The sequence below is a fragment of the Novipirellula herctigrandis genome (assembly GCA_007859835.1).
Classification (GTDB): domain Bacteria; phylum Planctomycetota; class Planctomycetia; order Pirellulales; family Pirellulaceae; genus Novipirellula_A; species Novipirellula_A herctigrandis.
In genome coordinates this window covers 7,860,993-7,918,663 of record SJPJ01000001.1, presented here as the reverse complement: position 1 = coordinate 7,918,663, position 57,671 = coordinate 7,860,993, and the positions used below count along the sequence as shown (strand labels likewise).

The 57,671-nt window shown below is 53.3% G+C and carries 43 protein-coding genes (1 of these 43 only partly in view); 22 read left to right on the top strand and 21 right to left on the bottom strand.

The features are described 5' to 3' along the window. Positions 1-167: 167 nt before the first annotated feature. The 6 genes from CA13_RS36200 to CA13_RS28815 all read left to right on the top strand — a co-directional run bounded on the left by CA13_RS36200 (position 168) and on the right by CA13_RS28815 (position 11,012). On the top strand, positions 168-1,064 hold the full coding sequence (locus CA13_RS36200; RefSeq protein WP_473087515.1) for a family 43 glycosylhydrolase: 897 nt from the start codon (positions 168-170) through the stop codon (positions 1,062-1,064). A gap of 46 nt (positions 1,065-1,110) precedes the next feature. Continuing rightward, the gene (locus tag CA13_RS28835; protein WP_419194963.1) at positions 1,111-2,970 is read left to right on the top strand and encodes a glycoside hydrolase family 97 protein; all 1,860 of its coding nucleotides are present in this window, start codon (positions 1,111-1,113) and stop codon (positions 2,968-2,970) included. An 87-nt stretch (positions 2,971-3,057) separates the two neighbouring features. After that, complete coding sequence (locus CA13_RS28830) at positions 3,058-4,503, top strand: sulfatase family protein (RefSeq protein ID WP_419194962.1); 1,446 nt, start codon at positions 3,058-3,060, stop codon at positions 4,501-4,503. Between the two features lie 215 nt (positions 4,504-4,718). Next, entirely contained in the window at positions 4,719-7,994 is a 3,276-nt protein-coding gene (locus tag CA13_RS28825) for a GH116 family glycosyl-hydrolase (protein ID WP_419194961.1), read from the top strand. Between the two features lie 41 nt (positions 7,995-8,035). After that, complete coding sequence (locus CA13_RS28820; protein ID WP_146402550.1) at positions 8,036-9,463, top strand: sulfatase family protein; 1,428 nt, start codon at positions 8,036-8,038, stop codon at positions 9,461-9,463. Positions 9,464-9,656: 193 nt separating this feature from the next. Then, positions 9,657-11,012 carry a sulfatase family protein gene (locus tag CA13_RS28815; protein WP_146402548.1) on the top strand — a complete coding sequence of 452 codons (1,356 nt, stop codon included), beginning with the start codon at positions 9,657-9,659 and terminating at the stop codon, positions 11,010-11,012. A 498-nt stretch (positions 11,013-11,510) separates the two neighbouring features. Here the strand turns inward: CA13_RS28815 and CA13_RS28810 are convergent, their stop codons facing one another. Next, a complete protein-coding gene (locus CA13_RS28810) occupies positions 11,511-12,896 on the bottom strand; it encodes an IS4 family transposase (protein ID WP_419194960.1) in 1,386 nt (461 codons plus the stop codon). Positions 12,897-13,076: 180 nt separating this feature from the next. On the opposite strand from CA13_RS28810, the gene CA13_RS28805 reads away from it, so the two are divergent. The 5 genes from CA13_RS28805 (at position 13,077) to CA13_RS28785 (ending at position 18,800) form a co-directional block, all read left to right on the top strand. After that, positions 13,077-13,913, top strand: a complete 837-nt coding sequence (locus tag CA13_RS28805; RefSeq protein ID WP_419194959.1) for a putative glycoside hydrolase — start codon at positions 13,077-13,079, stop codon at positions 13,911-13,913. A gap of 51 nt (positions 13,914-13,964) precedes the next feature. Next, entirely contained in the window at positions 13,965-14,270 is a 306-nt protein-coding gene (locus CA13_RS28800) for a hypothetical protein (RefSeq protein ID WP_146402544.1), read from the top strand. 84 nt (positions 14,271-14,354) lie between these two features. Continuing rightward, complete coding sequence (locus CA13_RS28795; RefSeq protein WP_146402542.1) at positions 14,355-16,178, top strand: arylsulfatase; 1,824 nt, start codon at positions 14,355-14,357, stop codon at positions 16,176-16,178. Between the two features lie 2 nt (positions 16,179-16,180). Next, positions 16,181-17,176 carry a nucleoside hydrolase gene (locus tag CA13_RS28790; protein ID WP_146402540.1) on the top strand — a complete coding sequence of 332 codons (996 nt, stop codon included), beginning with the start codon at positions 16,181-16,183 and terminating at the stop codon, positions 17,174-17,176. A 34-nt stretch (positions 17,177-17,210) separates the two neighbouring features. Continuing rightward, positions 17,211-18,800, top strand: a complete 1,590-nt coding sequence (locus CA13_RS28785; RefSeq protein ID WP_146402538.1) for a sulfatase family protein — start codon at positions 17,211-17,213, stop codon at positions 18,798-18,800. Between the two features lie 226 nt (positions 18,801-19,026). On the opposite strand, the gene CA13_RS28780 is transcribed toward CA13_RS28785, so the two are convergent. Next, entirely contained in the window at positions 19,027-21,408 is a 2,382-nt protein-coding gene (locus CA13_RS28780; RefSeq protein WP_419194958.1) for a serine/threonine-protein kinase, read from the bottom strand. Positions 21,409-21,667: 259 nt separating this feature from the next. Beyond that, positions 21,668-22,369: a hypothetical protein gene (locus CA13_RS28775; protein ID WP_146402534.1), complete on the bottom strand. Its 702-nt coding sequence runs from the start codon at positions 22,367-22,369 to the stop codon at positions 21,668-21,670. Between the two features lie 919 nt (positions 22,370-23,288). Between CA13_RS28775 and CA13_RS35810 the strand changes: the two genes are divergently transcribed. The 4 genes from CA13_RS35810 (at position 23,289) to CA13_RS28755 (ending at position 28,751) form a co-directional block, all read left to right on the top strand. Next, positions 23,289-23,789, top strand: coding sequence for a hypothetical protein (locus CA13_RS35810; protein ID WP_419194957.1), 501 nt, complete (start codon positions 23,289-23,291; stop codon positions 23,787-23,789). A 642-nt stretch (positions 23,790-24,431) separates the two neighbouring features. Then, on the top strand, positions 24,432-26,480 hold the full coding sequence (locus CA13_RS28765; protein WP_146402532.1) for a beta-L-arabinofuranosidase domain-containing protein: 2,049 nt from the start codon (positions 24,432-24,434) through the stop codon (positions 26,478-26,480). Positions 26,481-26,497: 17 nt separating this feature from the next. Continuing rightward, a complete protein-coding gene (locus CA13_RS28760) occupies positions 26,498-27,961 on the top strand; it encodes a sulfatase family protein (protein WP_419194956.1) in 1,464 nt (487 codons plus the stop codon). A gap of 523 nt (positions 27,962-28,484) precedes the next feature. Continuing rightward, on the top strand, positions 28,485-28,751 hold the full coding sequence (locus CA13_RS28755; protein WP_146402528.1) for a hypothetical protein: 267 nt from the start codon (positions 28,485-28,487) through the stop codon (positions 28,749-28,751). Here the strand turns inward: CA13_RS28755 and CA13_RS28750 are convergent. Then, the gene (locus CA13_RS28750) at positions 28,705-29,928 is read right to left on the bottom strand and encodes a hypothetical protein (protein ID WP_419194955.1); all 1,224 of its coding nucleotides are present in this window, start codon (positions 29,926-29,928) and stop codon (positions 28,705-28,707) included. The genes CA13_RS28755 and CA13_RS28750 overlap by 47 nt on opposite strands. A gap of 544 nt (positions 29,929-30,472) precedes the next feature. On the opposite strand from CA13_RS28750, the gene CA13_RS28745 reads away from it, so the two are divergent. Both CA13_RS28745 and CA13_RS28740 read left to right on the top strand, forming a co-directional pair. Then, complete coding sequence (locus tag CA13_RS28745) at positions 30,473-30,781, top strand: hypothetical protein (RefSeq protein WP_146402526.1); 309 nt, start codon at positions 30,473-30,475, stop codon at positions 30,779-30,781. Between the two features lie 446 nt (positions 30,782-31,227). Continuing rightward, positions 31,228-32,103: a hypothetical protein gene (locus tag CA13_RS28740; protein WP_146402524.1), complete on the top strand. Its 876-nt coding sequence runs from the start codon at positions 31,228-31,230 to the stop codon at positions 32,101-32,103. 189 nt (positions 32,104-32,292) lie between these two features. Here CA13_RS28740 and hflC read toward each other — a convergent pair whose 3' ends face one another. Further along, a complete protein-coding gene (gene hflC, locus CA13_RS28735; protein WP_473087503.1) occupies positions 32,293-33,441 on the bottom strand; it encodes a protease modulator HflC in 1,149 nt (382 codons plus the stop codon). Continuing rightward, positions 33,438-34,442 carry an FtsH protease activity modulator HflK gene (gene hflK, locus CA13_RS28730; RefSeq protein ID WP_146402522.1) on the bottom strand — a complete coding sequence of 335 codons (1,005 nt, stop codon included), beginning with the start codon at positions 34,440-34,442 and terminating at the stop codon, positions 33,438-33,440. The genes hflC and hflK overlap by 4 nt, the downstream gene beginning before the upstream one ends. 486 nt (positions 34,443-34,928) lie before the next feature. Between hflK and CA13_RS28725 the strand changes: the two genes are divergently transcribed. Then, positions 34,929-35,204, top strand: coding sequence for a hypothetical protein (locus CA13_RS28725; protein WP_146402520.1), 276 nt, complete (start codon positions 34,929-34,931; stop codon positions 35,202-35,204). 171 nt (positions 35,205-35,375) lie between these two features. Here the strand turns inward: CA13_RS28725 and CA13_RS28720 are convergent, their stop codons facing one another. The 3 genes from CA13_RS28720 to CA13_RS28710 form a co-directional block, all read right to left on the bottom strand. Continuing rightward, positions 35,376-35,720 (bottom strand): low molecular weight protein tyrosine phosphatase family protein, encoded by a 345-nt coding sequence (locus tag CA13_RS28720; protein ID WP_146402518.1) that lies wholly within the window; start codon positions 35,718-35,720, stop codon positions 35,376-35,378. Positions 35,721-35,890: 170 nt separating this feature from the next. After that, positions 35,891-36,271, bottom strand: coding sequence for a hypothetical protein (locus CA13_RS28715; protein ID WP_146402517.1), 381 nt, complete (start codon positions 36,269-36,271; stop codon positions 35,891-35,893). Between the two features lie 33 nt (positions 36,272-36,304). Then, the gene (locus tag CA13_RS28710) at positions 36,305-37,222 is read right to left on the bottom strand and encodes a hypothetical protein (protein ID WP_146402515.1); all 918 of its coding nucleotides are present in this window, start codon (positions 37,220-37,222) and stop codon (positions 36,305-36,307) included. A 1,374-nt stretch (positions 37,223-38,596) separates the two neighbouring features. Between CA13_RS28710 and CA13_RS28700 the strand changes: the two genes are divergently transcribed. Beyond that, positions 38,597-39,703, top strand: coding sequence for a tetratricopeptide repeat protein (locus CA13_RS28700; protein WP_146402513.1), 1,107 nt, complete (start codon positions 38,597-38,599; stop codon positions 39,701-39,703). 361 nt (positions 39,704-40,064) lie between these two features. Beyond that, complete coding sequence (locus CA13_RS28695) at positions 40,065-40,724, top strand: FKBP-type peptidyl-prolyl cis-trans isomerase (protein WP_473087502.1); 660 nt, start codon at positions 40,065-40,067, stop codon at positions 40,722-40,724. Positions 40,725-41,029: 305 nt separating this feature from the next. Here CA13_RS28695 and CA13_RS28690 read toward each other — a convergent pair whose 3' ends face one another. From CA13_RS28690 to CA13_RS28650, 10 genes are all read right to left on the bottom strand, one after another. Next, positions 41,030-42,877: an alpha-L-fucosidase gene (locus tag CA13_RS28690; protein ID WP_146402512.1), complete on the bottom strand. Its 1,848-nt coding sequence runs from the start codon at positions 42,875-42,877 to the stop codon at positions 41,030-41,032. A gap of 336 nt (positions 42,878-43,213) precedes the next feature. Then, a complete protein-coding gene (locus tag CA13_RS35805) occupies positions 43,214-43,363 on the bottom strand; it encodes a hypothetical protein (RefSeq protein ID WP_419194954.1) in 150 nt (49 codons plus the stop codon). Between the two features lie 72 nt (positions 43,364-43,435). Then, entirely contained in the window at positions 43,436-43,621 is a 186-nt protein-coding gene (locus tag CA13_RS28685) for a hypothetical protein (protein WP_146402510.1), read from the bottom strand. Between the two features lie 555 nt (positions 43,622-44,176). Further along, a complete protein-coding gene (locus CA13_RS28680) occupies positions 44,177-44,365 on the bottom strand; it encodes a hypothetical protein (RefSeq protein WP_146402508.1) in 189 nt (62 codons plus the stop codon). 130 nt (positions 44,366-44,495) lie between these two features. Continuing rightward, positions 44,496-45,710: a DUF1559 domain-containing protein gene (locus CA13_RS28675; protein WP_146402507.1), complete on the bottom strand. Its 1,215-nt coding sequence runs from the start codon at positions 45,708-45,710 to the stop codon at positions 44,496-44,498. 153 nt (positions 45,711-45,863) lie between these two features. Beyond that, complete coding sequence (locus CA13_RS28670) at positions 45,864-47,084, bottom strand: DUF1559 family PulG-like putative transporter (RefSeq protein WP_146402505.1); 1,221 nt, start codon at positions 47,082-47,084, stop codon at positions 45,864-45,866. A gap of 86 nt (positions 47,085-47,170) precedes the next feature. Next, a complete protein-coding gene (locus CA13_RS28665) occupies positions 47,171-47,365 on the bottom strand; it encodes a hypothetical protein (protein ID WP_146402503.1) in 195 nt (64 codons plus the stop codon). Positions 47,366-48,220: 855 nt separating this feature from the next. Further along, positions 48,221-49,426 (bottom strand): AraC family transcriptional regulator, encoded by a 1,206-nt coding sequence (locus CA13_RS28660; RefSeq protein ID WP_146402502.1) that lies wholly within the window; start codon positions 49,424-49,426, stop codon positions 48,221-48,223. A 162-nt stretch (positions 49,427-49,588) separates the two neighbouring features. Further along, complete coding sequence (locus tag CA13_RS28655; protein WP_146402500.1) at positions 49,589-49,801, bottom strand: hypothetical protein; 213 nt, start codon at positions 49,799-49,801, stop codon at positions 49,589-49,591. Positions 49,802-50,134: 333 nt separating this feature from the next. Further along, positions 50,135-51,592, bottom strand: coding sequence for a sulfatase family protein (locus CA13_RS28650; RefSeq protein ID WP_146402498.1), 1,458 nt, complete (start codon positions 51,590-51,592; stop codon positions 50,135-50,137). A 261-nt stretch (positions 51,593-51,853) separates the two neighbouring features. Here CA13_RS28650 and CA13_RS28645 point away from each other — a divergent pair, with 261 nt between their 5' ends. Further along, positions 51,854-53,017 carry an alginate lyase family protein gene (locus tag CA13_RS28645; protein ID WP_146402497.1) on the top strand — a complete coding sequence of 388 codons (1,164 nt, stop codon included), beginning with the start codon at positions 51,854-51,856 and terminating at the stop codon, positions 53,015-53,017. 703 nt (positions 53,018-53,720) lie between these two features. Here the strand turns inward: CA13_RS28645 and CA13_RS28640 are convergent. Beyond that, positions 53,721-55,259: a hypothetical protein gene (locus CA13_RS28640; protein ID WP_146402495.1), complete on the bottom strand. Its 1,539-nt coding sequence runs from the start codon at positions 55,257-55,259 to the stop codon at positions 53,721-53,723. Continuing rightward, entirely contained in the window at positions 55,252-56,340 is a 1,089-nt protein-coding gene (locus CA13_RS36195; protein ID WP_473087501.1) for a hypothetical protein, read from the bottom strand. The genes CA13_RS28640 and CA13_RS36195 overlap by 8 nt, the downstream gene beginning before the upstream one ends. Positions 56,341-56,875: 535 nt before the next feature. Between CA13_RS36195 and CA13_RS28630 the strand changes: the two genes are divergently transcribed. Then, positions 56,876-57,671, top strand: partial view of a rhamnogalacturonan acetylesterase gene (locus tag CA13_RS28630; protein WP_419194953.1) — the 5' end (the start) only. Its footprint extends 1,157 nt past the window's final position; 796 of the gene's 1,953 nt are visible here — the first part of the coding sequence; it begins with the start codon at positions 56,876-56,878; its stop codon lies off the right edge, out of view.

The following is a 57,671-nucleotide window of genomic DNA, read 5'->3' as shown; positions in this document are numbered from 1 at the left end:
ACCAATTGATGCAAAGGGCCGTCTGGAATCTCGCTCCCTATGTCGGCAAAAAGATGTTCATCAAGATCGTCGATGATTCGACAACGGGTTGGGGACATGTCACGGCCGACAACTTTCAGTTCGATGCAGAACTGCTGGTCCAGTATTCAGAAACGCAGGCCCCTGAACTGACGACATTGAAGGCGACCTATTCCGAAGCGCAAGGCATCGGAGTTGAAGAAGGTGTGATGCGCCGGGATCCGAGCGACATCATTAAAGTCGGCGATCTGTATTACCTATGGTATTCCAAGGGAACAATTTCTCCAGGATACGACGCAACCGTCTGGTACGCGACTTCGCTTGATGGCCACGCATGGACGGAAAAAGGAATGGCTCTTGCCAAGGGCGAACCTGGAAGCTGGGACGCGGCCAGCGTCTTCACTCCCAACATTCTAATTGCCGAGGGACGTTATTGGCTGTTCTACACAGGCACTTCCAGGCAGTTCGGTAAGGGATTCAATCCGGATTCAAAAATAGGCATCGCAGTATCCGATTCCCCCGATGGTCCCTGGGAGCGTCTCGACACCAACCCGGCGCTGAAAAACAGTGATAACCCAGAGGATTTCGACAGTCACTTGATTGATGATGCCTGCCTAGTCGTGCGAGAGGGAAAGTACTGGTTCTACTACAAGGGCCGGCAGTTGGGAAAAAGCCCAGCAGAAACGAAGCTTGGCTTGGCCATCGCGTCTCAACCGCAGGGTCCTTACAAAAGGGTTGAAGACAATCCTGTCATTCCGGGCAACCACGAAGTGCTAGTCTGGCCGCAGGGCAAGGGTGTTGCCGCCATGATCGGAACGACCGGCCCGAAAGAGATTACCCGTTCCATCATGGTTGCCGACGACGGGCTTCATTTCTCGAAGACGCACAACGTGATCGATGTCCCGACCGCAGCCGGCGCGTATCGTCCAGAAGCCTTTTCCGATAGCGGTGCCGGTAAACGGATTCAGTGGGGCGTACACATTGGCAAACAGAAAGGTTCGCTCCCTTTCATCGAACGTTTTGATCTAGTGCCTGCCTCGAATTGAATTCCACAACGATCTGTCGTGGAAATTAAATACAAAGAGGAAACTTATGAAGAAATACACGTGGCTTTTGATTGTAAGCATGTCGGCTGCGACGAATCTGTTTGCGGCCCCCACGATTGTTCGATCTCCGGACGAAAAAGTCGCGGCATCGTTTGAGGTGAAAGACGGAGCATTGTTCTATTCCGTTTCCAAGGGAGACAAGCGGTTGGTCGGCGCCTCCAAATTGGAGATCTTTGCCGGGGCGAAGATGACCATCGTTGATCAATCGGTTCGCGAGAGTGATACGAGTTGGAAACCGGTCTACGGCCAATTCAGTACGATCCGCGACCATCATCGTGAGCTAACTCTTTCGTTGACGGCAGACGGAACACCGGTGAAATTGCTTTGCCGCGCGTTCGACACGGGCATTGGATTCCGTTTTGTGTTATCCAAAAAGGCCGCGGGTCAATCCATGACTTATTCCAGCGAGTACAAGGTGCTCAACGGCGCGGCGCATTATGCTGGACAACGTGGCGTCCAGATCGGAAGCATGACGAAAGCAAAGAGTATTTCCGTGCCCTTGGTGACCGTGCGCAGGGACGGTTTGCACGTCGCCTTGCTCGGGTCGGATCTCTATTCGGCAGCCGATTTTGAGAGCATGCGAATTCGCTATTCCACGGCAGTCAAGGGGCTTGTAGCCACCAGTTCTGCGGTTGCGATGGGCGAAGGGCAGCTCACACCGTGGCGAGTGATTTTGATTGGCGAGTCGGCCGGGGATTTGACCGTCAACACCGTGGCGTTGAACCTGGCTGCACCCTGCAAGCTGGCGGATACTAGCTGGATCAAGCCTGGCAAAGGACTTTGGGACTGGCGGATTCACGGCTACAACAACGGTGAGTTTGCCTATGGCATTGATACTCGCAGCTATCTGCACCTGATCGATTTTTGCGCAGCGCAGGGGATCGAATACTTCACCATTGACGATCATTGGTACAAGAAAGCAGGGAATGGGAAGATGACCGTCGCTCCTGAAGTCAACATTGCCAAAGTGATGGCCTACGCCAAAGAGAAAGGCGTCAAGATCATGCTCTACTACGATCGCAAGAAGGGTAACTTTGGCGACGAAACGCTCTTCGAACATTATGCGTCTCTGGGCGCCGCAGGGATGAAGTATGGTTTTATGGGCAATAAAGCCGGCTTCACCCGAAACGCAATCAATGCCGCCGCGGCAAACAAACTGCTCATTAATTTTCATGACGGACCGGTGCCCATGACGGGGGTGGAACGGACGATGCCCAACTTGATCACCCGCGAATACTGCCATGCACAGCAAGACAGCCGCAGTGCTTTTACACCCAAAACCTTCCTGAAGATGGCAATGGTCAGTGCGCTCTGCGGCCCGCTGGATATGTCCAACGGGAATTTCGGAATCACCAGCATCAATGCTGGTGAACGCGAAAAGGGGCCTAGGAAGAAGAACAGTTATGTCTCGACGGTGGTTAGCGAAGTGGCCCGCAATTTGGTGATCTACACAGGGCTTGTGACACTACCTGATGCACCAGAGGAATATCAGAAGAAGGCTGAACTGTTTGAGTTTCTCAAAATCATGCCTGCGACTTGGGACGACACTCGAGTCGTGAATTCCAAGATCGGAAACTATATCACGGTCGCCCGCCGCAGCGGTGATGCCTGGTTTGTCGGGTCGGTCAGCGATCAGACCAAGCGAACGTTGGAAGTTCCGCTTGACTTCCTCGAGGCCGGAAAGACCTACGAGGCCACTGTCTATCAGGATACGTCTGATGCGCACGGCGTGAACAACGCGGAAGCCTTCGAAATTATTACTTCGACCGTGCAACGCGGCGAGGCAATAACGGCCAAGATGGCCGTCGGTGGTGGGCATGCAATGATCCTGCGGCCGAGCCAATAGGGATTCGTGAATCGAGGGCAATGAAGAGGCAAGCCGCATGGGGATTCGCCAAAATTCCCAGCCGGTGAAACAACGAGAGTGAATCCCATGATGGAAACAGGCATCAACATGACCTACACGACGAGTGAACTGCGTTTAAGTGCCTGCCTGTTGATCGCGATGGCAGTGATGAACATGGCTTATGCGGAGACGCCGGCTCAAGCACCAAACATCATTCTGATTTTTGTGGATGATGTCGGCTACGGCGATTTGGGCTGCTATGGCGCGAAACGAAGTACGCCGGAGATCGATCGGTTGGCGAGCGAGGGATTTCGTTCAACCGATTGTTTGGTGGCGGCCAACGTGTGCGGGCCTTCCCGGGCAGCTCTAATGACGGGGCGTTATCCCATGCGTTGTGGGCATCCGATCTCAAGACATGATACGCCAAAGTATGCGAAATACGGGATTGCTCCCGATGAGCTGACCATTGCCGAACTGCTGAAGACAGCGGGATATCACAATAAGATGGTCGGCAAATGGCACCTTGGATTTCACGTCGACGGTTCTCATCCGCTCGATGCCGGGTTTGATGAATACCTGGGGCTTCATGCGAATTATTCCTCAAAACCAGAGCATCGGGATGCGGATACTCTTTACCGGAATCGCAAGGTCCAGGAAACGGATATTGAATTTGAAAAGGTGACGAAACTCTACACCGATGAGGTCGTTGCCTTTATTGGGGAGAAGAGAGAGGAGCCGTTCTTTATCTACTTCTCTCATCACATCGCACACAGTCCTATTCTGCCCAGCGATGCCTTCAATGGCACCTCCGGTATCAAAGGCCGGGCAGGTGCGTACGCCGATTTTCTTCTGGAACTCGATCATAGTGTTGGACGGGTGCGTGCGGCGGTGGAAGAGGCTGGTATCGGTGACCACACGTTGATTGTTTTTTTGTCGGATAACGGACCAGCCGTAAATGGATCCGCCAAGCCGCTAAGCGGAGGAAAGTATGTCACGATGGAAGGTGGCCACCGCGTGCCGGGAATTTTTCACTGGGCAGGTCGGATTCCCGCGGGGCTGGTTTCCGATGCCATGATCACCAGCATGGATTTGCTGCCGCTGTTCTGTCATGTAGCTGGCGTTCAACTGCCGCGTGATCGCAAAATCGATGGAAAAAACATCTTTCATCTGCTGACCGGCGAAACCAGCCCAAGTCCTCACCAAACGTTCCACTACTACAACGGTTTGAATCTGCAGGCCGTGCGCAAGGGAAAGTGGAAACTGCATCTGCCACGCACGATTGCGGATCAGCCTTATTGGGCCAAAAGAGCCGGAGGGAATCGTATGAAGATTCATCTCTCGTTGAAACAACCGATGTTGTTCAATTTGGATACCGACGTTGGCGAAAAAACGAATGTCTACTCACAGCATCCGGAACTGGTTGCTGAGTTGATGAAGGAGGCCAAACGTATCCGCGCAGAGGTCGGCGATGTTGAAGTCATGGGTTCGGATCAGCGCCCCCATGGCTTGCTAAATCCAAGTGAAAAGGAGTAGGTCAAAGCTCAATTTTAAACAAGAACCCTCGCTTGTTTTCCTCGAAAGCAGAAGCCAGGCGGGGACGCTAAACCTACAAGCAATAAAGGTGTCCAATGAACGATACAAAGCATAGTGGAAACGGGGACTCGTGCTCATCTTCATCCTGTGGGTGTGGATCAACCATCAAACGTAGGAATTTTCTTACCAAATTAGGCGCGGGTGCCGGCGCGGCCATGTTACCGATCGGGGCTCAGGCAATGGCGGGCCCGTTTACCAAGGCTGATGTTTCCAACCACCTAATCCCTGCCGATAAGAAACTGGCGACTCAGTGGATCGCTTCGCTGACGGAGCGTGGCAAGGCCGAGATATTCTCGAGTGAACAGCTCAAATACATCGGCATGCCGGTTGGCGGAATCGGCTGCGGGCAGCTTTACCTGTCTGGTGATGGCCGACTTTGGTTGTGGGATATCTTCAAGTGCAACTACACCCGCGAACGCGATCATGGCAATCGCATTGCTGCATTTACGTTTGGTGGACACTACGCAAATCCGATCGCGGCGGGTGAAAAGTACACCAATCGAAACGGCGCTGACGTGGCGCAGGGATTCCTGGTCCGCGTCAAGACATCCGACAAAACAACGACCAAGACGCTCGATCGCCAGGGATTCCCCGCGGTAACCTTTCGGGGGGAATACCCGATTGGCAAAGTCGCTTATGCCGAAAAGGGATTCCCCGTTGAGATCAAGCTCGAGGCGTTCACTCCGTTTATTCCACTCAATGCAAAAGACTCCGCTCTGCCTGCGACGGTGATGAGCTACACCGTAACGAATACGTCTGACGCTGCAGTGGATGTCGATCTCGGCAGTTGGATGCAGAATGCGACCTGTCCCTATACGACCGATCCAGCCCTCGGCCAACGCAGGAACCGGTTGGTTCAAGCCGTCGGCCGGGTCAGTATGCTTAGCACGGTAGAGCCACGTGCGACTGCAACCTCCCTCCGAGGTGACAGGGAAGACAAGAAAGACAGGGAGGACATTGTCTTCGCCGATTTCGAAGGCGAAGAGTGGGGCGATTGGTCCGCCGAGGGCACCGCATTTCAGGGCGGACCATTCCCGGTCCAGTCGCGGTCGGTCGAACAAAAGATCACCGGCCACACGGGCCATCGCATCGCGAATTCGTACAACACACGTCTTGGTGGCGATCACATCGCGGCGGACACACGCACAGGCACCTTGGTCAGCCCGGAGTTTACCGTCGAGCGAAACACCATCCTCATGACGGTAGGTGGAGGCAATCGAAAGGGCGTACACGTGGCGGTGATGGTTGACGGCAAAGAGGTCGCCCGGGTCGCCGGCAAGAACAGCAGTACGCTGCATCCGGTCTCAATCGACATGACGGCTTACCAAGGCAAGAAGGCGCGCATTCGTATTGTCGATGAGATCAAAGGTGGTTGGGCCCACATTACGGTGGACCAGATTGTCTTTTCCGATGGAAAAAGTGTCGCTGGCGGAGTCGAAGACAAACACGGGTACGGATCGACCACGCTGACGCTGCTGCATGACGTCGCGGAAGAGGGGCTGACGGTTTCCGCCACATCGTCGCTTTCTGATCCGGACAACCCGGCCGGATTATTTGAGCAGAGCAAACCGTTCTCGCAGAAAAAAGAAAAAGAAGAAGCGGTCAAACCGCTCGACGAATTGCTCGTCGGCGGATTATTTGCCGCATTTCAGTTGGCCCCCGGGGAATCGAGGACGCTGGACTTTGCCATCACCTGGTACTTCCCGGACTACAAAGAGAAGGGCGATGGTCGCAGCCAACTGCTTGGGGTACGGGATTTCGCCAAACTGCACCGACACTATGCGCCGTGGTTTGGCTCGGCTGGCGAGGTCGCGGGTTACCTCTGCAAGAACAAACAGCGTCTGCTCGGCGGCACACGTGACTGGAACAAAACCTGGTACGACAGCACGCTGCCGTATTGGTTACTCGACCGCAGCTTCATTCCAATCGCCTGCGTCGCGAGCCAGACGTTCCATTGGTTCGACAATGGCCGGCCTTACGCTTGGGAGGGCGTGGACTGTTGCCCTGGCACTTGCACGCACGTTTGGCATTATGCCCAAGCCTTGGGAAGAGTGTTCCCCGAGCTTGAGCGTGCTTTTCGTGAGATGGTGGATTTTAAAACTGGCGTCGGCTTTCATCCCGATTCGGGCATCATTGGCCATCGTGGCGAAGTCCATTCCACCCCTGCGATCGACGGTCAGGCCGGCTCGATTCTGCGCGCCTATCGGGAACATCAGATGTCGGCGAACAGCGACTTCCTGAAACGGATCTGGCCGAATGTGAAAAAAGCGGTCCAGTTCTTGATCCGCGAAGACCACCACGGCAACGGGATGCTTGAAGGCAGACAGCAGCACACGCTCGATGCTTCCTGGTATGGACCGATGGGCTGGTTGAGTGGAATGTACCTGGCGGCTCTTGCGGCCGGTGAAGCGATGGCGGTCGAGATGGGCGACACCAATTTCGCCACGCGATGTCGCACGTTCATCGACCAGGGTTTTGAGAATATGGTCACGCAAGTGTTTGATGGGGAGTACTTCATTCACAAACCGGACCCAATTAAAAGTGCGCTCAATTCGAACAAGGGTTGTCACATTGACCAAGTGCTTGGCCAGGCTTGGATAAAGCAAGTGGGCCTGGGCCGTGTGATTCCAGAGAAAGAAACGGTTTCAGCGCTCAACAGTCTGTGGAAGTACAACTTCGCTCCCGACGCAGGCCAATATTCGCTGGATCACATCCAGATCGAAAAGGCGTTTCGTTGGTATGCGATGCCCGGCGAAGCTGGATTGCTAATGTGTACTTGGCCCAAGGGTGGTGCGACCGCGGCCGTTCCAGGAGGTGAGCTGCGCACCAAGGAGAACCCACCGGTGTATACCGGCCCGGGCGGATATTTCAACGAATGCATGAACGGCTTTGAGTACCAAGTGGCCGCCCACATGGTCTATGAAGGAAAAGCGGGAGACTCGCTGGTGGAAAAGGGTTTGGCCATCACCAAGGCCGTTCATGAACGCTATGCAGCAGAGAAACGCAATCCGTATAACGATATCGAATGCGGTGATCACTATGCTCGTTCGATGGCTAGCTATGGTGTGTTCCTCGCCGCCTGCGGTTTTGAATACCACGGCCCCAAGGGACGCATTGGATTTGCACCGCGCGTGTCACCGGACAACTTCAAGGCCCCGTTCACTGCGGCGGAGGGCTGGGGCAGTTTTACCCAGCAAGCGGTCGATGGCAAGCAATCCGCGTCGATTGAAATTCGCTACGGCAAGCTTGTGCTTAGAGAATTCTCACTTGCCAAAGTGAAAGGCTCTGCCGCGAAGCAAGCCAGGGTGGACGTGGATGGAAGAATCGTCGAAGCCTCCTTCAATGAAGAAGCGGATCGCTACATCCTGCACTTTGCAGAAGCGGTCACACTGAGTGCCAGCCAGACTCTGAACATCCAATTTACTCTCTGAAATCAACGGATATCGAAGCACATATAAGAAGGCAGGACATCATGCTAAATAATACCAATCTCATTTTATACCTTGTTGTTGCAGGCTTGAGCGGAATGTTCGTTCCACTGCTCAGCGCTGAAAATAACAAACCCAACTTCATCGTCATCTTCACCGACGACCAGGGCTACGGTGATCTCAGTTGCTTTGGCGGTAAACACGTTACTACGCCTCGCATCGACCAGATGGCCGCGGAGGGTTCTCGGCTAACCAGTTTCTACGTGGCGGCTCCAGTGTGCACTCCCTCTCGTGCCGGCCTGATGACCGGGTGCTACCCGAAACGCATCGACATGGCGATGGGCTCAAACTTCGGAGTGCTGCTCGCCGGAGACCGAAAGGGATTGAATCCCGGTGAAATCACCATCGCCGAAGTTCTGAAAACGGTCGGCTACAGGACTGGGATCTTCGGCAAATGGCACCTCGGGGATCAGCCAGAGTTTCTACCAACCAAGCAAGGCTTCGATGAGTATTTCGGAATCCCCTACAGCCACGATATCCATCCGTTTCATCCGAGACAGAATCACTACCACTTTCCTCCGCTGCCTTTGCTGCAAGATGAAACGGTGATCGAGATGGATCCCGATGCCGACTTCCTGACGAAGCGAGTTACCGAACACGCGGTGTCATTTATCGAGAGGAACAAGGACGAGCCGTTCTTTCTCTACATTCCGCATCCCATCCCCCACGCGCCGTTGCACGTTTCGCCTCCATTCATGGAAACCGTCTCCGATGAAGTCGTGGCGACGTTGAAGACGGAAAACGCGAATATCGATTACCGAACGCGGGACAAACTCTTCCATCAGGCGATCGCCGAAATCGACTGGTCCGTCGGCAGAATCCTAGACACGCTTAAGGCAAACGGACTTGACGAAAACACCTTCGTCCTTTTCACGTCTGACAACGGGCCACCGAAAAACACCATCTTCGCGAGTCCCGGTCCCTTGCGTGGAAACAAAGGCACCACTTTCGAAGGCGGCATGCGTGAGCCGACCGTCGCCCGTTGGCCGGGAAAGATCCCTGCAGGCAAAGACAATAGCGAACTCATGACAACCATGGACCTGTTGCCGACGTTTGCGAAGCTAGCTGGCGCGAAGATTCCAACCGATCGAGTCATCGATGGCAAAGACATCTGGCCAACGCTCGTCGGCAAGGCGAAAACACCGCACGAGACATTCTTTTATCACCGCGGAAACACACTCAGCGCGGTGAGGTCGGGAAGCTGGAAACTCCATACGAACAATGGAAAACCCACGCAGCTTTATGATTTGGAGAGCGATATCGGTGAGAACAAAAACGTCATAACGTCGCATCCGGAAGTCGTGCGAAGACTACAGCAACATCTGAAGGCGTTCGCAAAAGACATTGCCGACAACAGCAGACCCGCCGCGTTCGTCGAGAATCCAAAACCACTTGCGAAGTCCGTCGAATGACGTCTGATCCGAAACCAGTAGTGGAGTTCGCCAGAACTTCCTTTTCCCCTCGCTCTAGACAGCGATCCTTGTGAATTGCGATACGGCTCCCCCCGACAAAAAACTCAACGAGGTGATTTCTCAAAAGAATGGTCAATTGAATGTTTGGCAGGCGGAAAAATCAAATCAACATAGGATAAACAGGAAACTAAAGATGATACGTATTGCTTTGTTTGTATTGTGTTTGTTCGGAACTGCGGCTGCGAATGCAGAAGCAGTCAAACCGAATATTGTGGTTGTGGTCGCCGACGACATGGGTTGGGGAGACTCTGCAACCTACGGACATGAGCTGATACAGACGCCGAATATGGACCGGCTAGCAGCGCAGGGTGTTAAATTCACTCAGTGTTATTCGGCCTGCGGTGTTTGCTCGCCTTCACGGTCGGCGATTTTGACAGGGCGCACACCCTACCGCAATGGTGTCTACCGCCATCTGTCTGGGAATCACGAGGCTCATCTGCGGGCCAGTGAAATCACTTATCCGACGTTGCTCAAAGAGGTCGGTTACGAAACCTGTCATGTTGGAAAGTGGCACTTGCTCTCGAAGCAACAATTCAATGAGCCTGATTATCCTCAACCGGGCGATCACGGTTACGACTACTGGATGGCAACGCACAATAACGCCGAGCCCAGTCACAAGAATCCAGGGAACTTTGTCCGCAACGGCAATCCCGTGGGAGAAATGGAGGGCTATTCGGCTCCGTTGGTAGCTGCGGAAGCACGGCATTGGTTGAAAGACCTGCGCGACCCTGCTAAGCCTTTCGCCATGTCGGTGTGGTTTCATGAGCCGCATTCCCCGATTGCCACCGATACACGTTTTCAATCTCTCTACCAAGGGCATGAGAACCGCAAATACATGGGCAACATTACTCAACTCGACCACGCGTTGGGCATGCTGTTGGACGCCTTGGATGAGCAGGGCGTGAGTGAGAATACGTGGTTGTATTTCACCTCCGACAATGGTCCGGTTCCAGCGTATGGTGGAACAAGCGGCGGCTTGCGCGGCAACAAACGCAGTGAGTACGAGGGCGGCATTCGTGTGCCGGGCTTGGTGCGATGGCCCGGGCATGTTGAGCCGGGCAGCACCAGTGATGTGCCTGTCATCGGCACGGACGTGTTCGCGACGGTGCTGGACATCGTGGGGATTCCATTGCCTACAGATCGCACCATCGACGGGACAAGCATGCTGCCCGCCTTTGAAGGTAAGTTGGTCAAACGCAAGACTCCGCTTTTCTGGCGCACACACGTTTCCGCGCCAAGTGAGCGGGTCGCTATGCGTATCGGTGATTGGAAGATTATCGGCGATGAGACGCTGACAAAGTTCCAGCTCTACAACGTTCAAAAGGATTGGAAAGAAGAACACGATATGGCCGCCAAGATGCCGGAAAAGATCGACGAAATGAAAAGCATTCTCTTGAAGCTGTGGGCGGACATCGAAGCCGAAGGCCCAAGCGAGTGGTGGAAGAACGAACGCCAGAAACCGGCGAGAGGCGGAACGGTGAGTTACTAGAGTGTCTGTTGAAATCGCAATTTGGAAAGGACGTCCACGATGAAAAAATTCGAAGACTAACCCAGTAATATCAATCCCATTCCATAGAGAATTAGAATGAATCCGATTTTCACAATGACCCTACTCGCCGCGTTGCTTTGCTCAGCGAATGTACTTCAGGCGGATGAACCGTCCGATCCCATGGCGAATCCAGAGCGGATGCCGGCCTTCTCGTGGGACCGCGTGCCGCTGTATGTGCATATCCGAAAAGACACCGCGTTCACCGATGAAGAGATTCGATACCTTGCAACCTTTCCGCTAATTACCTTTGAGAAAGCAACAGGGCACAGGGATTCCGGATCGGTTGAAGCGGGAACGCTGAAGGCGGCTCGGGCCGTCAAAGCGGTCAATCCGGACGCGAAGATACTGTATTACCGCAACGTGATCGTGCACTACGGTGGCTACGCCGCCGATACGTCACTAAAGAGCATCCCCGGGGCGAATGGCACGGGCGTAAGCTTAAGCTGCGGTGGCGTAACGATTTCGGTTCGGATTGCGTGGGCATTGCATCAACTTGTAGTTCTTCGCTCGACGCTTCAATTCTCTTTTTTCTTGGCGGCCAGGACGGTTGCCGACGGTCAACTCGGAAATGACTTCAAGCAGGTTGTCCCACTGCTGATTCCTTCGTGACGCCCCCAGCCTCAGCGATGCGGCGTACTCCTCCAATGCCTGCATCGCGCCGGTAAAACTCAGGCGTGTTGGGCACACATTGAACCTCAACGCTGACGCCAGCATCGCACTACGAACAAGGTTGTAGCCGATCATGTGGCAATGAATTTCCTTGCGAACCATTTGCGGGCTCTTGCACCGCAAGTGATCCATCTGCATCTGGGTCTTGAGGCTGCGGATATGCAACTCAACGGTCCACCTCCGGTAGTACAGGTGCGCCAGTTCTTCGGCTTGATAAGTCTCCGCGTCAATCAACGTGGTCGCCAGTATGATCTCACGCGTTCGGAAACCTTTCTGTTCGACTCGATACTTGATGTGACGAACGAAGATTGAGTTTGGATACGCTTCATATTCTTCTTGGCTCATCCAAGTCGGACGCTGAGGCCTTTGATAAAGAACGAGCTGGTCGAGGTAACCCTGTTTCAGTCCGCGTCGGAAGTCGATCTTGCGAAGGTGGTGAGCCCTGGCGACTAAATCGACACCACGCATTTCGCTGGCGGCAAGCAACCAGAAACTTGCGTAGTAGCGATCAGCAAGCAAGATGCGGCCCGGCGAAATACGGTCCAAAATGGACCGCAGCAGTGATGTCTCTCCCGTCTGCTTGCCTTTGTAAGGGCCAACCACAGTATGGTTGATGGCACCAGTCGCCAACGAAAATACTCCAATCATCCGCGCGATCGGAAAGCCGCACCCGCGCCGCTGAGAAGTCATCTGTGGGTATTCTTCCTGGTTCTCGTCGGTGTCGGCCATCGTTAGCGTCCAGCCATCGACCATCTCGACGATTCGCCCATGAAACAACCATGCTTCGCTGGCGGCTTGCTCGCACCGCTTGGATGTCGAGAGGAGTAGCCGTTCAAAGAGTTGCTCAGGCAAGCGACACCGTGCTTTGCAATAGGCAGTTGTTTCACTGCTCACTTTCAAAAGTCCGCGAGCAACACGCCAAGCATTCAGCCGAGTGACCGCTTGTTGGCAACTGTGATCGGCAGAGAGAACTTGAGTGATGAACATCCAAACAACGATCATTGGGTTGTACGTTCGGTCGCGATATTTGTGTCCGATCTCATCGCAAATTTTCAGCACTTCCGGCTTGGGCAGGAGAAAGTCCAAGCACAGAGAGGAAGCTGATTTCAATTTACTTTGAACATCGGCCGGGGATTCGATAGACTGCTGATTCACGGCGAAGCCTCCTGGGATTATTGATGTGAACAATCACCATTTCAGCGTGGTTTCGCCGTGATTTCAAACCGCCCATGGCACTCAAGATGCTGGCCGAAGCCCACTCGCATTTGCTAGCACTACGGGTTGTGCAGGTTCAGGTCTCGATCCACTACATCTTGTTCGAAGCGGCTTACGCCCGTGCCATTCATCCCCGGGGCCTTTCTGGTTGGGCGCGATGGCAACGACAAACTCATCCGCAACCGGATCCAAGCCTACGATCTCACGAACAAGATGCTACGTGATTGGTGGATCAACGCTGCAAAAGAGGTTTGTTCCGATCCATCCATTGACGGAATTTTTCTGGACGGTGTGGTCAAGATTCTCGAGCCAGCCTTCCTGAAAGGTGTTATTGGAGAAGAAAAGAAAGCCGCTGAGTTAGCCGGATATGTGACCATGATGAAGGATACGCGGAACATGCTAGGGCCACAGAAGCTGATGCTGGCGAACATATTGAGAGCACGTTTCCCGGATTCGGGTCTCCGTTATATCAAGACGTTGGATGGATCTTATATCGAGGGATTTGAGGGCGCCGTGGGGATGTCCAAGAAAGACTATGTTGCCCAGGGAATCAAGGATTTTCAGAAAGCCGCGCGGCAGGGATCCATCATTGCTTACACATGTGGGTTGGGTGGAAACCAGCAAGACGCGGATGAAACCCCGAGATCAGCGACAAGGGTCAACACCCCCATCAGGCGAGGCAAGGACGTTAAGAATCGTTTCAACTATCAGTTGGCAATCTTTCTTATCTGCGCCGAGAAGTACAGCTATTTTGACTTGAAAGACAGCTATGACGCCAAGAAAAGCAAAACATGGCTGACACATCCGGCTGACTATGACCGCCCGTTGGGCCCGCCCAAGGGGCCGGCCTTTCGTGACGGCTACACGTACTCCCGGGTATTCGCCCACGCGTCAGTTCAACTCGATATCGAAAACGAAACGGCGAACATTGTTTGGAAACAGCAGGAACCGAAATGAACGGGATATCGATTTGAGTCTGTAGACCCTAAAAAACCAGCGGTAAATCACATGAGGAAGTCAACCATTTGGAGTGTTGTCGTCCTGATGTTGGGAATCGGGTTGGAACGGCTCTGTGAAGCACGGATTGAACCGACCACAAACAGTATTTCGCTTCCCAAATTCAGTGCGCAGTTCCCGCGAAGAACTCCCTGTCTACCGAATCCAATTGATGCCATTCATTACTGCTCGGTGATTCGACATTACGAAACAGTAGCCGGACGATGGCGACCAGGAACACCCGGCGTACAACGGTTACATCGACTATACTTGCGACCGTTCCTTATTCCGTCGAGTGACGTTCCATCGATGGAATGAAGATAGCTCGGACAACGCCACGTTCATCACACAGCCTCGTTCTGCAACATCACGAGAAATTACCTTAGCGCGTGACAGCGAATTATGCTCAAAATCTGTATTGCAACTTTGTTGGCTCTCATTTCAACCGGCGCGTTGACTGCCGAGGGGGCCCGACCGAACGTCGTCGTTGTGATGACCGACGATCAGGGGTACGGCGAACTCTCATGCCACGGTAACCCCGTGCTGCAAACTCCGCACTTGGACCGGCTCTATAAACAGAGCCTGCGTTTCACGGACTATCACGCTGCCCCAATGTGCACGCCGACGCGTGGCCAGTTTCTGACCGGGCGCGACGCCGCTCGGAACGCAGCGATCAACGTCAGCAGCGGGCGCACGCTGCTGCGTCCCGAATTGCCAACCATCGCGGACCTGTTTGCCAAAGGTGGCTACCGCACAGGGCTATTCGGAAAATGGCACGTGGGCGACAACTATCCCTTCCGTCCCGGCGACCGAGGATTCCATGACTCGCTCTGGTTCCCCTCTTCGCACATCAACTCCGTGCCTGACCAGTGGAACAACGACTACTTCGACGATATCTACACCTTCAACGGTGAAAAGAAACGGTTCAACGGTTATTGCACCGACGTTTTTTTTGAAGAGGCGATCAAGTGGATGAACGCTACGGCCGAGTCTGAGAAGCCCTTCATGCTCTTCTTGCCAACCAATGCGCCCCACCAACCCCATTGGGTTCCGGCCAAATACCGCGAGGAAATGGAACGGCGCTTTACCGCTGAAAAATATCCCGATCTCGATCCAGAACTGCGCAAAAAAATCGTTCGGTATCTCGGCATGATCCGCAATGTCGACGACAACATCGGCCGCCTAGAAGCTTTCCTTCAAGAGAGCGGTTTAGCAAAAAACACCATCTTGGTTTTCACCACCGACAACGGCAGCACGTTTGGCAAGTTCTACTATCCGTGCGGCATGCGCGGTCGCAAGACAGACCTTTGGGAAGGCGGACATCGCGTGCCGCTATTCGTGCGTTGGCCCGATGGGAACCTGGGCCAGCCACGGGATTTGGCCGGACTGGCGCAGTCCCAGGATCTTCTGCCCACGCTGCTCGATCTCTGTGGTATCGCTAAGGACACCGAGTTCGATGGTATTAGCTTGGCGCCCGCCATGCGTGGTGGAAGCTCGATTCCCGAGAATCGCATGCTGGTCATCAACTACAGCCGGATGCCGTTTGAGTTCGACTATCCCTCTCCGGACAGCCAGTCACGTATGCGGCGTGAAGGCGCCGGAGTGCTTTGGAAACGCTGGCGATTGCTGCGCGACCGAGAGCTCTATCACCTTGATGAAGACCCAATGCAAACAAAGAATGTGATCGGCCAACACCCTGAAATCGCTGCGAAAATGAGAGCCAAGCTAGATGCGTGGTGGGATTCGGTGAAAGAGGTGGCCAACGAGCCACAACGCGTGATTATTGGAAGCGACCGAGAAAACCCTTCTTTGTTAACGGCATGCGAATGGTTGGATGTGTTTGTCGATCAACAAATCCAAGTGCGCCAGGCCGACCGCAAAAACGGCTGGTGGGAACTCGAAGTTGCGCAGGACGGCGAATACGAATTCGAGCTACGGCGTTGGCCGCGTGAGAGTGGGCTAGCGCTCAATGCGCCTGCTCCGGCCGACGTGGTCGCAGATGGTGTACTGGAACCCGGTTTGGCTCTGCCGATTCGCTCCGCCCGGATGACGATCGATGGTAAACGCGGCAAGCGAGAACTGAAAAGCGGGGATCAAGCGGCCCGCTTCACGATGCGTTTGAGCAAGGGGCCGACTCGCTTGTACACATGGTTCTACGACGAGCGAGGCGAACCGATCTGCGGAGCCTACTATGTCTATGTCAAACGCAAACCGAAAGAAAGCTAGAAATGAAACGACTCACCAATGGCATTTTGATCGCACTGTTTTGGGCAGCAATGGTGGCCTGCGCCAATGCGGAAGACAGCCACAAGATCCGGCTGCTGATCGACTCGGACGCCAACAATGAAACGGATGACCAACACGCCATCGCCTACGCGTTGTTAAGCAAAGACACGTTCGAAGTTGAGGGCATTACGGTCAACAAAACGCAGAATGGCGGCGATGTGGACGAGCAAATGGCCGAAGCCGTGCGAGTCGTCAAACTCTGCGGCTTCTATCCAAAGTTGCCCATGTTCAAAGGGGCCAACGGTAGTTTTGCCGAAATCCTGCCGCACATTCATGATCAGTCGTACGACGGCAAAGAAGCAGTCGATTTCATTGTCGCCCAAGCAAAGAAGCAGTCCGACCGCAAACTGGTGCTGTTGCCGATTGGGAAGCTGACCAACATTGCATTGGCGCTTGCGAAAGACCCTTCGATCATCCCCAACGTCAAGATCGTTTGGCTCGGGTCCAACTATCCCCGCGCGGGTGAGTACAACATGACTTCGGATTTGACCTGTATCGACTATGTCCTGTCACTTCCGGTCGATTTCGAGATGGTCACGGTGCGCTACGGCGATCCTTCTGGAAGCTGGGGTGTGAAGGCGTACCAGCAGGACATCTTCGACAAGATGCCCGAAAAGGGCCCCAAGGTCGATCTCAGTATCGAAGGACGTCATGGCGGTACCTTTACAACCTTTGGCGACTATTCGGTCAACCTCTACAAGCATGCGTCCCAACATGGCGATCCGCCGTTCCGCTCCTTCTTTGACGCCACGGCGGTTGCTGTACTCAAAGACCCCGGATTCGGCAAAGCTGTCGAAGTACCTCGCCCCGCGCTGAACGGTCAAGCCTGGGTGGATCGTCCCAAAAATCCGGTCAAGATGGTGCTGTGGGAGGGCTTTGACTCAGCTGCCATTATGAAAGACTTTTACGATGTGATCGACGCCGCCACGCCGAATTGATTGCCACCTTTCGGTTCACCAGATCGATGTAGTCATGCTTTCGTTCCCAGGCAAACAGAACCAGGAGATTCCAAAAGTGATTTTACGATTCGCGATCATCGCAACGGCAGCAACCGGGTTGCTGCTACTGCAAAATCCAGCAGCGGCGGACCGCCCTAATGTCGTGCTGATTCTCGCGGACGATCTTGGATACGGCGATTTGAGCTGTTACGGCGCGACGAAAGTCAAAACGCCGAACATCGATCGCCTCGCTCACGAAGGACGCCGGTTTACCGATGCCCATTCTCCTTCGTCGGTTTGTACGCCGACGCGCTACAACCTGCTCACGGGACGGTATGCCTGGCGAACCTGGGCTCAGTCTTCTTGCGTGTGGGCCAATGATCCGCTGCTGATCAACGAAGACCGCCTGACTTTGGGTGATCTCTTTCGAGACCAGGGATATCGCACTGCCTGCATCGGTAAGTGGCATCTCGGGTTCGGCAGTCCAGAGGCGCCTGGATGGGATGATGAATTCGGCCCGGACTACAATCGGGCGTTGCGTCCCGGACCACGGCAGTGCGGCTTCGACTACTTCTGGGGTTTTCCTCACGTGGGTCAGCACCCCCATATCATCATCGAGAATGATCGCGTCGTAGGACTGGATCCGAATGATCCCATGCGCATAACGCCCGACAAACGCCCCGGCTACGAGAAGGACTACTTGCATCGACCTCGCAACGGCTGGACTGCTCGGCTGGGCGTCCAGGGCGGCAAAGCGGCTCGATACGAACACAAAGACCTAGCTCAGATGCTCACCGAGCGAGCCGTGAGTTGGGTGAAGGAACAAAGCAATCAACAACCGTTCTTCCTCTACCTCGCTCACCGCAACATCCACAGCCCTCTTGCGCCGAACCCAAAATTTCGCGGCGAAAGCGAGATCGGCGTCTACGGCGACTTTCTTGCCGAGCTTGATTGGAGTGTGGGGGAAGTGCTCGATGCTTTGGACGAGGCGAAGCTTGCCAACGATACGATCGTCCTCTTCACCAGCGACAACGGAGCGGTCGTCAAGTACGAGCCGATGGATCACGCCACGATCAACGGCCACGCTGTGAACGGGTCCTTGCGGGGACAGAAGACGGACGTCTACGAAGGCGGCGTTCGTGTCCCACTTATCGCGCGGTGGCCGAAGCACGTGTCGGCCGGCTCGGATGACGACTCGTTGATCGCCTTGACCGACATGTTGGCAACCTTTGCGGACTTCTTTGGCGTCGATCTTCCTGAAGACGCTGGGGAAGACAGTTTCAGCTTCCTGGGCGCTCTACGGGATCAGCCTGCGCGACAGCCAACGCGCGACGCGATGGTCAACGATAGCTTCGGAGGCACGCTGGCAATCCGGCATGGCGATTGGAAGTTGATACTTGGCCAGCATGGCGGCGGTGTATCGAAGGAACCGATCCCTTACGACGCATCCCAACCGCCCGGTCAACTATTCCACCTTGGCCGCGATATCCGCGAGGCCTCGAATGTGTACGAGCAATATCCGGCCGATGTGCAGAAGCTAACCGCCTTGCTGGATAGATGCCGCGAAGAGGGCCGAAGCGCGCCCGCGGATCGCACAGCCACTCAGAAGACTACGAACCCATAGCCTCACCAGACATTGCCACCAGGAGCGGGCGGCAAGACTGTGACAAGGAAAAGGGGCACAAGGAAAAGGGGGGGCAGGTACCAATAGTGCGAAGCACCCTTCGGGCCTTCTCTACCAATGGAAGAACGGAGTTTTTCCGTCAAGATGGTCGTTTGAGTTTGTTGACCCCACGGGCTTCCGGCAATTCCTTCACGACACGCGGGAGCGCGTCGCAACCTGCCCGCGATTATTCGTTAGCCGGAAGTCGGGCGAAGATCATCACGCCTCGACCGGCTGGATCTACATAGAACCGTTTACAGAGATATTCATTGTCTTTCTTGGTTTCGAACAATTTTCCTTGCTCACTCATCTGTTCGACGATTTCCGAAGGCAGGCCACTAATGACCTGGCCTGAAGTCGCTAGTTGCACGCCGGCTGTTGGACTTGCCGAGGCCCAAAGTCGCCCGCCTTCGCCATCCGCTACATAAACCTCGCATTCAACGCCGCCGAGCCCCAGGAGTATCTCTTCGATTTGGCGAGCAATATCAGACTCAATCAATGACATGCCGAAACAATCGCCCGCGACGTCGCTGTAGACAGGAGTCGCGACGACGAGCCGTTCCACGAGATCGGTTGAGTTGGCAAACCGAGGGCGCGGATCGAGCGTCATTTTGACGTCACCCGGTTCGCGCAGCGCGACCTCGTCCATCAACGGATCAGTTTCCGAAGTGTGCAGGCGACCGGTAGGTAAGGTTGTCACGAATGACGGGTCAGCCGGATTGCGTTCCACTCGAACAATTTCTTCGGTCCCGTCTTGATTCTTTGCAATATAGGACAAGGCAAGGTACTCGGGGTTGGATCGCAGCAGACTTGTGTAGATCGATTCGAGCCGCGCTCTCCAAACCTCTTCGTCATCACCCTCTACACCGCCGCGGGCGCCGATGACACCTTGGACCGGTGGCAGTGCCGAAATGAAGCGTGCATCTTTGGCCAACTCGCCCGCCAAACCACGCAATTGAATCTCGATTTCCCTGACGTCGCCTTCCATCTGAGTAAACTGAGACTCCTGAACGTCGAGGTAATTTTGACGAGCGGACATGCCGAGCAATGTCAGTACAACCAAGACGATCATGATCATTGCCACCAAGGCTTGGGTTAGCCCTTGATGCCGCGAGATCCAACGCCGCCCCCGTTGAAAGGCCGTTTCTTGATAAGCGGTAACCGATTCGCCGGCCATCCAGCGTTGTACTTCCTCCGCCAGTTCGGGTGCTTGCTGGTAGCGGGCATATCGTCGGCGGGCCATGGCTTTGGCACAAATTGCCTCCAGAATAGGATCGGCCGCGGGGTGGATATCCCGCGCGCTGGGCGTGTTGCCGCCGGCGATGACCGAAATCATTCCGCGGGCACCCACGCCCGAATCGACCGCCGACTTCTGAGTCTGCTCGTGCGGTGCGTATCCGGTAATGATCGCGAACAGAATGGAGCCCAGGCCGTAGATGTCGGTTCGACTGTCGACCTCGTCCAGGCGTCCGGCCGCTTGTTCTGGCGACATGTAGAGCGGAGTTCCGAGAACCTGACCTTCGCCGGTGCGATTCCCGTCACCACTTGCCATCGCATCGCCAAGACTTTCGACCGCAGTGTCATCAAGCACTTTGGCCAGCCCCCAATCGATCACGATCACCTGACCAAAGTTGTCAATCACAATGTTCTCTGGCTTCAGGTCACGATGGATGACCTTGCGAGAGTGGGCGTGCCCCATCGCGTGACAGATGTTAACGAACGCGTTGAGCAGATGCCGCAAGAGCATGGGGTCATGATCCCCTTCATCCCATCGCTCATGATACTCGGCAATCGAGTCCTGAAGCGTTTTTTTTCCGAGGAACCGCATTGTGTAAAAATCCCGACCACTTTCGTCTTTTCCTAAGTGGTAAACGGGAACGATTCCGGGATGTTCAAGTCGACCGGTGATTTCGGCCTCGTACTTGAACCGGTCAACAATCGCGTCGGTCGCCTTCGACGGATGGCTAATCTCCTTGAGTGCGACATATCTGTTTAAGCTCAGGTCACGTGCGAGCCAGACGCGTCCAAGACCTCCCTGTCCCAGCTTGCGCACAATCTGGTAACGCACATCGGAGTCACGACTGTCTTCGGCGTTAACGCTTGCGGCCACAGTGATGCCGAGTAGTTTTGAGACGCGGCCAGTGCGGTCGAGTCGTTCGATGGTCGCCAAGAACAGACTCTCGTTAGCAGCCGGCGCTAACGAATCGTTGGCCGCACTTTTACGGGCTCGCTCAATGCGACCTTCAACGCGTTGTGTTAGGTTCGCGATCTGCTCAGGCGGCAAGAGGCCTTGGCTCTCGATGTGTTTGGCCAAAGAGATGCTGCCGTGAATCGACCAGTCACTCATGGCGTTCGCCATCTGGCGTTCACTCACACTGCCGAACTCAAGTATCTCGGCAATCAACGCGATGTCATACTCTTGTTGGGAAAACGCATCACCGGAATCATGCAATCGGGTCTCGGCAAAACCGGTGTCCTTATTGTCGGGCGACTGGTTGGCAACATCATTCATGGCAAGATCGTAAGAGCAGGAATTGCGAGCAGTCGCCCCTTCATTGAGGTGAAGCACTGACACATATCCTAGTCGCGACATTCACTTCGAGCCACACCTTTTCCCGCGACGTGCTCAATCAAACATTGGTTCAGCGTTCATTGCCTTCGAGTGTTTTTATCACTCGTCTCTCCCGGGAGGACTCGAATGAAACGCAAAACACGGCGTTTTCGAATTGGATCGGACAGTTGCCAAGAACCTCGCTGCACTGTGCCACCACGGCTTCAGTGAATCGCAGCTGCAAGAGTTGATCGCTGCACTGCAACCGTGCCATGAATCATGGGATGAGCGTTGCGAGCACCCGCAGAATAAGGTTGCTACATGATGCTAGATGGGTCGTGACTCCGGTCCAATGCAGCCAGTCGTGTCGAGGTCCATTCTTCAACTCAACAATCGATACAACCACCATCGCAGAAGCGAGCACGAGTTTGGGCCACGCGTGGAAATAGCTGCTGGGCAGGTCAATTCCAAGCAAGGAGAGAAACCATGGGACACCCGGCAAGACCATGGCAATGAAAAGTACCTTCCAGATGCGGTCGCGGATGCGAGCGGCGGCAAAAGCAAACGCGATCGGCGGAAACAGATAGAGGATGCGTATGACCACGAACTCCCAGCGGTCTGGGTCAAAGGGGTTCATCAGCGCCAACGATCCAGTTAACGCGTGAAGGACGGGTGCCGCGATCAGCGTGAAGATCGCGCTAATCAAGAGCAACCAATGTCCCGGATGCTTCAGCAGTGGTGGACTGCTGCGAACTCGCATCGATATTAGCGTGATCACACCGGCGAACACGGCTCCCGTCACGATGCTGCTGAACAGTCCCACCTGCATCTGGCTCGAGGACCTCGCATTAACCTCGCGAATCAGCGCCCAATAAACGGCGCAACACAAGGTCCACAACATCAAGTGCCGAATGCTCAGTCGCGGCGCAGGCTCCGCGGCAAGAGATAATTCAGCATTCGATTCCGAAATCGCTGCCATTGGAGCATCCGATCTTCTATGGTTTACGACGCCTGACACCGAACAGTGATCCCAGCCAGTCACTCGATTCCGCCGATTGTGTCGCACATGTCATCCGGCAAGGCCAACGAAGACCGAGAATCCTATTCGATTGTCAACTATAAATGAAGTGGATCCCCAAATTCGGACCACGAGCGCGCTCGGAATACATATGATGATTGCTGCGTTTTTACCGGCCACTGCGGTACACTTCCGCAAGCGTTTGGCGATTGAGCGGACTGTGCTTTCGCTCGTGGGTCTAAAAGTCAAAGTAACTTCTTGGCCCTTTGTAGAAACCGGTTCCTGTCACGTATTTCTTGAGGTAGACCCCCTCGTCTGTCACGGTTCTTCAAAGACCTCTCTGTACACAACTCAATTACCTGCTGAAAGAAACGGGCGACTTGGTACAACACCGAACGTGGACACAGTGCGCGAGATCACTCGCCTCCGGTGCGTGACGGTGACCCGGTGGCGATTTTGAAGTACGCGAAGGAACATGTGGTTTGTAAGGAGCGACTGAGTGGGCATCTGAAGCAATATTGTCGGCGAGCTGCTTGAGTCGACGTGTCGATTCAATCGTCCTTGTGGAGTTTTCGGCAAGCCGGCTACATGGCGGAACGCCTTCGGTCCAACTCCTGCTAAGTCACTCGCAAATGAAGTGGTAAATCTCAATCGTGACAAGATGCGTTTCATCGCGAAAATGTCCGGCTATATGAGTCTTTTTTTTGCACCTCGCGCGCAGGACCTTCGGCACCCACACCGGAGCCATCGCGCCACAAGTCATACCAGAACTAGCCAACCAAACATCGAGAACCGAAGAATGTCTTTCATCCAGTCAGTAGGGTTAGAACTCATCAAGGCCGTTTGGGCCGGTTCCGTCTCCGTTTCCGGTCAGATCGTTATGCGAATGCCCCTCCTATCCATTGCGCTGCTTACCTCTACCGTCACCGGCTCTGGGGCGGACAATCCTGTCAATTCACCCGGCGAAAAGAACCAGGCGTTTGTCGAGGATGGTGCGAGAGAGATTGAAAAGCGAGTAGCTGGCAGGTGGGCGGAGTCCCCGATCTACTTGAGCGCAAACAACATGTCGAACGCGACGGGGCAACCTTCGCTAGTGCTCATGTCGAGTGGCTCCACGCACATCCCGGTATGGTCATTATCGGGTTCCACTGTGGGGCAGTCTGTCGCCGGACTCGTGTCGGGCTTACCGAGCGGGTGCGCCGCGGTGAAGGTTGAGATCGTCGTGACCACGACGGATGAGGGGACGAGCCCGATTCATGAGGATGTCTATCGATGCCACCTTTCGCAGATGGTGGAGGGTGCCGCCTTCACGTCCCGGTATGTTCTAGGTACCCCCGTGCGGACAGCACTTCCCGCGATTTCAATCTGGGGACAGCCTTGAAAGATCCTCAAATTGATGCGGTGTTTGTGGTAAGACTCTTGTCCTTCGTAGTTGATCTTCGTCAAAGATGGCGGCGTCTTGCCCGTGATTCCGTAGGGAAACGTTTGCGAAACGTCTTCGGGGGACGGGATTGTCGTGTCGCCTAATACTGATTTTGGGTCCACCGTTTGGGCGTAGAGTGCCCCAGCGAAACAAGTCATCAGGCTGGCGATGAGGCCGCAAGCGATCAAGAATGCGGCCGCCTGGCGAACAAACCGAAATTGGTTGGGCATGGTAGTTCTTTTCCCTTTTCTTTGATTCCGGACTGTCAGCCGGAGTGAAGCCAGCAGAATGCTGGTCAAGTCACGGTGCGAGGGGGTTCTCATTTTGACACGTCTCCATTGGGCCGAAATAATCAGCCGTGCTGTCTGTCAGGACATTCTGACACAATTTGTCTGAGTTCTCGACACAGTTACTGTTTTCTTCTGCTTACACTCATTCTTCTGCGTACACCCAGTGGAGATCAAATATAGACCGAATGCTGACACGTCCCCAGCCACTCGCACCCAACATCCCTACAACCACCGACTCATGGAACTCATACGCTCCACGATCGCTACAATGGTGTGGACACCTTTGAAGCTCAATAGAAAGTCAACTTGAATGATGCTGCAATTATCGATATCGGTAGGGCTATTTGTACTAGTGTCGGCGCCAGTACTCGCTGAAACAAATGCAGTCGTCCGATTCAATCGACCACCGTTGATCGAAAAGGCTTACGCTGAATTGCCATTAGGGACGGTTAAGCCCAATGGTTGGCTGAAGCAACAACTTCAAACGATGGCTGATGGACTGACCGGCAACCTAGATGAGGTGTACGAACCCGTATGTGGGGACCGCAATGCCTGGTTGGGTGGGGATGGCGACACGTGGGAACGCGGGCCTTATTGGATCGACGGGCTCTATCCGCTGGCCAAGTTGCTTGACGATAAAGACCTTGAAGCCAAGGCGATGCGTTGGATCGAGTGGACACTTTCGAACCAGCGACCGGGCGGACAGATCGGCCCGTATGAACTAAAGGACAAAGATCGAACCACTGTACCGCCAACCGGTGCACAAATCGCGGATCCCGACGACTGGTGGCCGCGGATGGTGATGCTGAAAATTCTGCAGCAGCACTACATGGCGACAGGCGACCATCGAGCACTCGATTGCATGTTGCGTTACGCGCGTTTTCAACATGCCGAACTGAAATCACGACCGTTGTACGACCCTAATAATTCGGACAGTGGTTCTTGGTGGGCAGGACGACGCGGTGGCGACAACGTGATGAGCGTCTATTGGCTCTACAACGTAACGGGGGAAGAGTTCTTACTGGAGTTGGCAGACCTGCTCATACAGCAAACGTATCCGTGGGTTGATGACTTCCAAACGGGGGCAAAACTGAGACTGTTTCGATACGGCGCGCACCATGGCGCCGGTGATGCTTACCACTGCGTCAATCTGGGGCATGCATTGAAGTACCCTTTAGTTTTCGGCCAGCGCGATGGCATTGAACAGTCGCTCGCGGTCACGATGAAGGCCCTTGACGACATTCGCACCCATCATGGTCAGCCACATGGTTTGTGGGGCGGCGATGAAGGGATGCACGGCACGGATCCGACTCGCGGTAGTGAATTTTGCACGATTTCCGAAACATTGTTTTCGCTGGAGAAGAATTTCGAGATCTCGGGCGACGTGCGTTTTGCTGACATGCTTGAGCGAGTTGCCTTCAACGCACTGCCAACACAAGCCACCGATGACTTCACGGCGCGACAATACTTTCAGCAGGCCAATCAAATTTCCTGCACTTACAGTCCTCACAAATTCACCAACCACGCCTATGACTCGAACCTTTTCGGTTTGACGAACGGTTATCCTTGTTGCACCTGCAACATGCATCAGGCATGGCCCAAGTTTGCCGCTCACTTGTGGATGGCCTCGCGCGACGGTGGACTCGCAACGATGGCTTACGCGCCGTGCCGCGTCACGACGACGGTGAACGACGCAGCCAAGGTGACGATCGTCGAAGAAACGGACTACCCCTTCCGCGATACCGTTCGCTTTACGGTCAGTACCATCAAGCCGACTCGCTTTCCGCTGCATCTGCGCATCCCGGCTTGGTGTGAAAACGCGTCCATTGAGATCAACGGCCAGAAAACGTTATCGCCCAAGGCTAGCACCATGGCGGTGCTCGACCGTGTTTGGAAAGCGGACGATACCGTGACGTTGCGGTTGCCAATGCAGGTCCGGTTCGAGCGTGGTCATGAAAACTGCGCCAGTGTTTTGCTTGGCCCCTTGGTCTTCGCATTGAAAATGGACGAGCAATGGACACAGCGCAAAGGCGGCGATGAGGTTCGTACCGAAACGCTATGGAACTTGTCGCTGTTTGAAAAAGACATCGTCTCCGGAATGGAGGTAGCAACTCGAAAGTTCGTTGTCGTCGATAGTGATAAACCGTTAGCCAGCAACCCGTGGAACCTGAAAAACGCACCGCTCATGATCAAGGCTTACGGTGTTCCAAATCCGCTATGGGCTCGCTATCACGACGAAGCTGGTCCATTGCCGTGGAGCCCTGCGTCGTTTCCGAAAGGCGAAAAGCCGCAACCCATCACGTTGGTTCCCTATGGATGCACCACGCTGCGCATCAGTGCGTTTCCAACGGTCCTTTGAATACATCAACCCCAATCATGGATACGATGCAACAAAAGTTTGTCCTTTCCCTTTTCTTCTCACTCACTTGTCTAGCGACGGCGGTTGCGGAAGAAAAGCCACGCCCCAATTTCATCTTCTTCATTACCGATGATATCTCCTCGGAAGATGTGGGAACCTATGGAGGTCCTGTACCTACGCCCAATCTCGACCAGCTAGCCGCTACGGGAATGACATTTGAGAACGCCTATGTAACGGCCAGCAGTTGCAGCCCAAGCCGATGCAGCATCCTCACGAGTCGCTATCCGCATAACACGGGAGCACCCGAATTGCACACGCCACTTCCTCGCGATCAGTGGAAATTTCCGGGGCGACTGCGGCGTGAAGGATACTACACGGTACTGAGCGGCAAGAATCACATGACCTACGACGGAAAGTCGGACGACGAGTCTCGACTCGTCGATGCCTTCGATCAAATCTATCCCGGCGGCAAACCCAGTGGTTCGAAAGATTGGATCGACATATTGAACAACCGGCCGAACGACCAACCGTTCTTCTGCCTGTTTGCCTCCCATGACGCGCACCGCGACTGGCAGTTCACAGAGAACGCCCCGCCGTTCCTACTCAAAGATGTTGTGGTGCCGCCTTACCTTTGCGATGGCCCCATGACTCGCCGCGATTTTCTAGGGTACTATCACGAAGTAGCACGAACCGACTTTTATCTCGGCCTGTTGCTGGAGGAACTCAAAAAGCAAGGCATCGACCAGCACACTTATGTGATCTTCACCAGCGATAACGGGAAACCATTTCCTCGAGCCAAGACGCGGCTTTACGATTCCGGTGCAAAAGTGCCACTCGTCATTTCCGGACCGGGCATTGCCGCGGGCAAACGCTCAAAGTCGCTGGTAAGTCTGATTGATATTGGCCCGACAGTGCTGGAATTGGCGAACGTATCCATTCCAAAACAGTTTCAAGGCGTCAGTCTGGTTCCGACCCTGAGTGATCCGGAACTCACCGTCCGTGATTATGTTTTTGCAGAACACAATTGGCACACGTACCCTGCCAACGAACGAATGGTGCGATTTGCCGACTGGGTGTATATCCGCAACCACAATCACCAAGATCAGAATCTTTGCGCCGAGTCGGCAGACAAGTTTCCTGCTGGCAAAGAGTTATGGGATGCGGAAGCCAACGGATTGCTAGAACCGCAACAGCGTGACATCTTCCTTCAACCTCGCCCCTTTGAAGAATTTTATAACGTTCAATCAGACCCGAATCAGTTCAACAATCTCGTCGACTCGCCAGAATGTGCCGCGATCCTTGAAGAACTTCGCGATGTGATGGACGCGTGGTGCGAGCAAACAGGCGACACGATTCCAAGTCGACCAACCACGGCCATCGGGCATATCACTCCGGAAAAACGGGGCGAGCTTCCGGGCGTTTCGGCCGATGCGTCGCACCTTCTGAACGCGGGTCCCATACGGCGAACGGTGAAGCGATGAACTTGTACCGAACACCGTTGAATGTTTCTCCTGGCGATGCTTCACCAAGTGTGTTGCCGCGTTGGCGACGCAATTCTTCGCCGACAGATCCCATGCCGCCGATCGTCCATCGAACACCATCGTGGTGTTTATCGACGATCTCGGCTGGTCGGACCTAGGCTATTTCGGCATTGATCGTGTTTTGCTCTGACAATGGTCCCGAGCCAAAGACGTGCGATCCAGCGACAAAACCGTTGCGGGTCTGCAAAGCGACACTCTATAAAAATGGCATTCGTTCTCCTCCAATTGTTTGACGCCCGTGCATTTTGCAAGAAAAATCGGGCACGCGAGACACGTAGACCGTACTTGCCGCCTTCGACTTGGCTCCGTCGCTTTCAAGGCCAGCCGGATCTAGCCCATCGGCAAAGCATTCATTCGACGGCAAAGACATGCTGGATGCGATTCTGGGTAACGCTTCGCTCGTGCAAAGCCACTCTACTTCTCTCGAACGCCGCATATCAAAGACTTCGGCAACGAAAATGGTTTGCACGACCTAGCAACTCAGAAAGACGACTGGAAGTTATTGCCCGACTACGACGGTGGACGCCCCCAACAAAATAACTTCACCAAGGCCCCCCGCGAGTCACGAAGCGATGTCGACCTTGAACCCGAGCTGACCAAAGAGTTTGAAGAACAATTGATTCGCTGGTACGAAGAGATCCTGCCATCAAACGTCACGTCAACATATAATTTCCAGAAGGGTTTCAGTTGCCTTTTCGCTGCTCAGGTGCAATGGCCTGGTTTCCACTAAGCCACTGCTCGATCGCCACAAGTGCTGGCTTCGGAATTCGGTTGGCAGCAAGAGGAAAACCGCCGTAGAAGGCTTGCACGCGAGCACCAGCGGCGAACATCGCTTTGATCTCGCTTAGGCATTCAGCGGTGTCATTGAAGTAGACACGGCCGCCAAGATTAAAATAGGACTCGACAACACCGAAGTGGACGTCGTGATTGCCGTTGGCAGCACGGACTTGGCGTACAGTTTCAGCCAGATCGAACTTAGCGCCACCACGATTGTCCATCGTAAAACCAGGCGTCGAGTACGGGTTAACCGCTGTCCAAATCGGTGGACGAATCGTGGTTGCGTTCTGGACGGATGCAAGTGCCACGATATGGGTAAAGACTCGATCGGCTGTGATGCCTTGATCGCAACATGCCTTTGCCATCGTCTCCATGAAATCGTGCAGAGATTCGTAGCAGAGCTGTTGAAATTTCACGTCACGTGTGATTCCCTCCTGCTTAGCAGCCAATCTCAATCGCTCCTCGTTCCACCCGCGCCAATGCAGTGAGGCGTAACCAAGCTGTTTGCCGACAAAATCCCGGTCCATCTCGACGCCACGCGCCGAACGTGGGTACTCAGCACGCACGACACCGCCAGCGAGTTCGATTGAGCGGAGCATTGCGGGATCGCCAAAATTTGGGAAGTGAGCCTCCCAGCCAATGTTGATGCCCGCAAACAGGTACTCACGACCATCACGCTGCCATTTCCGTAAACGGCTGGCCACAGGTAATAACACTCCTTCGTCGAGCTGCGATGTCGCAAAGGTGACAAACGTTGGGGATCCGAAAGCCGCTACGGCCGGTGCCGGTGAACACCAAGGGCCCCAGTGCAACCATGGACGAGGCACCCGTTCTTGAAGCTGATCGCCATTGGGGAATCGATCCCACTCACGCATCTCCGGATGCTGCCAGAATTTCGCCGACGGTGCATCTTCTTGCTTTTTCTCACTGTCCGCGCCCCACCCGTAGCAAGAATCAACGTGCAAAAACACCGGAATGCCAGTGCGTTCCGCTAGATCCAATGCCTGATTCACATCTCGCCGCACAACATCTGTCGAACGCGATAGGATGCGAAGTTGCTGAACGCCATAGGCAATCATGCGATCGGAGGACGCAGATACGGGACCGAACCGTTCGGATAAAGCGCTCATATTCTTGCAAACATCAGGACCGGGTCCTTGGTCAGGTCCGCCACCCTCAAGTACGACGTATTGAATTGGATTTGGTTCACCCGGCGGCTTTGAATAAACAGCAGATGGCACCCATAATCCAAAAATCAACAAGCCGAAAAAAGCAGCATTCAGAAAACGTGGACAATGGTTATGCATTTCATCGACTTGATTATGCGTTTCCGTTTGGTGCGGGCTAGTGCGATCATTATCACTGTCGCCGAGCAGTATCTCAAGCTGTCCAAAAACAAAGCGTTCGGACGGGTTTCCCCTTGTTCACTGTTCGTAGCAGTGCATTCCTATTTGTCCTCGCGATTACATCGCGGTTAGCAACATCGGATAGAACGAAAGAGTCGTGAAAACCCGTGGGGAAACAAAAGTCAGGTGAGCATTTAACACTTCCGAAAGTCGACTTTGAAACCTTTTCGAACCTCACATCGCAGCCGAACCGATGTGCTAATTACGTCGGCAATGTTTCCCCCGTGGTTCTCCCCAGACCGGCGAAAAGGCTGTTTCGCTCACATGATTGGCCACGCAGCTTTACTTCTCGCTTCACACCAATGATCGTCTCGGCTTTTCCGAGACGCCGACGAAATTCGTTCTGCAACCGTGGCAGTTGATGCTGATCATTCTTGCCATTTGGATCAATCAACCACAAAAGGTCATTGAGTACCTTCGCACCGAAAATGCCATTCTCAAAGAGCAGCTCGGCAAGAAGCGGATCTTGCTTTCCGATGACCAGCGACGTCGTTTGGCAGTCAAAGGAAAACTCATTGGCCGCAAACAGCTCGAGCAGGCTGGGACGCTGTTCACACCGGACACAATCCTGCGCTGACACCATCAGTTGGTGACCAATAAGTGGGACTACTCCGATCGAAAAAAGAAGAGACCGGGTCGGCCAATGATCCGCCGAGTGATCGTTGATTTAACAGTGACGAATCGGTTGGTAAACGATTGCAGAGCGAGTTCGGTTTGGCACGCTTTCTTGCGACCACCGTCCAAGCTAGGCTCGATCTCGACCCAAAACCTGACCTGACCTGACCTGATCTGATCTGATCTAATCTGATCTGATCTGATCTGATCTGATCTGATCTGATCTGATCTGATCTGATCTGAGGACGTAAACTCCGAATTCATCCGCCAAAAATGTTCGGTTCCATTTTTCATCCCACGGCACTGACGGGAACGCTTAAAGTATAACGAAACGAAATCGACCCTGCGTTATCGATTGAAGCCCATCCGATTCATTCATCCTTCTTCGCCCTCACTTTTGATCACAAAATGGCTATTTGTTTGCTCCAAAAACTACTTGGTAAACGATCATCGCGGACGTGGCTCTCGATCCTTTTCATAGCGACGCTGCCGATTAGTTCAGTGAGGGCAGAGCCTAACGAAATCGAAGCGGAAAGCTGGCGAAGCGAGCAATTGGCCATCGTTGCCAAAAAGATTCAAGATGCCGATTCAGATGACGAGCGTCTGGAGTTCGTTGCAAGACAAGCTTGGCTTCGTCGATGGAAACCCGGGCAAATGGCTCCAGCGTTAACACGTTCAAAGCTCAAACCGGGGCTGGTCGAGGAGCCGTTGCTTGAAAAGTTAAAACGGCCAACAGACGTCGCCCCGAATGCTTGGCAACAAATGACATCCTCTCAGACTGAATTGATTGCGATTGATACCGACGAGGATCGCAAGGAAAACTTACGCACTATCATCGGATCGGCGAGGCAGCTTGAAAACGTGCTGTCCGAGCAGCTTCCGTCTGAGTCGCAGCAGCTACCCGCATCAACAGCTTGGGTCCTCGCCTACACTCGCTACCGGCTTGGACGAGCGTTGGCGTATCGCGAATTACCGAGCGTGCAAGAGCGATGGCCGATCTCAAATCCAGTTCACTATCAGGAACAACTTTTCGCTGTCTATCAACGACTGATCGACCAAACGAATCGAGTTCGTCCCGAGTTCATTTTGCTCGAGGATCGGATATTGCGGCGATCCGGCAAAAAAGGGCGAGCATTGGAATTACTTGAGGCACATCGGGAATCGATTGAACCGAAATGGTACCTCAAGAAACGGCGCGATTTGCTACAAGAACTTGGATGGGAACCACCTTACAAAGAAGCGGCCCGACTCTACGTGGAGGCAGGCTACGGTAACGAATTGTGACCAATTACGGTTCAGGCGAACTCGCCGAACCAACCCGTGGCCCCCGAGAGTAAAATCGAATTTGTCGTTTCAAACAAACTCAGTCGAAACGGGTATTGTGACATTCTATCGACGCCATAATCGCAATTAACCGAACGAGCCCAGCGCGTCGTCTAGGTGCTTGACTCGTTGCCAGCTTCATCCTTTCTTCTAACCACCCGTTTCGGTTTCAACTTTTTCATTGGCAGCCGCGTCGTCAACAGCCTGATTGGCGTCAGCAGCGTTTTCGACTTCAGCGTTCTCGGCTTCAGCGTTCTCCTTCGCCGCAGCAGCGGCGTCGTCAGCAGCTTTCTTGGCGTTAGCGTCGTGCTCCGCTTTTTTCATAGCAGCAGCGTCGTCGTTGGGCTGTTCGACATTCTTGAGGAATTTAAAGATATCGCTTCCAGTGGTGAGTATCAGTGTGCTCTCTTGATCGAGCATATCTTGGTACGACTCCATCGTCATAATAAATTCATAGAAGGCGACCGATTCGTGGCTTTGGTTGTAAGCTTTGGCGTAGATTTCTGTCGCCTTTGCGTCCGCAACCCCGTGAATTTCCTGGACCTTTTTGTAGGCTTCGGACTCAATGCTCAGTAAGTCACGTTCGCTCTTGCCCATGATCTTTGCCGCTTCACCGGCGCCCTCACTGCGAAAGCGTTCCGCGATCTGCTGTCGTTCACTGATCATGCGTTCGAAAATACGTTTACGAACACTCTCGTTGTAATTGATTCGCTTGAAGCGGACGTCAAGCAATTCGATCCCGAAATCGGTGAGCTTGGCGGCGGCCTTTCCGAAAATCTCAGCTTCGATTTTTGCTCGGCCCATCGCGATGGGATAAAGCATGCCGATGTTGCCTGGCGCGTCGACCAAAGTCGCGTCGCGATCGGGCTGGCGATCCTTCGTGGTCCGAATGACTTCGATGAGTTCGTGTTTGGCGATGGCATTGCGGGTTTCACTGCCGAGAATATCATCCAAGCGAGATTGGGCACTACGCTCGTCTCGTAATCGCAAAAAGAATTGTTTAGCGTCCTTGATTCGCCATCGCCCGAATGTATCGACCACGATGTAGGTCTTGTCCTTGGTCGGCATCTCGTTGGGGCGACCGTCCCACTCCATAATTCGCTTCTCGATACGAGTCACTTCTTGGATGAAGGGGATCTTGAAATGTAGCCCTGCATCGCTGATCGGTTCACCAACGGGTTTGCCGAACTGTGTGATGATGATCTGTTCGGTTTCGGACACGGTGTACGCGCCGCTTAATCCGAAGATGGCCACCAATGCCAGGACAATGATCACAATTGGGATAGAAGCACGTTTCATCGTTGGCCCCCTTGGGTTTCCGTTGACAGTTGCAGCAGTGGCAAGATTTGACTGGCCTCTTCGTCGATGATGATCTTCTTACCTAAGTTGGGAACAACCTCTTGCATCGTTTCGATGTAGATGCGTCGTTTGGTCACCTCTGGGGCTTTCAGGAACTCGGTTAACACAGCATTGAAGCGAGACACATCACCAGCGGCTTCGTTGACGCGTTTGAGTGCGTACCCCTCGGCAGCTTGAATCTTCTGTTCGGCTTCACCACTGGCGCGAGGTACAACTTTGTTGTATTCGCCGTTGGCGACGTTGATCATTTTTTCCCGTTCCTGCTGGGCTTGGTTGACTTCGTTGAACGATGGTTGAACCGGCAAAGGCGGATTGACATTCTTTAGTTGGACCTGATCGATGCTCAAACCAAGCCTGTACTTGTTCACCACTTCTTGCAGCTGGGTCAGAGCGTCCGCTTCGATCTCTTGCCGTCCCACAGTGATGACTTCGTCTACGGTGCGATCCCCGACCACGGTACGCATCACCGATTCCGAAATGTCGCGTAGCGTATCGCCAGGGTTGTGCACCTCGAATAGAAATAATTGCGGTTCCCGAATTCGATACTGGATGATCCATTCCACCGTCGCAGCATTGAGATCCCCCGTGACCATGCTACGCTCTTCTTCCTGCTCGGACGAAAACTGCGTCGCGTCCAGGGCGCCCTCGGTGCCAAAACCGAATTCCTGTTTCAGCTGACGCTTTACGGGAACGACGGAAACCCGATCAATGCCGAAAGGAATCTTGAATCGCAAACCTGGGTCCACCGTTTTGACATACTTACCAAACCGGAGAACGACTCCCTGCGATTCTGCTTGGACCGTGTAGATAGACGTGTAGGCGAAAATGACCAGCAGCATGATGGGAACTCCATATAGGAGAAAAGGACGAAATTCCTCGATTCTCCCCCAATCAATGTTTCGCCAATCAATGTCTCGTCGGTGGTCGCGTTCAAAATTCATCTGGTTGATCGATTGTGACAAAGGATTTGCCGCTGCGTCGCATCGAGACGCGGAAAATCATCGCAAGATGACTCGTGACACGTCGGTACGCTCGGCATGGTCTGGGTGATACCCCCCCCGACCTGTGACAAGTCGGATTACGAGCTTTAGTATAGTCCGATTCCATTTACCAGAGTAACTTTCCCGTTTGCACCACCAAGAACCGGTTTCGCTCGCGGTTACGGATCGAGGCCGACAAACGGATAAGCGTCACCTCGCGTCGAACTGCCGCGTTCCTTTCCCGCGTTCCTGTGCGGTGCTGCCAACTGTGGATCAAAAGGGCTTGGACCAAAAAGGTGTCCCCTGTTCCGCTGCAAAGAGGAGAAACATGGCCATCCATGGGGGCGCCAAGTGATCGTTGGTTTGAACGTGAAGTTAGCCAAAGAGAATCCCACCTGGGGTTTCGATCGTATTCAAGGTGAGTAATCTAAAGTCGGCGACAAGATCGTGGACACCACAGTCGGCAACAACATGAAGGCCAACGGCATTGAGCCCGCTCGATCACGGAAACATCCTGGATCGTGGGAAACGTTTCTTAAAGCCCACTGGGACGTGACAGCCGCAGTTGATTTTACAAACGTCGAAGCCTGGACCAAGGTCGGCCTAACCACTTTCTATCTGCTGTTTGTCAGGGAGCTGAAAACACGCCGCGTCAACTTTCCTCACCTGCACTACCAATCCGAACGAGACGTGGATAAAGACGATTGGGTTAGTGCTGCGTAGTGCGATCGTTTTTGATCACTTTTTGCCCCTGCCGCTCTGTCTGGAATCAATCTCGACCGAGAATCGGATCCCATCTGCCCGCGCAACTACGGATTTCACCATCCGAAACGGTAGATCCATTTTTTTGACCGCGCGGGCCCAGTCGCGGGAACTCGACATGGGTACTGAGCATCAGCTCGATAGTAGCTTTTCAATGATCGGCTCCACTGCCGATCGGACCAAAGTCACCAATTCGTCATCCATGAATTGGTAGTCGTCGGGGATGTCTAGCACATAAACGGGCATCAATTCAGATTCGCCTGGAAAGTCGGCCAAGATTCGCTTTCGGTGCTTGTCTTCCATCACCAAAATCGCGTCCGCCCATGCGATGTCGCTCGATCGAAGCGTTTGCACCGCCGACCGCACGGTTCCTCGCGAGCGAACCGAGACCCGATCATCGTTCCGATAAATCGCTTCGGCCGATGGGCTACGCCATTGGTTCTTACTACAAACGAAGATGATATTTGGACGCCTCATGACGAAGCGTTCCGAGAGGCGGCGAGCAATCGGCCCAACATGGCGGCAATGTTCCACGCATCGTCCGCAAATAAGCGGATACAAAAAAGAGGTTCGGGAGTACTTAGACGCCGCCCCTTTCCATTTATCTTCACGAGCATATTGAGCGGTATCCTGAAATAGGCAGCCGATCAATCATGGGTTTGGTCTTTTGGATCAATTGGCTTTCGTTCATCGAAATACTTAACAAGCAACCGCTCGGACCGGAACCCGGCGATCAAGGCGTTTGCAAAGTAGCCCATTGCCGCGTAAAGGTGCATCCCGAATGTAACTCCCACAAGAAAAGCAACGACTAGGAATATATTGTTGATGTTGACGCCACGAGTATTGTTCAGATTGAGATCACGAACAAAAGTGAATAGGACCACAAAAAATGCGACCATCGAGGCGATAAGAAGAGTGAACACGATTAGTAAGATAACCCGCCAACGATCCCAAAACGCCAGCTTTCTCGCGACGGATTCAACATAGTCCGAATCCGTATTCTTCTTGCCGATCAAGTTGTGCAGCATGTCAGTGATAAGATGTTTGCGTGATTTTTGAAATCATAAATTTGCCGCGTCCAAGGCCTGCTGGAGATCCTGATCGGTTTGCGGACCATTGGCGGGAATCAGTACAAGTCGCAGATTGAACTGTTTGTATACTTTCTGGAATTCACTCAAATTCTCAGTGTCATCAAACGCAATAACGCAAGGATCACGCCGGCCAAAATAGCCGCAGAAATAGCACTCATCGGCAATTTGCTGGCCCACGTAGTCGTCTCTCACGCACAACAAGATCCCCAAGCTGCGTTTGTGAGTTCGGTTGTATGCTCGTATTTCCGCGATCTGCTGCCGCAACGTGGGGATTCCGAGTTCGCAGAGTTCCTCACTGGTGAAATCCGAGGGTGAGGTCTTCTCCGAAGCAACACCTTGTTGTCGAAGTTGTTCCTGAAACCATGCTTCAAAATCCTTACCAAGCTTGTGTGCGTGCGAGGCGTGTTGCTTACCAATAATGACATCAAGCCGAATCAAGTCAACCGCATTGTCCGTAAGATCCGAACCGATAATCCGTTTGGGATGATTCGTCTCTGCAATCTCAATTTCAGGAATCATAATTCCTTTTGAACGAGACCGCATCACCTCCGTCGCACGTTCATCCTCGTCAGAAATTTTGGCATCTAAAATCGCTGACAATGCGTCTTTCTCAGCTTTTTCCGCCTGATCAAGTTCCGTCCGATAGGTCGCTGCGACTTTGCGGCTCGTGTCTAGCAGGTAGTGCCGGATTTCAAAAAACGCCGTTCCCGACTCAAAATCCTGCTGATCTATCGCGATCGTTTCTAAGCGAAGCAAGACTCGTTCGACACTGCCGATTGTTAAACCGTACATCAATCGATTGGAATTGGCGAGATGCAATCCGACGCCAGCGAACGCGCGTAAGTGCCGAATGTCTTGCCCAATCGGTAACCGATGCGATCGGCTCAAAATGTCACTGCCCAAGTCACGAAGCGATGACGATGAAACTGCGCCCCAGGGGAGGCGGTTTCGCCAGGGTCAGGCTTGGTTTTCGGTGATCAAGTCAAGTTTGTTTGCAACATCTTTAAGGGGCTGCAAGTATTCTTTCGATGCGGGCATTCGCCGAGTTGCTCAGCGAATGAGGTTAGACGAGCGGGTCGTTGTGTCCATCCTCAGCGAAGACACCACGTCGTCCATCGCCGCACGTGACGACATGATAGTGACCCCAAGAAACTGTACGCGAGGATGTCCGTTCGCGGCGACCATCAGAAGAATACAAGAAACGAATGTCGCCTCTAAATATTTGCTCATCGATAATGATAAACTAAGCCTGCCCCCGCCATCGCTGCCCCAAGTTGAAGGTGATAACAAATGTTTGGGCATGTGCCACCAGTATTGGGCAAGCGATGACGCAAACCAAAGACAACGGTGAGTGCTACGTGGAGGTTCGGTATTTTCTGATCAGCCCACCGGCGAGGGTCAACAATCGAATCGCGACGATCCTTTAAACAGGCAACCCAAACGAAAAATGGTCATGGACATCGCGCAGGTCGTTGAACCCCTTGGCATGGTCGGCATTTCCATTCAGATACACTGAGCCACGCTCTGAGATGATTACATAATCTGATTTCCAAGGCCCTTCAAATTCGGCGATCGTTTCAGGACGAATTGCATCGCCGTCCAGTCGAGCGTTGCTATTCTCAGGTGTACTCGGATTGTAGCTGAAGTGCTTCGGTGAGCGATGGAGTTCGAGTGGGAGAAATCAACGTGTGCAAATAAGCACAGTGCCGGTGCGACGTGTGTGCACGAAAAGGGATGGGTGAACGAATCTTTGTTGCCGGCATTGCGGTGGTAAACAACAACCTTCAGCCGGGCTGTCGCTTAGGCGCGCCTTTGCGCTCGGGCAAACGATGCACTGGAATACCATTTGCAATCCGTCACAGCGTTTTGACGTAATCAAACTCGGGCTTTGATAAATGCTGCAAGGATTCAGTTTGTGCTCAGTCATGATCACCGCCTCCCGCAACGAGATAGTGGGCTCCCCAAAAGGAGTTAACGCAAATATTCACCCGTATGATCTGGGGCCCTCATGCTCGGACCAGAAAGCTCGGAATGAGCATGGTTATTTGAACGTCATTGCTTGGAATCGTCATCGCCTCGTCGATCATGGAAAACCCGTTGGCGAACCATGCGATTTCGCGTCGTGCGAAACAAAGTTTCAAGCAGCGACGGCAGCGAACATAAACAAGAATCCGGAGTGGTCACGCTTGAATGACGTACCGCGGCAAGTCTTAGTGAGTCTTACATCAGAAGCTCCACCTCGAAAAAACAGCTGGAAATCCAATGAGTGACTTAGCAGCAATCTTGATCGTGCTTTTCGTTATTTTTCTTCCAATTGTCTTGCTTTCCTATGCCATTTTGTGGTTCTTTTCGCGATCGTCTACTCGCAAGATTCCTGATGAGGAGCATCTACTATGTCGAATAAAAACCTCGCTGGCGACACCGGAAGGTGATTGTCGATCCTTCAGCACGACCAAGATCTCCGTGACCGACAAGGCAATCTATTTGGGACGACAGCGAATCGCAGTGGGGTCGATTGTCGATGTGAAGCGAACGGCATCGGTGTTGAGGGTCTTCCACAGCGGGAGCAAGCGTGTCTTAGCAATGTGGCCGGGAAAACGCAAAGGGAAAAAACTCGAACAAGCGATTAACAGCGCGCTTGCCCTACATAGGTTAGATGACAAACTGGAGAAGTATCACGCAAATGGACTTGACGCCGACATCCGTGTTCATGACTGTCCTTTTTGCAAACTGCCAACGGATTTGACTCCCTTCCCACCGGCACCTCAAGTGTATTGCCCCTACTGCAAGGAAATCAGTAACGCGGCAACGGAGGCTGAGAAAGGCCATCATCATCGAGAAGGGTTTTGTGATCTTTGTGGCCATTATCTGAAAATAGAAACGTACTCGACGGTGTTCCTGATGTTTTTGCTTATTATGGTTTGGGCACAATCGAACACTTTCGATAGCTGTAGCGAGTGCGGTCGACGACGGGCCTGCATCGAGTTCTGGAAATGCCTGATACTTGGAACGTTTACTGCACCCATTGGCATGATCATCAATGGCTATGCTTACTGCAGAACGCTGTTTGCTGCCCGCGCAAATCCTGCTAACCGTCTGGTCCACAAACGGCAGTACAATTCTGCTTTGGATGAATACGCACAGCTCGTGGCTCAGAACCCCAAAAAAAAGGCGGGGCTGCTAAATAACATTGGAATCATCCATGCGAACATGGGCAAATTCGATTCTTCGATTGCTGTGTTTGAGGAGGCCATTGAGGCATGCCCCAACTGCTTGCCGCTTTACAGCAGGCTCGCAATAGTGCACCAAAAGGCGGGAAATAAAACAGCGGCAGAGCAGGTTGAGGACAGGATCGAAGCTCTCTTTTAACAAAAGGCGATCACTCGCCGCGATGCGGTTTCCATCTCGTTTGGTTCGTCACGGCTGACTATGCAACAGTTCGAGCGCTTCACGGTGGTCCCTGGTTAAGACGGGGCACCTGGACCAAGACGAAGGCAGACGTCGCGTTATCGCTGACGGGCTATCAATGGAGGTCGTATGCAAAGGGACCGGTCGCTGGCAAACGGAGTCGCTCGACGTTCCGGTAGTCAGGTTGAATGCAGATCACGATGGCACGCACATTCGATTGACCGCGACACAATGCCCTCGCCTGACGAGTGAGTTTCGGTGTGAACCTCCGTGTGAGTTTCGGACTGAAAGCAACGCTTGACGAATTATGGACTTTCAAGAGATGCCTGTATTCGCTAAGCTCCCCAACGAAGAATGGAGGCAAGGTTCGCTTCCGATGGGCGTATTGGATGGATGTGGGATGCGAGACTGGAGCGTTGGAACAGCAATGAAAATTTGGTTGCCGTGGTGTCTATTGAGCTTCGTATTCATGGTTCCGGGGTGTCGCTCCACTGCGAAACCCAGCCCAGACATGACACCCAGCCCGGACATTTCTTCAGAGCTGGCAACCTCGGATACCCCAACGGCAACGTGGAAACCATTAACGTTTGTGGACAAGCCTGAACTTCAAGCCGGAACGGGTGCGATGGATGCGGATACCGCGCCGGAGTTTTCAACAACCGATTCAGGATTGAAGTATCGGATTCTGCGAAATACCGACGGCGAAAAGCCAACGGACGCCAGCACGGTAACCGTCAACTATCGCGGCTGGCTCAATAGTGGGAAAGTATTCGACAGCTCTTATGAGCGAGGTGAACCGACAAGCTTTCCCTTGCGGAATGTGATCGATGGTTGGACGGAAGGAATGCAACTCGTTGGTGAGGGCGGCATGATCGAACTTTGGGTACCCTCCAGGCTCGGCTACGGCGAACGCGGTTCCCCGGGCTCCATTCCTGCACACTCGAACCTTCACTTCATCGTCGAACTCGTGAGTGTCAACTAGGCCTGATCGAAACACGTCCCTACCGCGACGGATAGCCGAATAGACTCCCTAATCGACAAACATTCCAAAGCGTGCGGAGTTCCACCACCGTAGCCGTGCGTCACGATCCTGTCGCGTTGCTTGGGCGACAATTCCTGTGTGCTCCTGTGCGAAGGCGTGGTGGTGAAAGTGACCGCAGTCAGTATGCGACCGAAACAGATGTTTGTTCGGAGCGTCTGTGACCTCGCGTTTTCGAAAAGATTACGAGACGTCGCGTCGGCAGCCATGGCGGATTGGGCGGTGCTATAAACTTCTATCTTCAATTTTCAAAAGAGAACTTCAATTGCGAATCCGTTCTCGGTCGTTTCCACTCCTCGGAAGTCGAGTTCCAATTCAGTGGCGGTTTGTTTCCAGATTAACGGACGATCGTCGCCAACTAGGCGCACACGTTTGACAGTGCCTGCGTTTTTGTTCAACGAGCGGATGCGCACGGTGTCACCAGCGGCAACGAGCGAAATGGCATAGACACGGTTGTCCTTCGCGGTGAACCAGAAATCTTCGGTGCCAAATTCCCGGCTAAAGCCTTTCGCGGCACGGTGACCGGTCCCCTCAAGAAGAGTTTCATCGGCGCCTTCGTGGAGAACTTTCCAACGAGATGTGCCATAGATCGCATCGCCATTGACCTTCAACCAGGCCCCCATGGCACGCAGTCCATCGGCACTCGCTTTGGGCACATGCCCCTTGCCGTCGGGACCGACGTTCAGTAGGTAGTTCCCGCCTTTGGAAGCGATGTCGATGAAGTAGTAAAGCAGCTCTCGAGTGCTTTTCCAATCGTCGTCGTAGGACTTGAAACCCCACGAGTTGTTGGTCGTTCCGCAGGTTTCCCAATACTTGACGAGGTTGTCGGAAGCCGAAGGAATCTTGTTGTCGCCGGCATCGAGATAGTCACCGAAGCCATGCCCCACCCGACGGTTGACGAGGACATTCGGATTGAGATCGTAAACAAGCTTGTAAAAGCGGAACGATTGTTCTTCGGTAACCAAACCGTCACCGTCGAACCAGATCAACCGCAGTCGCGGCATCATTTTCAGCAGCTCCGCGATCTGCGGATATGCCTTGCTTTCGAGATACTCTGCGTGAGTGTTGGGACTTGGATCCCAGCGATTCTTGCCTTGAGGATGCGTGTAGATTCCTAAAGCGTCATTGCGTCTTTTAACGTTGGCGAAATTGCCGTCGGCTCCATCACGCCAGTCGTTACCATGCGAATAGTAGACGCCAAACTCCAATCCCTCAGCCAAACAAGCCTCGTAAAGCTCCTTGATGGCGTTGGCCTTGTAGGGTGTTGCGTCCATGATGTCAAAGTCTGAACAGGCGGAATCGAATAAAGCAAAACCGTCATGATGCTTCGAGGTGATGACCACGTACTTCATGCCGGCACTTTTGGCGAGCCGAGCAATGTTTGTGGCAAAGGATTTATCGGGACAGAAGGTCTTAGCCAGTTCTCCGTATTCGGCGCGGGGGATCTGGAAAGTTGACATCAGCCATTCTGCCACGCGCGGTCCTGGATAGGGAGATTTCTCGATGCGAGTACCCTTCCAAATACCACCTGCCTGCGAGTAGAGACCCCAGTGGATAAACATGCCGAACTTGGCCTGTTTGAACCACGCCATGGCGTTCTGCTTTTCCTTGGATCGGTGCATGGTCAGCCACTGATTGTCAAACTTGCCTGAGCCCAAGCTATTGCTGAAATGTGGAACGATCCGCACCTGTTTCAACGCAGCCGCTGTCTCAATGGTTAGACGGTGTTGGCCCGTTTCATTGAAGGTGACACTGTTTTTGAAGTCCGACACTGTGCCGGCTTCAATCACGAAACTATCCTTCAGCACCTCCTTGAGCTGTTCGCCGGCCACCTCAACGGTGGCTAGTGAAAACGGTCCTGTACTAATAACCTGAACAACGTACCGGCCCGGGTGCTTGAGTTCGAAATCCCAGGACAGACGTCCGTCGGCATGAAGGGCATTAGTGGTTTCCAGCACGACCCAATGGTTGTCGGTACGCTGGACTTCCACCGCATTGGCATTCGTTAGCGTCGCGAGGCAAACGAAAGATGCCAGCGAGAGCATCCCGCTAGCGCTGACCATGCTGCACTGTTTTTCCGAGCTTCTTTCACTCATTCCGTCTTCTCCAAGGTGATTTCGGCCTGTTCGTTCTTGATATCGAGCGTCACACGCAAGTCTCAGAACTCCCGCGTATCGATCCAAACCGACTTAAAGGCCGGTCTTTTGGGTTTCCCCAACGCATCGCTTCCAGCGCAGAGCGTGCTAGCGGAAACGATACTCAGCAGTATGTTTGTCAGTAGTTTCATGAGAGCGTCATTATATATGGCAGGTAGTTCTGGACACACGAGAATGCATCCGTGCCAATGCCGCAAACGTTCTAAGAAGCGATTTGTTCGACTTCCTTTCAAGCCGACGCAAAATCGATTATTTGCGGCTCGGCGCGTTGTTGTTCTACTCGATTCCCAGCATGCCCTTGAAGGCATCGGCGATTTCGGGATGTAATTCTTCGTTGATCCCGTTTTTGTCGAATTCGACATCCATGTCCCTGAAATCTTTTTTCAGCTGAACCACTTCCTCTTTCGGGCTGACGCGCGGCGGCACAACTCTGCCTTACGGAACAAGCCTCGAGTTGTGCGTGTGGGCACCGTCCACTAGCCGTTCGTGGCCGGTCACCTAGTTCGAAGCAACCGATGCGAGGAACAGGATCGTTCCGTAGATGTCTTCTGGACGCTCCATATAACCCAACGGTGTTAACTCGCGAATACGCTGCCTTGCTTCAAGTGGCGTTGATGAGTTGGTCGAAGTATTTCCAGCCTTTGAAATCATATCCGAGGTCATCTGCAAAGATGAAGCCGACATTAGGAAAATGGGATGAACCGGAGTTTTCGGCACAAAGGGCGATCGTCAATGGATGAGTCAGGAACAGCAGTACTGCGACGATGCTGCGTGAAGGCCACGAACGTCTATCGACAGAAGCCGCAGGTCACGAGGAAGAGACAACCCCAGCTGGGCTTCTTGCGTCTCAAGCAGGCCTTGCGTCTCAAGCAGGCCTTGCGTCTCAAGCAGGCCTTGCGTCTCAAGCAGGCAACGACAAAAACTGAAGAAGCCCCTCACCAGGAAGAAACGGAGAGAGCCGGCGACGCCTGCAGCGTTAGAGTGAGCGGCATTACCACCAAACTGCAGCGCAGGTTGTGCAGACACCGCCCAAAGCAGACAAAGCCGAATGCAGACACCGCCCAATGCAGACACCGCCCAATGCAGACACCGCCCAATGCAGACACGGCGCAAAAATGTCGAGCGACTAGAGCAACAGCTCCTGACTCGCTTTTGAGACGGGTAACTCGGCACGTCGCGCAGTGATCAGATGAGGGCGGAGGGCAATAACGCTCGCGTGATTCACTCTTCCTTGGATCACTATTCCTCCATCGCCTTAGCGGATTCTTGTTCGATCCTTTCCTGCTCTGCATTGTATTCTGCCCAATCTTCGGCTGTCATATCGGCAAAAGTATTGGTACCGCCGGACGTGCTTTCGCTATCGCCACAACCAACCAGAGTTGACACGGACAGTGACAGCAGCAAAACGAACAAACTGGATCGAAGCATTCCAAGTCTCCCAAAAGAATCAACAAACTAAGTGAGTGTGAAGTGAATTACGGCAAATTTTCAAGTAGAAAAAAGCACCACTGAAGAGCAGTCCTCAGTGGTGCGATCGAAAGCTCAACAATAGGGCCTTTTAGAAGTCTTCGTCGATGACTTCTTTTACGGCACGGGTTCCCAAAGCACCCCAAAGGCCATAGGGGCTCCTATTACCAGGAGCCCTAACGCCGGTTCCACCGGACCAAACTTGACCAGCAGTTGAATCACCAGCCTCAATCGCGTCGGTAACAAAGCGAACAGCTCCGTCTCCCATCAGAACATGACAACCACCGACATGCTTACTGGACATCGTGGCGATTCCGTCCAGGTCATTTCCGTTGGTACGTGAGCAATACTCTCGGTTAGGAGGAAGGATAGTAAAGCAGGCTGTGTAGATAGGCTTCGCACATGCCCATCGGTAACCCCGAGCTTGGGATTGCCTCGTATCTCTTTGCCATCGCATCGGCTTGGTAGGATCGATACCCTGTGCGTGCTCCGCACAAAGGTTTGGGTTCTCTCGAATATTTACGTTGTTACCATTCACGTTTCCACCGGTCAGGTTTCGCCCAGACAAGACCGTTCGCTTGTCCTTGTCCTGAATGTATGTCGCGATCTCTCCCATCGCGATCGTGTTGGCCAACCCGTCCAATACGTCCCTAAACCTTGATGGATTTTCAGCAAATGGCTTGAAGAATCCGCGATGGGTGGATCTTGAGTCTGCACTTCGCGCAGTGGGATCCGTTCGATTGTCATTCCAGGTACCAAAGCTCGTATTGTAGGTTGCGTCCCCAAGGCACGCAGCGTAGTTGGTGCGTGCGAGAGCTGGTCGACCTCGTCCAGGATCGCTCGGGCATCGGTAGGTAGGAGACTCGGTGACCCATGGTGCATAATTCGCCCGGTCTGGGGTTGGCCCCATTGGATTCCACGATGGGCTCCTGACTGAGCCGTCTGTGTTTAACCCGTTTGGATTAACGATCTGTTCCCACGTAGCTTGCTGTTCAATGAACGGCAAGAGTCCCACCAACATGCTCAATCGGTAGTTATTGAAATCGTTGTGCCCCCTCCACCAAGACAAGCCTGCACCACCATTACCGGTACCAGTACCCTGCTTCGGCAGCATATTATACGCGGAATGGTAGTTATGAATCCCCAAGCCGATTTGCTTGAAGTTATTACTGCAGGCCATCCGCCTAGCAGCTTCCCGGGCAGACTGGACTGCTGGTAACAGCAATCCAACCAATACACCAATAATGGCTATCACGACCAGCAATTCAACGAGTGTGAAACCGTGGCTTCGTTTTCTTTTAAACATTACTTATCACCTCTGAAAAAATTTTAGATGGGCTCAGATTATTCGAAGAAGTTAAGGACAAAATCCTCAAAAACAAATTCTATTTGCTGTAACGCCCAAGCCGAAAAAACGAACAAGGGCAGCTTTCATCCGGTACGAAACCGTCAGCCTCGATTAAAGTTCCACATTAATTGTTTCGTCACAATTAATTGTGCCCAAGGCACCCCAGAGTCCGAAATCGCTCGTTTCGCCCCAATCGTTGTGCCTCCACCATGTGCATTTTCCACCTGACTGATCTCCTGACTCGATAGAATCAGTGATGAACTTTACTGCTCCATCAGCCATGAGGACGTGACAGCCACCTTGGTGACGACTGCTGGGGGGCAGAAGACCATCAGTGACATGATTGTCCCCGTTCATGCAGATTGGCTTGTTTGGCGGATTGATCGTTGACATTCCGGTATAGAGGGGACGTCCATAGGCCCACCTGTAGCCACGACGGTCCTCGTTGTTGGCAATCGTCGTAAAGGGAGCCGACGATGGATTCCAGAACTGTGGACGACTTGGGTCGACAAACTGTTCACAAAAAACCGCAACACCCGTTGATTGACGCAGATCCATACCGATCGCATGGACTGGACGAGTCGTTACATGGTTATCGCCAAGGTCGGTGTTGATTTCAGCAGCCATGATCGTGTTGGACGTACCGTCCTCTATGTCTCGGAACACTCTGGCCCAACGCGAACGAAATACTCCACGGCATGCGAAGCCTGCATTTCTTTCCCAATTCGAACTGTTCTCGAGTACTCCTCGGTCGTTGTTCATGTGCCCAAGAACCTGGTGATGAAGTGCATCACCCTGGCACGCGGCATAGTTGGTTCGTCCTTGAGCTGGCAAGCCATCTCCGGGATCGCTTGGACACCGCAGTGTCGGAATGTCCGTCAACCACGGTTCGTAACGGCTCGCTGCATGGTCGGTAAGAGTTCTAGCTGGTGAAGGCCCCATCGGTGGAAAAAAAGGAGCCACGCCGTCGCCGTTAGGATCCAAGGGATTCGAAATCTGCTCCCATAACGCTTGTTGCTCGAAAAATGGCGTCAAGCCAACGAGCCAGCTTAAGCGATATCGGTTATGGCCCCCCGCCACATCCGTCTCCGGGTTGGGGGTGTTCAAGCCCGCGGTACCACCCGATTGCATCGGGAGCTGTTGATAGGCCGAGTGGTAATTGTGGACTGCCAATCCGAGCTGCTTGACGTTGTTGCTACAACTCATGCGGCGTGCTGCCTCACGTGCCGCTTGCACCGCTGGCAGCAACAAGCCAACTAGAACGCCAATAATAGCGATCACAACAAGTAGCTCCACCAGCGTAAAGCCGGGGCGCATTCTAAAAGTTCTCATCTTATCACCTTGGAAAAAGAGGAAGTGAAATAGTAAATCTGAAATACTAACGCGAAAACAGCGAAAGCTGTGATACAAAAAAATGGTTACTCGCTGACGTAATCGTCTCCGAAGCCACCGTCGACGGTGGCTGAGCGGTGCTCCTCAGGAATCGACTCGACGTAACTACTCAAATCATCCTGGGAAACGGACTCGGTCGAGCCGGAGCCGCCACACCCGACGAGGCAAAACGAGAGAACGGGTACAAGAACGAACAGTGCGACAACTCGAGATGCATTCATCGGAAATTGGTTGCTAGAGAAAAAGGAATCGAAAAGAGGAAATGGAAAGATCGAATCAACGTAGGGAAAAGAAAGTAGTGATGCGGCCTTCGGTGAGGTAGCTCCACTGTAAAGACAACGATCCATTAGTACCAATTTCACGGATTGGAAACATTAAGTCAAGGAAGTCCTGCGACATTTTACTGCCATTTTGCGACACCCTCGTTGCGTATTGATCGTGTAGTAAAAAAGTTTGAACGAGTACTTAGCCTCGTAATTTGCGGCATTTATCTCCAAGAAGCTTCCGTTTGTCGGCCGAAACGGCAGGTCGCATTTCCAATTGGCGGAAAAATTGCGGCTCAAATTCAGGGACGTCTACAGTTGCGTCCACGCGGGATACTTGCTCGCGACGCGAGAAGCATGAATTCGGGTGGTGGCATCAGGACGCTCGTCGATGCGCCCCGCGCAAACCACCGAGCCTTTCGGTGGTTTCGATCCCATTGTTGCAACCAACCCTTTCGCGCATCAGCACGATCAACTCGTTGCCTTAGCTTTGATGCGGACGTTCGTTGTGGTAATGAACCAGAAACTGCTTCACAGAATTTCTTATTGCATTCTCACCCAATAGAATTAGCCCACCAAAGCTCTTGAAATTCAGTGATCCAAAGAATCGCTCGAGAAGTGCGTTCATGTATTGTTCAAGAGGTGACGTTTGAACCGACTTGATACGTTCATTTGAAGTTAAGGACTTTGGTTTGGCTGAGATGCACGGATATCGGTTGCTTTTATGACAGTATTTCACAGTGTCTAATCGCCGGCTGAGTTAGTGTCTAATCGCCGGCTGAGTTAGTGTCTAATCGCCGGCTGAGTTAGTGTCTAATCGCCCGCTGAGTTTCTGTTCACGACGCGATGTTTATTTCGGTATTGTCCCGGCGGGATTCCGGCGAGCTTCTTGAAAAATTTCGCCATGTGCTCGTCGTGATGGAATCCGGTCAGCTTGGCAATCTGCTTCAGCGGCTGCGAGGTGGTCTCCAGCAATTCCTTGATTCGAGCCAGACGAATGGACGCAATCATATCTGCGGGCGATTGGTCGAGGTGAGTTCGCATCCGACGTTCGAGTGCACGTCGGGACATGGGGACTGCATCGGCGACATCCTGTACGGAAACTCCTCGACAGGCGTTCTCGCGAATGACTCGGTATGCCTTGACGAATTCAGCGTCGTCAACCGGGATCGCGTCCGTGGAACTTCGCACGACAATACGTCGTGCGGGAATCCGCGTAGTCTCTGCGGGAATCGCTTCACCTCCCATCATACGTTCCAGCATCGCCGCAGCCTCATACCCGATCCTACTCGTACTCGGCTCGACACTCGTCAGTGGTGGAAGGCACAAAGGACAAATCACATCGTCGTTATCAACACCGACCACGGCGACCTCATCGGGAACTTGGATATGTCCTTCATGGCAGGCGTTGAGTAATTGCTGTGCGCGAATGTCATTGCAAGCGAGAATTCCAATCGGCTTGTCAAGAGAAGTCAGCCAGCGAGTTAGCCCCTTTTGGTCGAGCATACCACTTTGCTCAGAACCGAAGGTCGTCGCATGAACCGGATCAGGTGACTCGTAAGCAACAACGTCGTATCCCAATGACCGCACATACTTCCGCATCTCCCAAAGACGACGTTCTGAATAGTTGGCTCCCCCAAAGCCGCAAAACCCAAACTGCGTGAACCCGCGATTTCGGAGATGGTCGACCGCCAATCGCACCACCGACTCGGGATCTGTATCGAAGCTAGGCATCGTGCCCGTCGAGCGCCAACAACGCAGATCAATAGCCGGAATACTGAGGTTTTGTATGGCTCGAACCATCTTCGGCGTTTCGGCACGAACGAGGATACCGTCGCCGCGCCAACTGGCAAGCCAAGGAGGAGGATCCGCATTGATCGCCATTTCCTGGTGCCGGAGTGACCAATTACCTCGCTCTTGAGCGTACTCCGCAATCCCGCGCAACAGTCCTCGGCCATAAGCTCGAGATGATTCAATCAACAGTGCGACTTGTCTGATGGATGTTCGGGCTTTTTTCATGCAAGTCGCAAATGATCAACGAAGTGCCGTAAGCCGGCAGGGCTCTGTGGAAAACCGGCAGGGCTCTGTGGAAAAAAGTAACGTTTGATAGATTGTACTTGCCAATCGAGCTTGTCGCAATCGTTCAGGTCGAAGGTGTCTGACCAAACTTTCTGGACGATTCTAAGCAGCGATTTTTGCAGGTATTTCCCGATACTTTTCCCATAGGTCACTCGCACCAAGGGCGGCAATGTTCATCAGATACTCGGCATTCGCAAAATCCCAGCGGCGACCGCGATCTTTGATCCGGCGAATCGTCGTTTTGCACTGCAGTCTCTGTGGGACCACCTTTGCCCAGGCGATTCGCGAACAGCATGGAGAACTCAAGGTCGTCATTGCAGACAGCGCATAGGGTCGAAAGGGGTTACCGAATTGGTATCACGATCATTGCCGCATTATCTTGCAGGCATTGCTGCGACCGGTCCACGCCAAGGGATTTGTCATTCTTCCCAAACGGTCGATTGTTGGGCGAACCCTTGCATGGATGACCCGACATCGGCGAACGTCAACAGACGATGAAGTCCTAGCTGAGAACAGTCAGGCAGTCCTTTGCATCGCTGTGACTGACTTCATGATCAAGCAGATCGTCACGCGGTGATTTACCATTTTGAAACACCGTTCTAACACAGAGTGGATGCGGCCGAGGCTGCGGCAGCATAAGACCGAAGGTTAGTGACGAGTCTGTCCGTCGGTTTCGGCCTTCTTAAGTGCAGCTGCCATTTGTTGAACCACCTCGGGGTTCTCCTCGGAAAGATTGTTTAGTTCCCCTGGGTCTTTGGATAAATCATAGAGCTCGTGCCCTACGTCACTATCAATGCCGTAACGCACAATGAGTTTCCATCGCCCAGTGCAAACTGCGATGGCGCTGTCTTTGCCGTTTCCTAGGATGAAGACGTTCTCGCGATCAGCTACGCAGATTTCTTTGCCAAGCAGCACTGGCAGCAGGCTTAGCGAGTCATCGGCTGCTTTCGCCGGAAGCTCCGAATCAAGAATCTCGGCTGAAGTGGCAAACAAATCTGTCATACTTACCGTGCAATCCGATGAGCTTCCTGGAGCGACTCGTCCGGGCCACCGCACGATGAATGGGATGCGATGTCCTCCCTCGTAGGCGTATCCCTTCCCATCGCGCCAAGGACCGTTCGTCACATGGCCCATTTTTTTGGCATCTTCCTTGGCGGTTTTGTACTTTTTTCGGATCTCTCCCGAATCGTTAGCAAGGTTGAGATTCACCCCTTGAGTTCCTTTGAAGTCTTTGGGCGTGGATCCATTATCACTAGCAAAAACAACAAGTGTGTTGTCGGTCAGATTCAGTTCATCGAGCGTCTTTAGAATCGTTCCTACATGGGAATCCAATTCCTGGACATGATCCCCAAACAATCCGGCCTCGCTGGTTCCACGGAACTCTACAGCCGGAGTGACGTGGGTGTGTGGAGCACAAGGTGTGAAGTAGAGGAAGAATGGGCCATCCGCATTCTTACGAATAAACTCCACAGCCTTCTTCGTGAGGGTGCTGTCCACTTGGTCTTCGATGCGTGGCTGCGCAAGACCTGTTGGGAAGTCTTGTCCTTTTTCAATTCGGAATTCTTCGCCGAATTTCCTTCCCACCAGATCGTGATTTTCGATGAATGCTCTTGTCGAGTCATTGTGGTTCGAGGGCACGCCAAAATGGTAGTCAAAGCCGACTTCCAAGGGACCCTCGATGGGCAGTCTATTCCAATCCTTACTGTAACCGAGGTGCCATTTTCCGATCGCCGCGGATGTGTATCCGACCCCCTTTAGGAAAGATGCCAGCGTCGTTTGCCCGGGGCTAAGCCGATAACCGTTGCCTTTGCGGTGTAGTCGCCAGGGAGATCGCCCGGTCAGCAAGCCGTATCGGGAAGGCGAGCATAGAGACGCAGGCGAGTGAGCGTCTGTGAATCTCATTCCGTCGCTGGCCAGACGATCTATATTCGGCGTTTGAATCTTGGTGGCTCCGTAACAGCTGACATCTCCATAGCCCAAATCATCAGCATAGATGACCACAATGTTTGGCTTTGGTGTTGAATTGGCATTTGCCGCAGGAACGAAGCAGAGTGTAGTCGCGATGCAGATAGCGGCTAAAGAGATCACTATTTGTTTGTTACTCATAATTGCAATTGTTGTTTGGCGTGATCGATACATACAAGATGGACGGTGACGAAATTCACCAAGTCCAACATACAGCTTATCCCAAAGAGTTGCTGATGTAGAGTTGCTGATAATGTATGCTACGATAGGTTGGTGACAACCTTGGACATCGTCGTCCGGTTGCATCCTTTTTTTGCGATAATTGATATTCACTACTCACCGTTTTGCGGTGTGGTGAACTGATCATCGCTGTAGTTGTGAACAAGTGATCTCGGCTTCAAGATGAACTTCAACAGAAATCAAATCATTACATTCTTTGTCCTGGTTAGTTGCTTCCAGCTCAATCCAACCTGGGGTGAATTCGTCCATCCAGGGATCGCCCACAGCAAACCAAGCATTGAGTATGCCAAGGAAAGAATCGCAGCTGGCCAACAACCTTGGTTGGTATCGTGGGAGAAACTGAAGGATTCGGAGTATTCAGCACTAAATTGGAAACCAGAGCCATTCGCGAATGTCGAGCGAGGGCCGTATAACGATCCAAATATTGGCTCTTCCGAATTCACCTCCGACGGGCGTGCTGCCTACTGTCACGCTCTCTGTTGGGCTCTTTCGGGGGAGGAGGCCCACGCGGTTAAGGCTGCAGAAATCATCGACGCCTGGTCCAAAACGCTGCGGTCGGTTGGTAACCATGATGCAAAATTGCTAATCGGAATGAGCGGTTATCGTTACTGTATCGCAGCTGAACTGCTCAAGCATACGTGGGGAAAATGGTCCAAAGAGGGGCAAGCCCGATTTGAATCGATGCTCCGAAATATCTGGTATCCGATCATTGAGGACTTTTACCCGTCCGCAAACGGTAATTGGGATGCATCCATGTTGCAGGTCATGATGGCAATGGGCATCTTCTTGGATGACCAGGGCATGTTCGATCGAGCAAAGAACTACTTCCTCAACGGCCAAGGCAACGGGGCTATCGGGAATTACTTTATGGAATCCGGACAGTGCCAAGAGTCCGGTCGCGACCAATCACATACTCAGATGGGGCTAGAGTTTTTAGCCAACACTTGTGAAACGGCGTGGATACAAGGCGTCGATCTTTACGGGGCGCAAGAGAATCGTTTGCTGAAAGGATTTGAATACACCGCAAAATACAATCTGGGATTTGACGTGCCGTATGTGCCCTACAAGAGCTTTGAGGGCCGTTATCACTACATGCAGATTTCAAGCGACAGTCGAGGCAAGCTTCGTGCGATGTACGAGCGGGTCTACAATCACTACCACAACCGCCAAGGACTCGATGCGCCCTTCACGAAACAGGCCGCCCTTGAGCTCCGTTCGGATCAGCCGGTTCGTCAGCATCAGCGAGGACGAGAACGAGGACGGCGCCGTCGCCAATCGTCATCCCATTTGGACACGCTCATGTATGCCAAGCTTCCAGCAATTTGAACGGTGACAAACCGCTAACGATGTGGCACGACTGGGATGTCTCGATCGCGGTCAAAAACAACATCGAAGTCTTCAGCGCCGAAGATCGCTCTTTCATTTTCCCGAAAGGCATCGGGTTTCGGTCGAGTCAGTAGGGCTATGTTGACACTGTTTTCTGCGCAATGCTGAAACTCGCACGGGAAATCGATTGCAGTACGGTGTATCCTGGGCATCCAGGCCGTGGCAATGATTCGTGGGTGGCACCATTCGGCCCTCGCACCATTCGGCCCTCACACCATTCGGCCCTCACCATTCGGCCCTCACCATTCGGCCCTTTGTACGGTGCATCTACGCGCCGACAGCATTCCAATGAAGTTCGGGAAAGCATCTGCGCGCAAACAATCGTATTGAAATACGATTCTCGACACTCAGCGAGGAAGAGATTCTGAGAAGAACGGAACGCCCACGTCGGTCAATTTCTGGTTTTGCCGCTGAGATCCGTTATTACCAGAAGAGCGGATACGACTCTGGTAAAAATATTCAGGCCGCAGGCGATGATCTTGATTCTCTTCATCTTCTGGCGTGCGTGAATGGCGAGACACCCAACTAAGTCTCGTCGATACGGTCGAATGTGCGGTTGGTGTTCGATTCGATCGGGAGAAAATAGAGCCGCCAACCCGAGTTTAGGGAGCGTTGCTGTGACTATCGCAAAGCATTTCCCTCATCATGGCGTGATCTTGAGGTCCTGGGCTTGCAGCCAGATCCAATCGTCTTGTTCGGCTTTGAGTTCCATTTGAATCTCACCGAAGACCGCGCCGCCCGGGAACGGTGTGTCAGGAAGGGTAGGATGCTGATTGATCCTGGTGACGGAAATCGACGGGGCGAGGCTTTTGGGAATCCGAGCAGCGAACTTCAGCGGAAGCCCTTGGTACAGCGACACTCCGCTGTAAGGATTCGGTTTGACTCGATTTCTCTGAACGACTTGAAGTGGCAAGGATTGATCGGTCTGCCAGTTGATTTGAATGTCTCCATCACCTTCGCCCACGGGATCAAGTGAGATCGTCATGCCAGACGAATCGGCTGGCTTCTCATCGGACTCTTTTTTGGAGTCCAGCTTTTGCTTGCCGGCGTCGATTTTTCGCCACAGGTGTTTGGTTCCGCCGACAATTCGTAGTCGCAACCGGGTGATTCGCTCGTTCGCTGGCGTTTGGGCAAGTCGCAGTCCCACCTCGCTGGGCTTGTCCGCGTCCCATTTCAACTCGATCACCGGCTTGACGTCTTCGTCAGACTTGAAGGTCGCATGAAGAAACGCGTTGTAAACCGTTTGCGATGATTCTTTTGTCCAGCGAAGCGCATCTTTCCCAACCGCATCATTGCGCAATTGCCACGAACTGAATGAGGGAGTCTGCGAGGACAGGACAGACTTGCCGTCCACGATGAACTCAGGAATGATTCGCAGCACGGGATCGCGACCGCGAGACTTCGGCCGCGTCAATGTCAATTCATAGGGAGCAGTGGTGCTCATTTTGTAGCGCAGTCCATCTCGCAACCCGATGCCGTGGTAGGTAGTGTGATGTTCAAATCCCAAAAACGGCGAAGCTGGCTCGTAGCTCCGATCGGGCTGGTCAATCCAAACTCGATAGCCGGGGCTAGTCACCAAACTGTCGTCCGATCCGTTGAAATAGTTATTCTTGCCGATATCGGGCCGTAGCGTATAACGCTGGCCGGCTAGCTGAAGTGGAGTTTGCTCATTAGTGGTCGGCCCCTGAGGCCAAGACAGGCCACTCGAGCTAGACCATCCACCGGGCAACCAGTCTCGAGCTGGTACTTTCTCAATCACTTGCTTGGCATCGACGTAGACGACAAAACGATTTCCACTATCAGGTGAGACCACACTATGCAGCGTGACTCGGTGACGACCGGCGGGGAGCCCAACGCGTTCGACCTGTGAAGGAATGCCGGCTTCCGAAACGTCGCCGATTCCCAATCGCAACTCCAGCGCCGGGCCTGGCGGCACATGCACATCCCATGTTTGAAAATCATTGGCAACTTTTGGCAACGCGACATGCGTCAATTTATCTTCATCAGTGACATCCAGACGGCTTGATAGCGAGAGCAACGCGGCACGCGATTGGTTCAGTGATTCGTTCTTGCGATATGCGATGGCGACTGCAATGAAAAGCGCCGCGAGCGCAGTGAGCGTCAAAAGATGTCGTAGCGAGAACTTCCATTTTCGGTGGTTTCGTTCATCAAGGTTATTCATGGCTCTGCCCCTTCGCGATCCAACTCGGATCAAAACCGTTCGGCACGCGACCTTGTCGCAATTCATCCAATTCGCTTTTTCGCGATTTGGGGCATAACAAGATCAAACCACCGGCGTAGGTCGTGATTTCACTGCCTGCGATGGTCTTCTTATCCGCAGTTTTTGGGTCGTACACTTTCAGTAACGGCAGGATTGTGTCTTGATCGAATGAACGTGAACCTTGCGAAGCGTTAGACAAAGTTTGAACAACGAGATCGTCGCTGATAATCGGCTCGGGACCGAACGGCCCCCAGGATCCTGTGCCCCCTGATTCATTGATGGAAAAGAAGCTTTTAGTCCGATCACCGTCTATACTTAAGCTGATCGATACAAGTGCATGAGTGGCTTCGGGCTTGGGAGAACTCCAGCCGGAACTAAAACCGCCTTTTAAGTAAACGCCATCCTCCGCAACACGACCACCACCTCTCATCCTGACATAGTCATAGCCCGCCGGAAGGTAGAGCCGATACTGCCAGACTCGTTGAACATGCGAGGCAACTTCAGACGGAACGCGTGGCTCCTTGATGGCCACGATATGAACTTGGTCGATTTCTTTGACGGACATTCGTCCTAGTTCCGCTTCCAGTCGCGATAGGTCATAAGCCAAACGACTGTTTTCGCGCGTCAGCCATACAAGAAACAAAATGCCGGTGAGAAATAACAAGCCGGTCACGAGGCGAATGATCGTTTTCATGGACACGATTGTACAACTACCGTCCGGCGGAAGTCTCTGGGGCGAGCAAACGCCTCGCGAAAAGTCAGTATTTGATTTTGATAACGGTTGCAGAGCGATTTCTCTTGGGCACGCTTTTTTGCGACCACCGTCCCACTTGGACTCGGTCACGGGTTGAACAGCATGTGCCCGCCGGATGGTGTTTCGCCCCGCCTCGGAAAGGTCACAGTGCCGCTCTTTCCCCGTCTGAATCAATTCCTTTACTGCACCAGCAACGTCTTGGATGGGTACGTTGGGATCGCTCGGTGCTGATTCAGCATCGCCCCATCGATCGGCGGCGGGACAAACCCGTCTGAGCACTCGCCCCATCTGAAATGCAAATTGCTGACGCCGTGCATCAGCTGGGTTCGATCGCGATTGCGCAGTGTCAACAAGGCTACAACAGCATTGCGGCAATCCAGGTGTTTACCCATCAAAGCAAAATCGTCTTTGACTCTCCGATCCAGCACCGTCTTCCTGATGCCGGCACTGGTGAGATTCGCACCCGGTTTGGGCATTATCGATTTGGCAAAAAAGCAGACACCCTCTGTAATGTTCCAGCGTGCGTTGGAAGACTTTCAGGACGCGAGAAGCACGGTGTTCGGCAACGTGTCCCGATCACAGCGACTCGTAACAAACGGGCGTACAATTGCATCACCTGGCTGTATAATTGCATCACGTGGTTGTACAATGCGAGGCGACTAACGTTCTCTCCATTCTAGGCGTCCGGTACGAATCAAATGCAATTATGTCAAATCAGCACCTTCCCGCTGAGTGCCTTGCCAACTTCAAGTATGCCGCGACGATCATCTGATAACGGTCTGCCAAGTACGTGCATTTCGATCGTTGCGAACGGAAATGTGTCGTGAGTCGAAGTGCCAGCCTTTTCATTGTCCTTGGCTTGTCTATTTCGGGATCACTCCTTGCGGCAGACAACGCGGAGCAGATCGTGTTGGTGGGTGATTCCACTGTCGCGACACACTCCGGCTGGGGAGACAGTTTCGGGAAGATGCTTAAGTCGGACGTGAAGTGGGTAAACCTTGCTCGCGGAGGACGCAGTTCGAAGAGTTACCGGGACGAAGGCTGGTGGAAACAGGTTCTCGACTCGAAACCGACATGGGTCTTTATTCAGTTTGGTCACAACGACCAACCCGGGAAAGGACCGAAGCGTGAGACGGATCCGCAAACCACGTTTCGCGAGAACCTCACTCGTTATGCAAACGAAGCACGCCAGGCGGGAGCGAAGCCAGTACTTGTGACGTCGCTGACTCGCCGACTGTTCGACAACGATGGAAAGATTGATCCCGAGAGGCTCGAACCGGTCAGCATTCCGAAAGGCTTCCGGCTGACCGATTACGCAGAAGCCACGAGGGCGGTCGCAGAGGAACTTGACGTTCCGTTAATCGACCTCAATCGGCTCAGCGTCCGGCATATGAATCGGCTTGGTCCGGAAGCGGCAAAGAGGTTCGATCCCGGGTCAAAGACCCCAGAGCATCCCGACAAGACACATCTTAATTCGTATGGAGCCGCACTCACTGCGCAGCTGGTTGTTGGCGAACTGTGTCACGTCGTCCCCGAGTTCGCGCCGTTGCTTAAAACTCGACTGTCCTGGAACTTCGTCTTCACAGACGGTGACGTTCAGGAAGGCGGCATCCACGTCG

Coding starts and splice junctions, on each gene's coding strand:
- CA13_RS36195 (WP_473087501.1), bottom strand. CDS start 56,340: ATGGGGCGAGTGCTCAGACGGGTTTGTCCCGCCGCCGATCGATGGGGC.
- CA13_RS28640 (WP_146402495.1), bottom strand. CDS start 55,259: ATGAATAACCTTGATGAACGAAACCACCGAAAATGGAAGTTCTCGCTA.
- CA13_RS28750 (WP_419194955.1), bottom strand. CDS start 29,928: ATGAGCGCTTTATCCGAACGGTTCGGTCCCGTATCTGCGTCCTCCGAT.
- CA13_RS28825 (WP_419194961.1), top strand. CDS start 4,719: ATGTTACCGATCGGGGCTCAGGCAATGGCGGGCCCGTTTACCAAGGCT.
- CA13_RS28785 (WP_146402538.1), top strand. CDS start 17,211: ATGCTTTCGTTCCCAGGCAAACAGAACCAGGAGATTCCAAAAGTGATT.
- CA13_RS28820 (WP_146402550.1), top strand. CDS start 8,036: ATGCTAAATAATACCAATCTCATTTTATACCTTGTTGTTGCAGGCTTG.
- CA13_RS28760 (WP_419194956.1), top strand. CDS start 26,498: ATGGATACGATGCAACAAAAGTTTGTCCTTTCCCTTTTCTTCTCACTC.
- CA13_RS28715 (WP_146402517.1), bottom strand. CDS start 36,271: ATGCTGCACAACTTGATCGGCAAGAAGAATACGGATTCGGACTATGTT.
- CA13_RS28835 (WP_419194963.1), top strand. CDS start 1,111: ATGAAGAAATACACGTGGCTTTTGATTGTAAGCATGTCGGCTGCGACG.
- CA13_RS28660 (WP_146402502.1), bottom strand. CDS start 49,426: ATGAAAAAAGCCCGAACATCCATCAGACAAGTCGCACTGTTGATTGAA.
- CA13_RS28690 (WP_146402512.1), bottom strand. CDS start 42,877: ATGAGTGAAAGAAGCTCGGAAAAACAGTGCAGCATGGTCAGCGCTAGC.
- hflC (WP_473087503.1), bottom strand. CDS start 33,441: ATGAAACGTGCTTCTATCCCAATTGTGATCATTGTCCTGGCATTGGTG.
- CA13_RS35810 (WP_419194957.1), top strand. CDS start 23,289: ATGCGAATGCCCCTCCTATCCATTGCGCTGCTTACCTCTACCGTCACC.
- CA13_RS28650 (WP_146402498.1), bottom strand. CDS start 51,592: ATGAGTAACAAACAAATAGTGATCTCTTTAGCCGCTATCTGCATCGCG.
- CA13_RS28680 (WP_146402508.1), bottom strand. CDS start 44,365: ATGCTTCGATCCAGTTTGTTCGTTTTGCTGCTGTCACTGTCCGTGTCA.
- CA13_RS28665 (WP_146402503.1), bottom strand. CDS start 47,365: ATGAATGCATCTCGAGTTGTCGCACTGTTCGTTCTTGTACCCGTTCTC.
- CA13_RS28790 (WP_146402540.1), top strand. CDS start 16,181: ATGAAACGACTCACCAATGGCATTTTGATCGCACTGTTTTGGGCAGCA.
- CA13_RS28830 (WP_419194962.1), top strand. CDS start 3,058: ATGATGGAAACAGGCATCAACATGACCTACACGACGAGTGAACTGCGT.
- CA13_RS28700 (WP_146402513.1), top strand. CDS start 38,597: ATGAGTGACTTAGCAGCAATCTTGATCGTGCTTTTCGTTATTTTTCTT.
- CA13_RS28815 (WP_146402548.1), top strand. CDS start 9,657: ATGATACGTATTGCTTTGTTTGTATTGTGTTTGTTCGGAACTGCGGCT.
- CA13_RS28775 (WP_146402534.1), bottom strand. CDS start 22,369: ATGGCAGCGATTTCGGAATCGAATGCTGAATTATCTCTTGCCGCGGAG.
- CA13_RS28765 (WP_146402532.1), top strand. CDS start 24,432: ATGATGCTGCAATTATCGATATCGGTAGGGCTATTTGTACTAGTGTCG.
- CA13_RS28655 (WP_146402500.1), bottom strand. CDS start 49,801: ATGACGACCTTGAGTTCTCCATGCTGTTCGCGAATCGCCTGGGCAAAG.
- CA13_RS28670 (WP_146402505.1), bottom strand. CDS start 47,084: ATGAGAACTTTTAGAATGCGCCCCGGCTTTACGCTGGTGGAGCTACTT.
- CA13_RS28740 (WP_146402524.1), top strand. CDS start 31,228: ATGGCTATTTGTTTGCTCCAAAAACTACTTGGTAAACGATCATCGCGG.
- CA13_RS28800 (WP_146402544.1), top strand. CDS start 13,965: ATGAGGAAGTCAACCATTTGGAGTGTTGTCGTCCTGATGTTGGGAATC.
- hflK (WP_146402522.1), bottom strand. CDS start 34,442: ATGAATTTTGAACGCGACCACCGACGAGACATTGATTGGCGAAACATT.
- CA13_RS28675 (WP_146402507.1), bottom strand. CDS start 45,710: ATGTTTAAAAGAAAACGAAGCCACGGTTTCACACTCGTTGAATTGCTG.
- CA13_RS28795 (WP_146402542.1), top strand. CDS start 14,355: ATGCTCAAAATCTGTATTGCAACTTTGTTGGCTCTCATTTCAACCGGC.
- CA13_RS28685 (WP_146402510.1), bottom strand. CDS start 43,621: ATGTCGGCTTCATCTTTGCAGATGACCTCGGATATGATTTCAAAGGCT.
- CA13_RS28695 (WP_473087502.1), top strand. CDS start 40,065: ATGCCTGTATTCGCTAAGCTCCCCAACGAAGAATGGAGGCAAGGTTCG.
- CA13_RS28645 (WP_146402497.1), top strand. CDS start 51,854: ATGAACTTCAACAGAAATCAAATCATTACATTCTTTGTCCTGGTTAGT.
- CA13_RS28720 (WP_146402518.1), bottom strand. CDS start 35,720: ATGAGGCGTCCAAATATCATCTTCGTTTGTAGTAAGAACCAATGGCGT.